The sequence below is a fragment of the Tropicimonas sp. IMCC6043 genome (genome assembly GCF_004146235.1).
GTDB lineage: Bacteria > Pseudomonadota > Alphaproteobacteria > Rhodobacterales > Rhodobacteraceae > Tropicimonas.
Map to the genome: position 1 here is coordinate 1 of NZ_SELO01000028.1, position 49,374 is coordinate 49,374.

47 protein-coding genes, 1 tRNA gene and 1 pseudogene are annotated in these 49,374 nt (G+C 67.1%); 34 read left to right on the forward strand and 15 right to left on the reverse strand.

Annotated features, from left to right (window positions below):
- Positions 1-362, reverse strand: a pseudogene (locus tag EU800_RS19230) (transposase); the annotation flags it as partial.
- Positions 363-405: 43 nt separating this feature from the next.
- Here EU800_RS19230 and EU800_RS19235 point away from each other — a divergent pair.
- From EU800_RS19235 to EU800_RS19245, 3 genes are all read left to right on the forward strand, one after another.
- The gene (locus tag EU800_RS19235) at positions 406-831 is read left to right on the forward strand and encodes a molybdopterin dinucleotide binding domain-containing protein (RefSeq protein ID WP_129634768.1); all 426 of its coding nucleotides are present in this window, start codon (positions 406-408) and stop codon (positions 829-831) included.
- A gap of 472 nt (positions 832-1,303) precedes the next feature.
- Positions 1,304-2,128, forward strand: coding sequence for an IclR family transcriptional regulator (locus EU800_RS19240; protein ID WP_165354743.1), 825 nt, complete (start codon positions 1,304-1,306; stop codon positions 2,126-2,128).
- A gap of 246 nt (positions 2,129-2,374) precedes the next feature.
- A tRNA-Gly gene (locus EU800_RS19245) sits at positions 2,375-2,448 on the forward strand.
- Between the two features lie 21 nt (positions 2,449-2,469).
- Here EU800_RS19245 and EU800_RS19250 read toward each other — a convergent pair.
- On the reverse strand, positions 2,470-3,393 hold the full coding sequence (locus EU800_RS19250; protein ID WP_242500638.1) for a glycosyltransferase family 2 protein: 924 nt from the start codon (positions 3,391-3,393) through the stop codon (positions 2,470-2,472).
- Between the two features lie 148 nt (positions 3,394-3,541).
- On the opposite strand from EU800_RS19250, the gene EU800_RS19255 reads away from it, so the two are divergent.
- Positions 3,542-4,855, forward strand: coding sequence for a glycosyltransferase family 4 protein (locus tag EU800_RS19255; RefSeq protein WP_129634774.1), 1,314 nt, complete (start codon positions 3,542-3,544; stop codon positions 4,853-4,855).
- Positions 4,856-4,971: 116 nt separating this feature from the next.
- Here EU800_RS19255 and EU800_RS19260 read toward each other — a convergent pair whose 3' ends face one another.
- Positions 4,972-5,187, reverse strand: a complete 216-nt coding sequence (locus EU800_RS19260) for a DUF1127 domain-containing protein (RefSeq protein ID WP_207209942.1) — start codon at positions 5,185-5,187, stop codon at positions 4,972-4,974.
- Positions 5,188-6,153: 966 nt separating this feature from the next.
- On the opposite strand from EU800_RS19260, the gene EU800_RS19265 reads away from it, so the two are divergent.
- From EU800_RS19265 to murD, 10 genes are all read left to right on the forward strand, one after another.
- Complete coding sequence (locus tag EU800_RS19265; RefSeq protein ID WP_129634776.1) at positions 6,154-7,245, forward strand: Mrp/NBP35 family ATP-binding protein; 1,092 nt, start codon at positions 6,154-6,156, stop codon at positions 7,243-7,245.
- 650 nt (positions 7,246-7,895) lie between these two features.
- The gene (locus tag EU800_RS19270; protein WP_129634778.1) at positions 7,896-8,402 is read left to right on the forward strand and encodes a division/cell wall cluster transcriptional repressor MraZ; all 507 of its coding nucleotides are present in this window, start codon (positions 7,896-7,898) and stop codon (positions 8,400-8,402) included.
- 3 nt (positions 8,403-8,405) lie between these two features.
- Positions 8,406-9,407, forward strand: coding sequence for a 16S rRNA (cytosine(1402)-N(4))-methyltransferase RsmH (rsmH, locus tag EU800_RS19275; RefSeq protein WP_129634780.1), 1,002 nt, complete (start codon positions 8,406-8,408; stop codon positions 9,405-9,407).
- On the forward strand, positions 9,404-9,760 hold the full coding sequence (locus tag EU800_RS19280; protein ID WP_129634782.1) for a cell division protein FtsL: 357 nt from the start codon (positions 9,404-9,406) through the stop codon (positions 9,758-9,760). Before rsmH ends, EU800_RS19280 begins: the two co-directional genes overlap by 4 nt.
- Positions 9,757-11,541, forward strand: coding sequence for a penicillin-binding protein 2 (locus EU800_RS19285; protein ID WP_129634784.1), 1,785 nt, complete (start codon positions 9,757-9,759; stop codon positions 11,539-11,541). Before EU800_RS19280 ends, EU800_RS19285 begins: the two co-directional genes overlap by 4 nt.
- Positions 11,542-11,605: 64 nt before the next feature.
- Positions 11,606-13,093 carry a UDP-N-acetylmuramoyl-L-alanyl-D-glutamate--2,6-diaminopimelate ligase gene (locus tag EU800_RS19290; protein ID WP_129634786.1) on the forward strand — a complete coding sequence of 496 codons (1,488 nt, stop codon included), beginning with the start codon at positions 11,606-11,608 and terminating at the stop codon, positions 13,091-13,093.
- Positions 13,090-14,514: a UDP-N-acetylmuramoyl-tripeptide--D-alanyl-D-alanine ligase gene (gene murF / locus EU800_RS19295; protein WP_129634788.1), complete on the forward strand. Its 1,425-nt coding sequence runs from the start codon at positions 13,090-13,092 to the stop codon at positions 14,512-14,514. Before EU800_RS19290 ends, murF begins: the two co-directional genes overlap by 4 nt.
- A gap of 13 nt (positions 14,515-14,527) precedes the next feature.
- Positions 14,528-15,610 (forward strand): phospho-N-acetylmuramoyl-pentapeptide-transferase, encoded by a 1,083-nt coding sequence (gene mraY, locus EU800_RS19300; RefSeq protein WP_129634790.1) that lies wholly within the window; start codon positions 14,528-14,530, stop codon positions 15,608-15,610.
- Positions 15,611-15,628: 18 nt separating this feature from the next.
- On the forward strand, positions 15,629-16,282 hold the full coding sequence (locus EU800_RS19305) for an SDR family NAD(P)-dependent oxidoreductase (RefSeq protein ID WP_129634792.1): 654 nt from the start codon (positions 15,629-15,631) through the stop codon (positions 16,280-16,282).
- 64 nt (positions 16,283-16,346) lie between these two features.
- Entirely contained in the window at positions 16,347-17,753 is a 1,407-nt protein-coding gene (gene murD, locus EU800_RS19310) for a UDP-N-acetylmuramoyl-L-alanine--D-glutamate ligase (RefSeq protein WP_129634794.1), read from the forward strand.
- Between the two features lie 71 nt (positions 17,754-17,824).
- Here murD and EU800_RS19315 read toward each other — a convergent pair whose 3' ends face one another.
- Positions 17,825-19,018, reverse strand: coding sequence for an NAD(P)/FAD-dependent oxidoreductase (locus tag EU800_RS19315; protein ID WP_129634796.1), 1,194 nt, complete (start codon positions 19,016-19,018; stop codon positions 17,825-17,827).
- A 161-nt stretch (positions 19,019-19,179) separates the two neighbouring features.
- Between EU800_RS19315 and ftsW the strand changes: the two genes are divergently transcribed.
- The 6 genes from ftsW (at position 19,180) to EU800_RS19345 (ending at position 24,717) form a co-directional block, all read left to right on the forward strand.
- The gene (gene ftsW / locus EU800_RS19320; RefSeq protein WP_129634798.1) at positions 19,180-20,346 is read left to right on the forward strand and encodes a putative lipid II flippase FtsW; all 1,167 of its coding nucleotides are present in this window, start codon (positions 19,180-19,182) and stop codon (positions 20,344-20,346) included.
- On the forward strand, positions 20,346-21,470 hold the full coding sequence (locus tag EU800_RS19325) for a glycosyltransferase (RefSeq protein WP_129634800.1): 1,125 nt from the start codon (positions 20,346-20,348) through the stop codon (positions 21,468-21,470). Before ftsW ends, EU800_RS19325 begins: the two co-directional genes overlap by 1 nt.
- 17 nt (positions 21,471-21,487) lie before the next feature.
- Positions 21,488-22,885 (forward strand): UDP-N-acetylmuramate--L-alanine ligase, encoded by a 1,398-nt coding sequence (gene murC / locus EU800_RS19330; protein ID WP_129634849.1) that lies wholly within the window; start codon positions 21,488-21,490, stop codon positions 22,883-22,885.
- Positions 22,886-22,927: 42 nt separating this feature from the next.
- Entirely contained in the window at positions 22,928-23,179 is a 252-nt protein-coding gene (locus EU800_RS19335) for a DUF2484 family protein (RefSeq protein ID WP_129634802.1), read from the forward strand.
- Positions 23,176-23,418 (forward strand): DUF2484 family protein, encoded by a 243-nt coding sequence (locus tag EU800_RS19340; RefSeq protein ID WP_129634804.1) that lies wholly within the window; start codon positions 23,176-23,178, stop codon positions 23,416-23,418. Before EU800_RS19335 ends, EU800_RS19340 begins: the two co-directional genes overlap by 4 nt.
- A gap of 84 nt (positions 23,419-23,502) precedes the next feature.
- Positions 23,503-24,717, forward strand: coding sequence for an MFS transporter (locus EU800_RS19345; protein ID WP_129634806.1), 1,215 nt, complete (start codon positions 23,503-23,505; stop codon positions 24,715-24,717).
- Between the two features lie 16 nt (positions 24,718-24,733).
- On the opposite strand, the gene EU800_RS19350 is transcribed toward EU800_RS19345, so the two are convergent.
- Entirely contained in the window at positions 24,734-25,060 is a 327-nt protein-coding gene (locus tag EU800_RS19350) for a nuclear transport factor 2 family protein (RefSeq protein WP_165354745.1), read from the reverse strand.
- A gap of 314 nt (positions 25,061-25,374) precedes the next feature.
- Between EU800_RS19350 and murB the strand changes: the two genes are divergently transcribed.
- The 5 genes from murB to EU800_RS19375 all read left to right on the forward strand — a co-directional run bounded on the left by murB (position 25,375) and on the right by EU800_RS19375 (position 30,350).
- Positions 25,375-26,307: a UDP-N-acetylmuramate dehydrogenase gene (murB, locus tag EU800_RS19355; protein ID WP_129634810.1), complete on the forward strand. Its 933-nt coding sequence runs from the start codon at positions 25,375-25,377 to the stop codon at positions 26,305-26,307.
- Between the two features lie 96 nt (positions 26,308-26,403).
- Positions 26,404-27,318 (forward strand): D-alanine--D-alanine ligase, encoded by a 915-nt coding sequence (locus EU800_RS19360; protein ID WP_129634812.1) that lies wholly within the window; start codon positions 26,404-26,406, stop codon positions 27,316-27,318.
- The gene (locus EU800_RS19365; protein WP_129634814.1) at positions 27,306-28,184 is read left to right on the forward strand and encodes a cell division protein FtsQ/DivIB; all 879 of its coding nucleotides are present in this window, start codon (positions 27,306-27,308) and stop codon (positions 28,182-28,184) included. Before EU800_RS19360 ends, EU800_RS19365 begins: the two co-directional genes overlap by 13 nt.
- Positions 28,181-29,515 carry a cell division protein FtsA gene (ftsA, locus tag EU800_RS19370; protein WP_129634816.1) on the forward strand — a complete coding sequence of 445 codons (1,335 nt, stop codon included), beginning with the start codon at positions 28,181-28,183 and terminating at the stop codon, positions 29,513-29,515. Before EU800_RS19365 ends, ftsA begins: the two co-directional genes overlap by 4 nt.
- A gap of 205 nt (positions 29,516-29,720) precedes the next feature.
- Complete coding sequence (locus EU800_RS19375; protein WP_371685647.1) at positions 29,721-30,350, forward strand: DUF4177 domain-containing protein; 630 nt, start codon at positions 29,721-29,723, stop codon at positions 30,348-30,350.
- 4 nt (positions 30,351-30,354) lie between these two features.
- Here EU800_RS19375 and EU800_RS19380 read toward each other — a convergent pair whose 3' ends face one another.
- Positions 30,355-30,612: a BolA family transcriptional regulator gene (locus EU800_RS19380; protein WP_129634818.1), complete on the reverse strand. Its 258-nt coding sequence runs from the start codon at positions 30,610-30,612 to the stop codon at positions 30,355-30,357.
- Positions 30,613-30,721: 109 nt separating this feature from the next.
- Between EU800_RS19380 and EU800_RS19385 the strand changes: the two genes are divergently transcribed.
- Positions 30,722-31,348, forward strand: a complete 627-nt coding sequence (locus EU800_RS19385; protein ID WP_129634820.1) for a J domain-containing protein — start codon at positions 30,722-30,724, stop codon at positions 31,346-31,348.
- 45 nt (positions 31,349-31,393) lie between these two features.
- On the opposite strand, the gene EU800_RS19390 is transcribed toward EU800_RS19385, so the two are convergent.
- Positions 31,394-31,693 (reverse strand): PAAR domain-containing protein, encoded by a 300-nt coding sequence (locus tag EU800_RS19390; protein WP_129634822.1) that lies wholly within the window; start codon positions 31,691-31,693, stop codon positions 31,394-31,396.
- Between the two features lie 130 nt (positions 31,694-31,823).
- Between EU800_RS19390 and EU800_RS19395 the strand changes: the two genes are divergently transcribed.
- The 4 genes from EU800_RS19395 (at position 31,824) to EU800_RS19410 (ending at position 37,660) form a co-directional block, all read left to right on the forward strand.
- Entirely contained in the window at positions 31,824-33,392 is a 1,569-nt protein-coding gene (locus EU800_RS19395; RefSeq protein ID WP_207209943.1) for a CYTH and CHAD domain-containing protein, read from the forward strand.
- Between the two features lie 94 nt (positions 33,393-33,486).
- On the forward strand, positions 33,487-35,355 hold the full coding sequence (cobT, locus tag EU800_RS19400) for a cobaltochelatase subunit CobT (protein ID WP_129634824.1): 1,869 nt from the start codon (positions 33,487-33,489) through the stop codon (positions 35,353-35,355).
- An 89-nt stretch (positions 35,356-35,444) separates the two neighbouring features.
- A complete protein-coding gene (locus EU800_RS19405; protein WP_129634825.1) occupies positions 35,445-37,232 on the forward strand; it encodes an aminopeptidase P family protein in 1,788 nt (595 codons plus the stop codon).
- Positions 37,233-37,312: 80 nt separating this feature from the next.
- The gene (locus EU800_RS19410) at positions 37,313-37,660 is read left to right on the forward strand and encodes a DUF427 domain-containing protein (RefSeq protein ID WP_129634827.1); all 348 of its coding nucleotides are present in this window, start codon (positions 37,313-37,315) and stop codon (positions 37,658-37,660) included.
- A gap of 126 nt (positions 37,661-37,786) precedes the next feature.
- On the opposite strand, the gene recN is transcribed toward EU800_RS19410, so the two are convergent.
- The 7 genes from recN to otnK all read right to left on the reverse strand — a co-directional run bounded on the left by recN (position 37,787) and on the right by otnK (position 46,511).
- Positions 37,787-39,436, reverse strand: coding sequence for a DNA repair protein RecN (recN, locus tag EU800_RS19415; protein WP_129634829.1), 1,650 nt, complete (start codon positions 39,434-39,436; stop codon positions 37,787-37,789).
- Positions 39,437-39,572: 136 nt separating this feature from the next.
- Positions 39,573-40,424: an outer membrane protein assembly factor BamD gene (locus EU800_RS19420; RefSeq protein WP_129634831.1), complete on the reverse strand. Its 852-nt coding sequence runs from the start codon at positions 40,422-40,424 to the stop codon at positions 39,573-39,575.
- 130 nt (positions 40,425-40,554) lie between these two features.
- Positions 40,555-41,475, reverse strand: a complete 921-nt coding sequence (gene lpxC, locus EU800_RS19425) for a UDP-3-O-acyl-N-acetylglucosamine deacetylase (protein WP_129634855.1) — start codon at positions 41,473-41,475, stop codon at positions 40,555-40,557.
- A 219-nt stretch (positions 41,476-41,694) separates the two neighbouring features.
- Positions 41,695-43,302, reverse strand: coding sequence for a cell division protein FtsZ (gene ftsZ, locus EU800_RS19430; protein WP_129634833.1), 1,608 nt, complete (start codon positions 43,300-43,302; stop codon positions 41,695-41,697).
- Positions 43,303-43,814: 512 nt separating this feature from the next.
- A complete protein-coding gene (locus EU800_RS19435) occupies positions 43,815-44,582 on the reverse strand; it encodes a hydroxypyruvate isomerase family protein (protein WP_129634835.1) in 768 nt (255 codons plus the stop codon).
- A gap of 1 nt (position 44,583) precedes the next feature.
- Complete coding sequence (gene otnC, locus EU800_RS19440) at positions 44,584-45,237, reverse strand: 3-oxo-tetronate 4-phosphate decarboxylase (protein WP_129634837.1); 654 nt, start codon at positions 45,235-45,237, stop codon at positions 44,584-44,586.
- Complete coding sequence (gene otnK, locus EU800_RS19445; protein ID WP_129634839.1) at positions 45,234-46,511, reverse strand: 3-oxo-tetronate kinase; 1,278 nt, start codon at positions 46,509-46,511, stop codon at positions 45,234-45,236. The genes otnC and otnK overlap by 4 nt, the downstream gene beginning before the upstream one ends.
- A 307-nt stretch (positions 46,512-46,818) precedes the next feature.
- On the opposite strand from otnK, the gene EU800_RS19450 reads away from it, so the two are divergent.
- The 3 genes from EU800_RS19450 to EU800_RS19460 are packed head-to-tail and all read left to right on the forward strand — an operon-like array spanning position 46,819 to position 48,726.
- Positions 46,819-47,817 (forward strand): LacI family DNA-binding transcriptional regulator, encoded by a 999-nt coding sequence (locus EU800_RS19450; RefSeq protein WP_242500639.1) that lies wholly within the window; start codon positions 46,819-46,821, stop codon positions 47,815-47,817.
- A 50-nt stretch (positions 47,818-47,867) separates the two neighbouring features.
- On the forward strand, positions 47,868-48,209 hold the full coding sequence (locus EU800_RS19455; protein WP_129634843.1) for a hypothetical protein: 342 nt from the start codon (positions 47,868-47,870) through the stop codon (positions 48,207-48,209).
- Positions 48,210-48,267: 58 nt separating this feature from the next.
- Positions 48,268-48,726, forward strand: coding sequence for a copper chaperone PCu(A)C (locus EU800_RS19460; protein WP_129634845.1), 459 nt, complete (start codon positions 48,268-48,270; stop codon positions 48,724-48,726).
- A gap of 24 nt (positions 48,727-48,750) precedes the next feature.
- Here EU800_RS19460 and EU800_RS19465 read toward each other — a convergent pair whose 3' ends face one another.
- Entirely contained in the window at positions 48,751-48,984 is a 234-nt protein-coding gene (locus EU800_RS19465; RefSeq protein WP_207209944.1) for a hypothetical protein, read from the reverse strand.
- Between the two features lie 3 nt (positions 48,985-48,987).
- Between EU800_RS19465 and EU800_RS26960 the strand changes: the two genes are divergently transcribed.
- Positions 48,988-49,134, forward strand: a complete 147-nt coding sequence (locus EU800_RS26960) for a hypothetical protein (protein ID WP_165354742.1) — start codon at positions 48,988-48,990, stop codon at positions 49,132-49,134.
- Positions 49,135-49,374: the final 240 nt, after the last annotated feature.

Genomic DNA, 49,374 nt, shown 5'->3' on the forward strand with positions numbered 1-49,374 from the left:
CCCCAGCACGCGGCAGATCCGACGCTCCGATACCTTCATCTCGCTGCGGATCAGGTCGATACAGGCTCGACGACGAGCGGGGCTCAGAAGTTTCCCCGTGCCGCCTCCTTCAGAATGAGCTTGTCCAATGTGAGGTCTGACACCGCCTTCCTCAGCCGCTCGTTCTCTTTCTGAAGGCGTTTGAGTTCCTTCAGTTGGTCGGTTCCCATCCCACCATTCTGCTTCCGCCAACGGTAGTAGGTCTGCTCCGTTATGCGTACCTCGCGGATCGCATCAACGCGTGCCATGCCTTGCCCGACAAGCACATCAACCTGCCGCAACTTCTGAACTATTTCCTCTGGCTTGTGCCGCTTGTTTGCCATTCTCTGTCCTCCGCTTCCTAAACATAACGGTGGACCAGTTCAGATGGGGCACTCCAAGGCGTTCCGGAAAGATCCCGAAAGGCACCCGCTCAAGACGCCGTCCGGCAAGTTCGAGCTGTTCAGTCACCACGTGCATGGGTTCGGGTATGACGACTGTCCCGGCTTCGCCAAGTGGATCGAGCCGGCCGAGTGGCTGGGGTCGAAGCTCGCGGAGCGCTATCCAATCCATCTCCTGTCGAACAAGGCGGCCACTAGGCTGCACAGCCAACTGGACTATGCGACCGTATCACAACGCTCCAAGATCGAGGGTCTCGAACCCATACTCATCAATCCGGTAGACGCCAAGCGACGCGGATTGAAAACCGGCATGCGAGTCAAAGTGTTCAACGAGCGTGGCGCCACCCACGCGGCAACCCTTGTTCCCGACGATGTCATGCCGGGCGTCGCCATACTATCTTCCGGCGCCTAGTACGCGCCCGAGACGATGGGCGAAGTCGGGTCCATCGACCTCGGGGGGAACGCCAACGTCCTCACCCTCGACAAGGGAACATCCCGCCTGGGCCAGGGAACATCGTCGCAAACTGCCCTGGTTGAGATTTCTGTGGCGTCCTAGAAATTCCGCCAAGTCTCTGGCAGTTTCCGTGAGCCTCTTGTCTGTCTGTTTGATGCCGAGGTCTCATCGTGAGACCGTTTGGTCGGGATGGAACAAAGCAATAGAAAATGGCGCGACATGGCTATGTGGGACGTCGGCGTTGCTGTTCGGCGATCGTACGATTACAGCGCGAGGCCGGATCGGAGGGCTGGTTCATGGGATTAACCGAAGGGCGGAAAGGAGCGTACAGTATGGGAGTTGAACGCACTGCGCTCCTGGCGAGGAGGACATGCCGCCACAGTCTTGCGACAGCAGCGTCCACCGCGCATGGCATGAAAGGCGAACGATGATGCCCGGCGAAAAGACGTCCACTCGTGAAGAAAGCCGTCATGTCAACAGCGTCCAGAACATGCTCGATATTCTGGACTGCTTCGATTTCCGGCACACAGAGCTATCACTCACCTCGCTGAGCGAACGAACCGGTATCGCAAAGAGTAGGCTGACCAAACTTTGCAACACGTTGCTCCACAGCCGGTATTTGTCGCGCAATGGCGATAGCCTCAAGTTTCGGCTGGGACCGCAAATGATGGTGCTCGGTCGGCTGGCCGAAAAGACATCCGGTTTGGAGCAGATCTCGCGGCCTGCGGTCCGGAAACTCGCGGAAGAGACGAGCGAGACAGCTGCCCTCTTCGTCACTCAGGGAACGCGTCGGCTATGCCTCGTAAGGGAGGACGGTGATTTTCCCATCCGATACGTCAATGCGGAGGGAGATATTCTGGATCTCTACCGCGGGGCCGCAGCAATGGTCTTGCTGGCCTATATGGACGAAGAAAAGCGGGACCAGATCCTGAAGACGCTGGAACGAGACCCGGACACCCTGCTTTCGCCATCGTGGATGGAACTGCACGAACAGGAATTGGCAACGATCCGGCGCCGGGGATATGCCGTCGGGTTGGGAACCGTGCTTCCGGATGTGGCGTCGATTGCGGCGCCGATCTTTGACTATAGCGGAGTCTGCAGGGCGGCGATCGCCGTGGTCGGTCCCCTGGCGCGGTTCTCTCCAGAGCGACGCGAAGTCCTTTCGTGCCAGGTGCTGCAGACCGCAAACGGTATGTCGCGTGTTCTCGGTTTCGAGCCTGAACCACCAACCGAAGACGCTGAAGCTGCCGACTGAGGCAGCTTCCAAAGGGGGCATCAACATGTGCCGCGGACGATGACACCTCGAGCGGGAGGTGTCATGTCGACCAAATCTTTCCCCGCTTCATCCGGATGTCTGTTGGCGGCTCGTCCATTTGACTTCACAAAATTTGACTGGTGACGAAAACAACTCGAAGAACAATGCCTTCGACGGCACTATGGATATGAGGGCTCGCGAGAATCTCTTGAATTGGCTGTATCGGCAGAGTAGAGAGAGCGCGCTGCGGGTATGGTGAAATGGTATCACACGAGCTTCCCAAGCTCTTGGCGCGGGTTCGATTCCCGCTACCCGCTCCAGCTTCCAGTCTTTTCGAACCCTCACGCCGGCGCCGTCCAGAGCGCCGCCCGTTCGCTTTCGATCTCCGCCACCGCCGCGGCCTTGCCGCGGCGCAGCGCGCGGCGCTGATAGGCGCGGATGAAGGCCACGAGTTCCGGGTCGTCGAGTTGCCGCTCGCCGCGCAGCCACGCCCCGAGATAGCCCTGCAGCATCGCCAGCCCGCCGAGCACATAGGGCGGCTCGGCCATCCGGAAGACGCAGGTGGCGAGGTAGAAGAGCGGGTCGGAGCCCATGAAATACTGGCCAAACCCGTGCCGGCGCCTGCCGGTCCAGATCGAGATCTGCGACGAGCCCATAGGGCGCAGATGTTCGAAGCGCAGGTCCGGCTCGTCCCAGCTCCGGGCGATCCAGCCCAGCCGCCGCGCCTTGTGGCAGTCGATCGCATCCCACATCACCTCGCGGACATAGCCGCCGATCGCCTCGAAGCATTCTCGGCGGTAGAATTTCGTCATGCCGACCGACATCTCGTCGCCGCGCCGCTCCGAGACGAGCGCGCCGCTGCGCCGGACATAGGGCTTGCCGGAGCAGGTGCCGAGCCGCGGCTCCGCCTCCATCCGCTCCACGAGGATCTCGAAATAGCGCGGCGGCAGATCGAGATCGAGGTCGAGCTTGCAGGAATAGGCGTAATCGGCTGGCTCGATCGTGGCGTATCCGGCGTAGAAGGCCTCGATGACACCCGGACCGACGGCGCGATGGCCGCGGTCGGGCTTCTTCACGACGCGGATCCAGTCGTGGCGGGCGGTATAATCCGCAAGGATCTCGGGCGTTTCGTCGCTCGAGCCGTCGTCGACGATGACCCAGAGCGCCGGCGGCAGGCTCTGCGCGATCACGCTGTCGAGCGTGCGGCGCATGAACTCTGCCTCGTTGCGGCAGGGCGAGATCAGGACGTAGGAACGGTCGGGCACGGGAACTGTCCTTGGGCGAACGGGTCGATGCTCTTGTTTCATCGCAAAGGCGCGTATTGCAACAGGCGATGCGGAAACTCCTGTGATGTCTGGCGCCGAGCGGCTAGGGTCGCGGCATCGATTTGACCAGTTGAGACGCTTGCCGGACATGAATGACAGCAAGACCGCGCCGATCCCGCCGGCCGCCCGGACCCTCCCGCGCATCGCCTATCTCACCTCGCAATATCCGACGGTATCGCACACCTTCATCCTGCGCGAGGTCGAGACGCTGCGCCGCCTCGGGGCGGAGGTGCTGACCTGTTCGATCCGGCGGACCCCGCCCGCACAGCATCGCGGCCCGGCCGAGCGGGATGCGGCCGCGACCACGTTCAACGTGCTGCAATCGCTGCGCAGTCCGCGCCGGGTCCTCGCCGCCCAGGCGCGTTATCTCCGGCGACCGGGCCGCTACTCTGCAACCCTGGCGCTGGCGCTCCGGACCAGCGGTCCGGGGCTCCGGGCCTGGCTCTACCAGTGGATCTATTTCCTCGAGGCGGTGATGCTTGCCGACCACCTCGAAAGCGAGCGGGTCACGCATCTGCACAACCATTTCACGTCGGGCTGCGGCACGGTGGCGATGCTGGCCTCCGAGCTGAGCGGCATCCCCTTCAGCCTCACCCTGCACGGGCCGGCCGATCTCGAGGAGCCGCGGCGCTGGCGCCTTGACGAGAAGGTCGCGCGGGCGCGCTTCGTCGCCGCGATCAGCCATTTCGCACGTAGCCAGCTGATGCTCCGGAGCGACCCCACGCACTGGCCGAAGATCCGCATCGTGCATTGCGGTGTCGCGCCGGCGCGCTATGAAGCGGAGGCCGGCGATCCGATCCCGGAACGTCGCGACGGCGAGATCCGGCTGCTCTTCGTCGGCCGGCTGGCGCCGGTCAAGGGGCTCAGGATCCTGCTCGAGGCGATGGGGCACCTCATGGTTTCCCTGCCGGACCTGCATCTCGTCATTGTCGGCGACGGCCCGGATCGCGCCGCGCTGGAGGCCGCCGCCGCGCCGCTCGGCGCCGCGGTAAGCTTCACTGGCTATCTCTCTCAGGACGAGGTCGCCAGCGCCATGCAATCCTGCGACATCTTCGTGTTGCCGAGCTTTGCCGAGGGCGTGCCGGTGGTGCTGATGGAGGCGTTGGCGAGTTGCCGGCCGGTCATCGCCACGCAGGTGGCCGGGGTGGGCGAACTTGTCGAGGATGGCAAGAGCGGCTTCATCGTCCCGCCGGGCGATGCCGCGACGTTGGCCGACCGGATCGGTCGCCTAGCCGCCGATCCGGAGCTTCGCGACCGGATGGGACGGCACGGTCAGGCGGTCGTCCGGGCGGAATTCGACATCGAGACCGAGGCGGCCCGGCTCGCGCGCCTTCTGGTCGACGTGCCGGGAACGGGCAGCGCACCGCGGCCGGAGCCATTGTCAATCGCATCGGACGGTTGAGGCGCTCCGGCGCGGTCCGCAGATCCACAAAAAAACGGCGGCGACACGGGGGAGGAGTTCCGTGTCGCCGCCGGATGTGCGACCGAGAGGGAGGAGGGCGGTCGCGGGAAAGCGTCTCAGGCCGCGTCTACGGCGGCGCGAGCGATCTCAGGGAATTGGCTGCGGTTCAGGCCCAGGTCATCGGCCTCGCGGTCGCTCATCTCGTTGAGTTCGCGGAGCGTACGGCGATAGGCGCGGAACTGGTTGACCTTCCGGCGGGCGCTCTCTGTGGTCGCGGTGAACCAGGCGCTCATCGGGCCGGCGTCGATGCGGGATGTCTGTGCAAGTTCCATGTCACGTGTCCTTCGGAGTGTCCGGATCGGTCCCGGACCGGTTGCGAGCGCCGCTTCATGTTAGCGCTCTCTTCGACGCACAACCTAGTCATTCCACCGGCAGTCACAATCGGGAGTCCGGTCAAACCCGCTATGCAGAAGGGTCGTATCGAGCCCGTGGGAGAGGCTGCGCGACGACGCCTGTTCCCGGAGGGGCCGCTGCCGGACGAACGATGCTGAGGGGCAGAAAAAAGCGGCGACACCAGGGAGGAGGGAGGTGTCGCTGCCAAAACACAGAAAACCCAGGGAGGAGGACGGGTTCTCTGATCCTGTAACCGCGCCGCGTGGGCGCGGGCCGGTCCAGCCGGCGAAGAAGGGTGCGGCGACACCAGGGAGGAGGAAGGTGCCGCCGCGGAACCGAAAGACCCAGGGAGGAGGACGGATCTTCGGAACTGTAAACTTGTTGCGCCGTTTCGGCGCGCCGGGCGAACCCGGCCGTATCGGGTGCGGTGACACCGGGAGGAGGAGGGTGCCGCCGCCGAAACTGGTGACCCGGGGAGGAGGATCGGGTCGTCCGGTTTCGTATCTCCGCCCTTGCGGGCGGTATCTTGTGGCGGCAGCATCAGGGAGGAGGAGGATGCTGCCGCCGTATCAGAGAGCCCAGGGAGGAGACGGGCTTCTGAATGCTATGTCCTGCGCCACCGATCTTCCTCCGGATCTTTCAAGATGTCCTGCCAGAGACAGGTTTCGATCTCGTTAGCGCCGGAAGGAGTGACTGTTAGCGCTTTCGTTGGAATTCAAAATAAGGAAGACGGCAGGTTTCTCAATCGCTGTCGGGCTCAATGCCGCTATGCAGCATTTGCATACGTTCTTCTGACCTAAATTCTGGCGCCGTGCCTCGAATTTGAGCGGGCATCGAACCGACCTTGCACTCCGCGCAGGGCGCGGTAGGTGTTCAAGCAGGATTTCCGGAAGCTGGATGGAAAAATGGCGGTTACCCGCGAAGAAGTTGTCAAGGTGCTGGAACGCGTGAATTTGCCCGATGGTGGCGATCTTGTCTCACGCGACCTGCTGCGTGCGCTCACGGTCGATTCGGACGGGCGGGTCAGTTTCGTGATCGAGGCCGAGTCGGCCGCCTCCGCGCGGCAGTTGGAGCCGGTCCGCCAGCAAGTCGAGTCAGCTGTCGCCGGGATCGCTGGCGTGACAAGCGTCTCCGCGGTGCTAACAGCCCCCACGGCGGCTCCCCGCGGTTCCGCGCCGGCGGGTGCGCCGCCCAATCTGACGATCGGGCGTCATCCCACCGCGCAACAGTCCGGTCCGCAGCCCGTTCCAGGCATCGCTCGCATCCTGCTCGTTGGGTCCGGCAAGGGCGGCGTCGGCAAGTCCACGGTCTCTGCCAATCTCGCGGTGGCCCTGGCGCGACAGGGGCGGCGCGTCGGCCTGCTCGATGCCGATATCTACGGCCCCTCGATCCCGCGGATGATGGGCACCAACAGTCGTCCGGCCTCGCCCGATGGCAAGAAGATCGAACCGCTCACCGCACATGGCGTGAAGCTGATGTCGATGGGGGCGATGCTTCGGGAGGCCGAGGCGGTGATCTGGCGCGGGCCGATGCTGATGGGCGCGATGCAGCAGATGCTGGGCGACGTGCTCTGGGGCGATCTCGACGTTCTCGTCATAGACCTTCCGCCCGGCACCGGCGACGTCCAGCTCACCCTCGGGCAGCGATACCGCACCAACGGGGCGATCATCGTCTCGACGCCACAGGACGTTGCGCTGATCGACGCGCGCCGCGCCATCGACATGTTCGTTAAGCTCAAGGTGCCGATCCTCGGTCTGATCGAGAACATGTCGACCTATGTCTGCCCGCAATGCGGGCACGAGGCGCATCTGTTCGGCCATGGCGGGGTCGTCGCCGAGGCGAAGAAGCTCGAGGTTCCCTTCCTCGGCGCACTGCCGCTCGAACTCGAGACCCGGCTCGCCGGCGACAGCGGCGCCCCTGTGGCGCTTGGCGAGGGCGCGGCGGCCGCTGCCTATGGTGCGCTTGCGGCGCGTCTGGTTGGCGGCGGCATGGCCTGATCCGGCCGCGCTGAGGTGATCCGGCTTACGGGAGGGGCACGCCCCTCCCGTTTTGATTCCGCCTTTTGGGATTTCATGGGCGCGGCCCTTCCGCCGCTGTCACGACGAATCAATTTCGCCTGAGCATTTGTTGATTCGCATGGGATTTCATGGTCAGGAGATCGATGTTCCTTTTTTGTTTTCGGTCTCCGGGTTCGTCGTCCGGCAGCCGGGGCGATTTTTTTGTTAACGGCAGATGCGCCATATCTTGTGTCCCTTGCGTCAAAAGACGCTATTTCTGCCGGTTTTCTGGTGCCCATCGGAGGCGATAGTGGCTTCTGTTAAGGCTTGTGGGGCAAAGTGGTGCAGAGTGTTATTGATTTCCATAAAGGTGCACGGCATAGTGAGTTCACACGATGAGGACGGGCAATCAAAGGGGCGGCAAAGACCCCGGAACTTCCCAAAAGTCAGGTTTCATACAGGCACCCGCTTTCATCGAAACAAAGAGATCCGACGTGTGGGCGAGCAGACATCCCCCCAGGTGGCACGCGCGATCGGACGCACCCAGCGATGGGACGAGGGCGGCGGATCAGACTTCGGCAGCAGTCTGATCCGCCGTTTTCGTTAACGGCACGGGAACGAGGGACAGAGGCAGCAAGGAGCGCTCACAGGTGGCGCGCGTGTTCAGAGGTCAGGGTCGCCACAAGGTGGATGTGAAGGGCAGGGTATCGATCCCGGCCCCGTTCCGCCGTGTGATCGAAGCCTGTGACCCGGACTGGACCGAGGGCCTGCAGCCGAACCTCGTGGTGCACTACGGCACCGCCTCGCGCATGGGCTACCCCTATATCGAATGCTACACGATCGCGGCGGCCGACAAGTTCGACGAGGATATCATCGAGAAGGATCCCGGCGATCCCGAGCGGGAATTCCTCGAAGATTACTTCAACGCGCAATCCACGCCGGCCACCGTGGACGATAACGGGCGGCTGCTGCTCTCCAAGGACATCCGCGACCTGATCGGGCTGGAGGGCGAGGCGCTTTTCGTGGCGTCGGGCGAGACCTTCAAGATCTGGAAACCCGAGACCTACGAGAGCGAGATGGCGCCGCAGATGCAGAGCGTGCGCGACCGGCTCGGCGGGGCCAATCCGAAGACGCTGCTCAAGCGGAGGCGGAGTTGACCCATGGCTGCCGCTGCCCGCACGCCCGCCTCCGATGAACCTCATGTCTCCGTCCTGATCGAGCCGCTCATCGCCGCGGTCGCTCCGGTCAGCGGGCTCTGGCTCGACGGCACATTCGGCGCCGGCGGCTACACGCGGCGGCTTCTGGAGGCGGGGGCGGAACGTGTGATCGGGCTCGACCGGGATCCCGCCGCGCTGGCGCTGGCCGCGCCGCTCCTGGCGCAGTATGGCGACCGGCTGACGCTGTTCGAGGGCCGGTTTTCCGAACTCGACAAGCTCGCCGGTGAAGCGCTCGACGGGGTGGTGCTCGATCTCGGCGTCTCTTCGATGCAGATCGACCAGGCCGCGCGCGGCTTTTCCTTCCTGCGCGAGGGTCCGCTCGACATGCGGATGAGCGGCGAGGGGCCCACCGCCGCCGATCTCGTCAACACCGCCAGCGAGGCGGAACTCGCCGATATCCTCTACCATTACGGCGAGGAGCGCGCCTCCCGCAGGATCGCGCGCAGCATCGTTGCCGTGCGCCCGTTCGAGACCACGCTGCAACTTGCCGAGGCCGTCGCCTCCTGCCTGCCGCGCCCGCGCCCTGGCCAGATCCACCCGGCCACCCGCGCCTTTCAGGCCATCCGCATCGCGGTCAACGACGAGTTCGGCGAGCTGATCGCCGGGCTGGAGGCGGCCGAACGGGCGCTGAAGCCGGGCGGCAAGCTCGCGGTTGTGACCTTCCATTCGCTGGAAGACCGCGTCGTCAAGCGCTTCCTTCAGGCCCGCTCCGGCGGCACAGCCCGTGCCAATCGCTACGCGCCCGAGGCGGAGGAGCAGACCGCGCAATTCACCCTGCTGACCCGCAAAGCCGTCGGCCCTTCAGACGACGAGGTCGCGGCCAACCCGCGGGCCCGCTCGGCCAAGCTGCGCGCGGCGGTCCGCACGCAGGCCCCCGTCACCCCGCTCGACCGCTCTGCCCTGGGTCTGCCTGGCCCCAGGGACTGGTGGAAGGACACGCCATGAAGACATTGCTGTTTCTGTTATCCATTTTCGGCGTCATGGGCCTCGCCTTCTGGGCCTATCAGGAGAACTACGAGACCCAGGCGGCGATCAAACAGTCGATGCAGCTCAAGCGCGAGATCGGAGCGCTGCGCCAGGAGATGGCGGTGCTTGAGGCCGAATGGGCCTATCTCAACCGGCCGGGGCGGCTAGCCGAGCTCGCCGAGATCAATTTCGACCGGTTGGGGCTTCTGCCGCTCGAGCCCGAGCAGTTCGGTGCGCTGGAGCAGGTCGCCTACCCGCCACCGCCGCCCATGCCGATTTCCGATCCGATCGAGATCCGCGGGCAAATAGTCGAGGGAGCCGAGTTTCCATGACCCGCACGCCACTTCGCCCGCTTGCTTCCGTTCTGACCGCCCGCGAGAAGGGCGAGAACCCCGAAGCCATCGCCCGCGAAAACCTGCGCCGCCGGCACGAGGCGATGCGCGACCGTGCCCGCAACCGCGCCGCCGGCCGGCTCGTCGTGCTCGCGCTGTCGTTCTTCTGTGCCTTCTCGGTGATCGGCCTGCGGATGGGCCAGCTCGCCGCCTCCGAGGCCGCCGAACCGCGCGCCGCGACGAGCGGCTCGGACATCGTGGCAAGCCGTGCCAATATCGTCGATCGCAATGGTCGTATCCTCGCCACCAACCTCTCGACGCATTCGCTCTACGCCCAGACGCCGGACATGGTGGATCCTTACCGCGCCGCGGAGGAACTGGCGGCGATCTTCCCCGATCTCGATGCCGAGCGTCTCAAGCGGGACTTCACAGGCCAGCGCAAGTTCCTGTGGATCAAGAAGAAACTCAGCCCCGAGCAGATGCAGGCCGTGCACGATATCGGCGAGCCGGGCCTGATGTTCGGCCCCCGGGAGATGCGGCTCTATCCGAACGGGCAGCTCGCGGCCCACGTCCTCGGCGGCGCGAGTTTCGGCCGCGAGGGAGTCCACTCGGCCGAAGTCGTGGGTGTCGCCGGTGTGGAGAAGGCGTTCGACGGCTGGTTGCGCGACCCGGCCAACAACGGCGCGCCGCTCGAGCTTTCGATCGACCTCACGGTCCAGGCCGCCGCGCGCGAGGTGCTGGCGGGCGGCATGCGGCTGCTCAATGCCAAGGGCGCCTCCGCGGTGCTGATGGATGTTCACACCGGCGAAATCCTCGCGATGGTCTCGCTGCCCGATTTCGACCCCAACAAGCGCCCCCGGCCTTTGACCATGGGCAACGCCGGCGACAGCCCGCTGTTCAACCGCGCGGTGCAGGGCGTCTACGAGCTCGGCTCGGTCTTCAAGATCTTCGCGGTCGCGCAGGCGATGGATCTCGGCCTTGTCAACCCCGACACGATGATCGATGCCCACGCGCCGATGCGCTGGGGCAAGTTCAAGATCAACGAGTTCCGCAACAAGAACTACGGCACGCTTTCGGTCACCGACGTGATCGTGAACAGCTCCAATGTCGGCACGGCGAAGATTGCCCTGGCGATTGGCGCCGAGCGGCAGAAGGCGTTCCTCGGCTCGCTCGGCCTGTTCGAGCCCACCAGCCTCGAACTGGTCGAGGCGCCGACTGGCAAGCCGCTCGTGCCGTCCAAATGGTCCGAGATCTCGACGATCACCATTTCCTATGGCCACGGACTCAGTTCCTCGCCGGTCCACCTCGCCGCCGCCTATGCCTCGGTTCTGAATGGCGGCACGCGCGTGACGCCGACGCTGCTGAAGCGCACCCTGCCACAGGACGGTCCGCGCGTGGTCTCCGAAGAGGCCTCGAAGGCGGCGCGCTCGATGCTGCGGCAGGTCGTGCAGCGCGGGACCGCGAGCTTCGGCGAGGTGCCGGGCTACGCGGTGGGCGGAAAGACCGGCTCCGCCGACAAGCCGAAGCCCAAGGGTGGCTACTACAAGGACAAGTTGATCTCCACCTTCGCCTCGGTCTTTCCCGCGCATGACCCCAGATACGTGCTCATCCTGACGCTGGACGAGCCGGTGGAGACCTCGGGCGACAAGCCGCGCCGCACTGCCGGCTGGACCGCCGTGCCGGTCGCCGCCGAGATGATCCGCCGCACCGCACCGCTTCTCGGGCTGCGCCCTGGGCCAGAGCCCGAACAGAAAGCGAAGATCGTGCAGGTGTCGAACTAGGCGGAGGCTGGACCCCGGCGGGAAAAGCGACCAAAAGGGGCGGCAACACGCGAACGGGGATGCCATGGGCGAGAGGGTGACGAAATCGCTGGCCGAGTTGGGGCTGACCGCGCAGGGCGGGGCCGAGGCGCGGATCACCGGGCTGGCGGTCGACAGCCGCAAGGTCGAACCGGGTTTCCTCTTTGCCGCGCTGCCGGGCACCAAGGTCCATGGCGGCGAGTTCATCCAGTATGCCCTGCGCCAGCGGGCCGGTGCGATCCTGACCGACGCCGAGGGGGCCAGGATCGCCGAGACCGAACTGGCCGCGGATCCGGTGGCCGTCATCGTGGTCGAGGACCCGCGCGCCGCCCTTGCCGGCGCCGCAGCGCTCTGGTTCGCGGCCCAGCCCGAAGTGATGGTCGCGGTCACCGGCACAAACGGAAAGACCTCGGTCGCGAGCTTCACACGGCAGATCTGGTCGGCGCTCGGCTTTGCGGCGATCAACCTCGGAACGACCGGGGTCGAGGGCGCTTGGGAAGCGCCGCTGGCGCATACAACGCCCGAACCGATCACCTTGCACCGGGTGCTGGCCGAGGCCGCGGCACAGGGCATCACCCATGCGGCGATGGAGGCAAGCTCGCACGGGCTGGCGCAGAGACGGCTCGACGGGGTGCGCCTCGCGGCTGCGGGCTTCACCAATCTCACGCAGGACCACCTCGACTACCACGCTGATTTTGAAGAGTATTTCGATGCGAAGGCGGGTCTTTTCCGCCGCGTTCTCGGCGAGGATGGCGTGGCGGTCATCCAGATCGACAGCGGCTATGGCGCGCGTATGGCCGAGCTGGCCGAGGCCGCCGGCCAGGAGGTGATCCGATGCGGGCGCAGCGAGGCCGCGCATCTGCGCATCCTCGGCCTGAGATTCGACGCGACCGGCCAGGACCTGCGCTTTTCCTGGAACGGCCGGGCGCATCAGGCACGGCTCAAGCTGATCGGCGGCTTCCAGTCCGAGAACGTGCTGCTCGCCGCCGGACTCGCCATCGCCTCGGGTTGTGATCCCGACGACGTCTTCGGCGCGCTGCCGCAGCTTCGGGGGGTGCGTGGCCGGATGCAGCTTGCCGCGACCCGCGACAACGGCGCGCCGGTCTTTGTCGACTACGCCCACACGCCGGACGCACTCGCCACCGCGCTGAAGGCGCTGCGCCCGCATGTCATGGGGCGCATCATCTGTGTCTTCGGCGCGGGGGGCGATCGCGACACCGGCAAGCGGGTGCTAATGGGGCAGGCGGTGGCGGAGGCCGCGGATGTTGGCATTGTCACCGACGACAACCCGCGCAGCGAGGACCCGGCCGCGATCCGTGCCATGGTGATGGCGGGCTGCCCGGAGGCGACCGAGATCGGCGATCGCGCCGAGGCGATCTTGCGCGGCGTCGATGCGCTCGGCCCGGGCGACGCGCTGCTCGTCGCCGGCAAGGGGCACGAGACCGGTCAGACACTGGGCGACGTGGTCTACCCGTTCGACGATGTGGAACAAGCCTCTGTCGCGGTGGCCGCGCTGGACGGGCATCTGACATGACCGGGACCCTCTGGACATCCGACGATGCCGCCGCCGCCACGGGCGGTCGGGCCACGGCCTCCTGGGCGGCGAGGTCGGTCTCCATCGATACCCGCAGTCTCGAGCCGGGCGCGCTCTTCGTGGCGCTGAAGGATGTGCGCGACGGGCATGATTTCGTAGCCGACGCGCTGGCGAAGGGCGCCGCCGCGGCGCTGGTCAGCCGCATCCCCGAGGGCGTCGCCGCAGATGCGCCGCTGCTCGTCGTCCCGGATGTGCTTGCGGCGTTGCGCGCGCTCGCAGCCGCCGCCCGCGCCCGCACACGGGCGACGGTCGTCGGCGTTACCGGCTCGGTCGGCAAGACCTCGACCAAGGAAATGCTGCGCGCGCTGCTCGGCGGGCAGGGCGTCGTCCATGCCGCGGAGAAGAGCTACAACAACCATTGGGGCGTGCCGCTGACCCTGGCACGGATGCCCGCGGACGCCGATTTCGCGGTGATCGAGATCGGAATGAACCATCCCGGCGAGATCGCGCCGCTGGCCCGGCTCGCCGATCTCGACGCGGCGCTCATCACCATCGTCGCGCCGGCGCATCTCGCCGCCTTCGACAGCATCGAGGGCATCGCGCGCGAGAAAGCGGCGATCTTCGAGGGCGTACGCCCGGGAGGGGCGGCGGTGATCAACGCCGATATCGAAACCGCACCGATCCTTGTCGACGCGGCGCGCGCCGCCGGTGCCGAGATCGTCACCTTCGGCGAGACAGGCGCGCAGGCCCGCCTGGTCGAGACCCGGCACGAAGCCGGACAGACCATCGTCAAGGCGCGGATCACGGGACGGGACGGCGTTTCCCATCCTGTGGTCTTCAAGCTCGACACGCCGGGGCGGCATTTCGCGATGAACGGCCTTGGCGCGCTGGCACTGACCACCGCGATCGGCTGCGACCTGGCCATCGCGGCGCATGATTTTTCCCGCTGGAAACCCTATGCCGGCCGCGGCGCGCGCGAGGTCGTCTCGCTCGACATCGTCGACGAGACGGCGCGCATCGAGCTGATCGACGACAGCTACAACGCCAATCCCGCCTCGGTCGGCGCGGCGCTCGACATGCTGGCGGCGAGCGCGCCCGCCGGCCGCCGCATCGCCATCCTGGGCGACATGCTGGAGCTCGGGCCGAGCGAGGCCGCGCTGCATGCTGCGCTCGCGGATCATCCGGCGATGCAGGACATCGCGCAGGTGCATTGCGTCGGCCCGCGCGCCCGCGCGCTCTGGGAGGCACTGCCGGCCGCGAAACAGGGCTGCTGGTGCGCAGAGAGCGGCGAGATGGCCGGACAGGTCCACACGCTCCTCGCGCCCGGCGACATCGTCCTCGTCAAGGGCTCGCTCGGCATCCGCCTGGCCCGGGTCGTCGACGCGATCCGAAAACTGGGCCAACCGGTCTCGACTACGTAACAGGGGGCGGAAGATGCTCTATTGGCTGACAGGCTTCTCCGACGGTGGTGATTTCTTCAACCTCTTCAGGTATATCACCTTCCGCACCGGGGGGGCGTTCTTCACCGCTCTGATCTTCGGATTTCTCTTCGGGCGGCCGCTGATTAACCTGCTCCGGCGAAAGCAGGGCAAGGGCCAGCCGATTCGCGAGGACGGCCCGGAGGGGCATTTCGTCAAGGCCGGCACGCCGACCATGGGCGGTGTGCTGATCCTCGGCGCGGTGGTGGTCTCGACGCTGCTCTGGGCGCGGCTCGACAATCCCTATGTCTGGATCGTGCTCTTCGTCACCGTCAGCTTCGGCGCCATCGGTTTTGCCGACGACTATGCCAAGGTCTCCAAGAACACCACCGCTGGCGTTTCCGGCCGCGCCCGCCTGGCGCTCGGCTTCGCCATCGCGGCCTTCGCCTCGGGCCTTGCTGCCTGGGCGCACCCCGCCGAGCTGACCAACCAGCTCGCCCTGCCGGTCTTCAAGGACGCGCTGATCAACCTTTCGTATTTCTTCATTCCCTTCGCGATGATCGTCATCGTCGGTGCGGCCAATGCCGTGAACCTTACCGACGGGCTCGACGGGCTCGCCATCATGCCGGTGATGATCGCGGCTGGGTCGCTTGGCATCATCGCCTATTTCGTCGGTCGCTCCGACTTCACCGATTATCTCGGCCTGCATTACGTGCCCGGCACCGGCGAGCTCATCGTTTTCGTCGCGGGGCTCATCGGCGGCGGTCTGGGTTTCCTGTGGTACAACGCGCCGCCCGCGGCGGTCTTCATGGGCGATACCGGCTCGCTCGCCCTTGGCGGGGCGCTCGGTGCCATTGCCGTCTCGACCAAGCACGAGATCGTGCTGGCCATCGTCGGCGGGCTCTTCGTCGTCGAGGCGCTCTCGGTCATCATCCAGGTGTTCTATTTCAAGCGCACCGGAAAGCGGGTGTTCCTGATGGCGCCGATCCATCATCATTTCGAGAAGCGCGGCTGGGCGGAGCCGCAGATCGTGATCCGCTTCTGGATCATCTCGCTGATCCTCGGGCTGATCGGACTGGCGACGCTGAAACTGAGATAGCAACGGGAGGGCGGGGCGATGACGAGGGCCGCTCTGGTAACCGGCGGGAACCGTGGCATCGGCCGCGCCATCGCGGCGGGGCTCGTCGCGCGCGGCGTCAAGGTCACGATCACCGCGAGAGACCGGGCGGAGGGCGCGGAGGCGGCCGAGGCGCTCGGCTGCGACTGGGCGTTGGCCGATCTGCTCGAATCGGACAGCCTGCGCCAGTTCGACGGCGCGCCGTTCGACATCCTCGTCAACAACGCCGGAATCCTCCCGTCAGGGTCCTTGCTCGACAATCCGCAGGGCTATTTCGATTGCATGGCGGTCATGGTCGACGGCCCCTTCCGCCTCACGCTCGCGCTCGCCCCGGGCATGATCGCGCGCGGCTATGGACGGATCGTCAACCTCTCCTCCGGCTGGGGCGCCTTTGCCGAAGGGCTCGGCGGGCCGAACGGCTACGGCATCGCCAAGGCTGCGCTCAACGCGCAGACACTCGCGCTCTCCCAAGAGCTGCCCGGGAACGTCAAGATCAATGCCATGTGCCCTGGCTGGGTCAGGACCCGCATGGGCGGGCCGGGTGCCAATACCAGCCCCGAGGATGCGGCGGACACCGCGATCTGGCTCGCCACGCTGCCGGCTGACGGCCCCACCGGCGGCTTCGTCCGCCGCCGGAGGCGCATCGACTGGTAAACCTTTCCCCCGCCGCCGACTTGATGCAGATAGTGCCTGCAACCCGCAGGCAAGGAGTACGGCCATGATCCCGGTTCGCGGTGTAGACGGACAGAAGGTCGCCATCTTGGGCCTCGGTCGCTCTGGTCTCACGGCCGCGCGCTCGGTCGCGGCGGGAGGCGGCCACCCGGTTTGCTGGGACGATGGCGCCGCGGGCCGCGAACGCGCCGAGGCGGAAGGCCATGAGCTGCGCGACCCGACAGCCCCGGGCGCGCTGGACGACATTTCCCTCATGGTGACCTCCCCGGGCATCCCGCATCTCTACCCGGCATCGCACCGCGCCATCGCGGCGGCTCTGGACGCGGGCGTTCCGGTCGACAACGATATCGGCCTGTTCTTCCGGTCGCTGGCCACCGACGACTGGGACCGTTTCGACACCCTTCCCCGCGTTGTCGCGGTCACCGGCTCGAACGGCAAGTCCACGACCTCGGCGCTGATCGCGCATCTGCTGAACGAGGCGGGGCGTCCGGCCCAGCTTGCCGGCAATATCGGTCGCGGCGTGCTCGACATCGACCCGCCGGAAGAAGGCGGAGTCGTGGTGCTCGAACTCTCCTCCTACCAGACCGAGCTCGCCCGCGCGCTGACCCCGGATGTGGCCGTCTTCACCAACCTCTCGCCCGACCATCTCGACCGCCATGGCGGCTATGGCGGCTATTTCGCGGCCAAGCGCCGGCTCTTCGCCGAGGGCGGGCCGGACCGGGCGGTGATCGGGGTGGACGAGGTCGAGGGACGATTCCTTGCCGGACAACTCACGCAAGGACCGGCGGACGACCGGGTGATCCGGGTGTCGTCCGGGCAGAAGCTCACCGGGCCCGGCTGGAACGTCTTCGCGCGCAAGGGGTTTCTCGCCGAATACCGCAAGGGCCGCCAGATCGGCTCGATCGACCTGCGGCCGATCCGTGGCCTGCCCGGCGCGCATAACCACCAGAATGCCTGCGCCGCCTATGCTGTGGCCCGCACGCTCGGTCTCGCACCGCGGGTGATCGAGGCGGGGATGCAGAGCTTCGCCGGGCTGCCGCATCGCAGCCAGATGGTGGGGGAGAAGGACGGCGTCTCCTTCGTCAACGATTCCAAGGCGACCAATGTCGACAGCGCGGCGCGGGCGCTTCAGGCCTTCGGCCGGATTCGCTGGATCTGCGGAGGGCTCGAGAAGGAGGGCGGGCTCGGCGAGTTGCATCCGCATCTGGAAAGCGTCGTGAAGGCCTATGTGATCGGGCGCGAAGCGGAGCATTTCGCGCTCGAGCTTGGCGCGGGAGTCGAGAGCGAGGTCTGCGGCACCATGGAACGGGCGGTGGCGCGGGCGGTCGAAGACGCACAGCCGGGCGAGACTGTGCTGTTGGCACCGGCGGCGGCGAGCTTCGACCAGTATGATTCCTTCGAGCGCCGCGGAGAGGATTTCATGGCGCGGGTGCGCGCGGTGATCGGGCAATAGGAAGCGACCCGCCTGCGGCGCATTCGCTTTCAGCCCTTGGCGCGGTGGTGCGCTCAGCCCACCAAAGCGGATCAGCCCCGGCGCCCGGCGATGGCCGTGCCAGCCGCCCAGCCCGAGGACCACGCCCATTGGAAATTGTATCCGCCGAGCCAGCCGGTGACGTCGACGCATTCGCCGATGAAATAGAGGCCGGGAAGCGCCGTGGCCTGCATGCTCCGGGAAGAGAGCGCGGACGTGTCGACGCCGCCGAGGGTGACTTCGGCGGTGCGGTAACCCTCAGAGCCGGAGGGGGTGAGGCGCCAGTCGGAGAGGTGATCGGTCAGGGTCCTGAGGGCGGCGTCGGACTGGTCGGCAAGGTTGCCGGTGAGCCCCACCTCCTCCACGAGGAGGCTCGCAAGGCGGGCGGGAAGATACTCGGACAGAACGTTGGCCGGCGCCTTGCGGCCATCGGTGCGGCGGCGGTCGCGCAGGGCGTCGAGGAGGTCGGTCTCCGGGCAGAGGCGGATGGAGAGCGCGTCGCCCTCGCGCCAGTAGGAGGAAACCTGCAGGATCGCCGGCCCGGAGAGGCCGCGATGGGTAAAGAGCAGCGCGTCGCGGAACGCCGCACCGTCGCAGGCGATTTCGGCCGGCGCGGAGAGCCCGGCGAGCGGCCTGAGCCTGTCGAGCACCGGGCCGCCGAAGGTGAGCGGGACGAGCGCGGGGCGGGTCTCGGTGACCGGAAGGCCGAAGCGCTCGGCGATGCGGTAGGCGAGCCCGGTCGCACCCATCTTCGGGATCGACTTTCCACCGGTGGCGACCACGAGGCTGCGGGCCTCGACCGTGACGCGGCGCCCGCTCCGGGTCAGCTCGACGCGAAAGTACCCGTCGGCATGGGCGATGTCGCCGATCTCGGTCTCGAGCCAGAGCTCTGCGCCGGCCGCCGCCGCCTCGGCGAGCAGCATCCCGATGATGTCCTTCGCCGAGCGGTCGCAGAACAACTCGCCCTTCGCCTTCTCGTGCCAGGGGATGCCGTGCCGGGCGACGAGGTCGAGAAAGTCCCACTGCGTGTAGCGGTTCAGCGCGGATTTGCAGAAATGCGGGTTGGCGGAGAGGAAATTCTCCGGCCCTGCATGCAGGTTGGTGAAGTTGCACCGCCCGCCACCCGAGATCCGGATCTTCTCGCCCGGCGCTTTCGCGTGGTCGACGACGAGGCAGCGCCCGCCTGCATGCGCGGCGCACATCAGCCCGGCGGCACCGGCCCCGAGGATCAGGCAATCGATCTCCATGCGCCGCACCTGCCGGGCGCAGTGGCCGGGGTCAAGCCCCGGCGCGCACCGGCTAAATCCCGGCCGCTGTGTCATTCTTCTGGAAAAACGCGGTTCATCCGCGTAAGATCGCCGCGAGACCCGGAAAACCGGGCGGCAAGAGGCAGAGCAGCGGTAAATCCATGACGGAAATGGTCTATGGCACCGCGCCCGCGCGGGGTGGCGATCCGGTCCTTCCCCGGTGGTGGCGCACAGTCGACAAGTGGACGATGTCCGCGATCCTGTTGCTCTTCGGCATCGGCCTGCTGCTCGGGCTTGCCGCCTCGCCGCCGCTGGCCGCACGCAACGGGCTTGCCTCCTTCCACTATGTCGAGCGGCAGGTATTCTTCGGCGGGCTCGCTATCGTGGCCATGCTCTTCACGTCGATGATGTCGCCGGCGCTGGTGCGCCGCCTTGCCGTCATCGCCTTTCTCCTGGCGCTGATCTCGCTCGCACTGCTGCCCTTCCTCGGAACCGATTTCGGCAAGGGCGCGGTGCGCTGGTACTCGCTGGGATTTGCGTCCATCCAGCCGTCCGAGTTCCTCAAGCCCGCCTTCGTGGTCACCGCCGCCTGGATGATGGCCGCGAGCCACGAGATTGGCGGACCGCCGGGCAAGACGCTCTCCTTCGGCCTTGTCTGCATCATCGTCGGCCTGCTGGCCATGCAGCCCGATTTCGGCCAGGCCGCGCTGACGCTCTTCGCCTGGGGGGTGATGTATTTCGTTGCCGGCGCGCCGATCGTGCTGCTTGTCGGCATCGCCGGCGGGGTCGTCGGGCTTGGCGTCTTCGCCTACAACGCCTCGGATCACTTCGCCCGCCGCATCGATGGCTTTCTGACCCCCGAACTCGACCCGCGCACCCAGCTCGGCTATGCCACCAACGCGATTCAGGAAGGCGGATTCTTCGGCGTCGGCGTGGGCGAGGGCCAGGTGAAATGGTCGCTGCCGGATGCCCACACCGATTTCATCATCGCGGTGGCGGCGGAGGAATACGGCCTCGTCCTCGTCCTCGCCATCATCCTGCTCTATTCGATCGTCGTGCTGCGCTCGCTCTACCGTCTCACCCGCGAGCGCGACCCGTTCATCCGCCTTGCCGGCACCGGGCTCGCCTGCATGTTCGGCGTGCAGGCGATGATCAACATGGGCGTGGCGGTGCGCCTGCTGCCGGCAAAGGGCATGACGCTGCCCTTCGTTTCCTATGGCGGCTCTTCGCTGATCGCCGGAGGGATCGCCGTCGGCATGCTGCTCGCCTTCACGCGCAGCCGCCCGCAGGGCGAGATCGCCGACATCTTCCAGCGCAGGGGGCATTGATGGCGACGCCGACGCTGCCCCTGGCCATCATCGCCGCCGGCGGCACTGGCGGCCACATGTTCCCGGCCCAGGCGCTGGCCGAGGCTTTGCTGGCCCGCGGCTGGCGCGTGCGGCTCTCGACCGACGCGCGCGGCGCGCGCTATGCCGGCGGTTTCCCGGAGGCGGTGGAGATCCAGCAGGTCGCCTCCGCCACGTTTGCCCGCGGCGGCGCGCTCGCCAGAGCGCTGGTGCCGTTCCGCATCCTCGGTGGCATCGCCGGCGCGATGATCCGCATGCTTTTCAACCGGCCGTCCATCGTCGTCGGCTTCGGTGGCTACCCGACCATCCCGGCGATGTCGGCGGCCTGGATCCTGCGCGTCCCGCGGATGATCCACGAGCAGAACGGCGTGCTGGGCAGGACCAACCGGATCTTTTCGAAGCGGGTGGACAGGGTCGCGTGCGGCACCTGGCCCACCGACCTGCCCGACGGCGTCGAGGGCGTGCCCTCCGGCAACCCGGTGCGCGGCGCGGTGATGGAGCGCGCCGGTGCGGGCTACATCCCGCCCGGCGACTACCCGATGTCGCTGGTGGTCATTGGCGGCAGCCAGGGCGCGCGGATCCTCTCCGACGTCGTGCCGCCTGCCATCGCCGCCCTGCCGATGGAGATGCTCGCCCGGCTCCGCGTCGCTCACCAGGCGCGCGGCGAAGACGAAGAGCGTGTCGCCACCTATTACGCCGAGCACGCCATCGACGCCGAGGTCGAACCCTTCTTCACCGACATTCCGCGCCGCCTCTCGGAGGCGCAGCTTGTGATCTCGCGCGCTGGCGCCTCCTCGGTCGCTGATATCTCGGTCATCGGCCGGCCGTCGATCCTGGTGCCCTATGCGGTCGCTGCGGGCGACCACCAGACCGCCAATGCGCGGGGGCTCGCGCAGGCCGAGGCGGCCGTGGTGATCCCGGAATCACAGCTTGATGTCGAGACGCTTTCGGAGCAGATACGCGCGATCCTGGAAAACCCCGAGGCCGCGTCCCGGATGGCGCGAAACGCGCTGGCCGAGGGGCGTCCGGACGCAACCGAGAAACTGGTCGAGATGGTCGAAGAACTGTCCGGCGTGACCCCGAGGCCCGAAGGAGAGCAGCGATGATGGACGGGAGCACGATGATGAACGCGGTGACCAAGCTTCCCACCGATGTGGGACCGATCCATTTCGTCGGCATCGGTGGCATCGGCATGTCCGGCATCGCCGAGGTGCTGCTGACCCATGGCTACTCCGTACAGGGCTCCGACCTGAAGGAGTCGAAGATCACCGAGCGCCTCAAGAGCCTCGGCGCGCGGATCTTCATCGGCCAGCAGGAGGACAATCTCGAGGGCGCCGAAGTCGTTGTCATCTCCTCTGCCATCAAGCCGGGCAACCCGGAACTCGATGGCGCCCGCGCCCGCGGCCTGCCGGTGGTGCGCCGCGCGGAGATGCTGGCCGAACTCATGCGCCTCAAGTCCAACGTCGCGATCGCCGGCACCCACGGCAAGACCACGACGACGACCATGGTCGCCACCCTTCTCGATGCCGGCGGCATCGACCCCACGGTCATCAACGGCGGCATCATCCACGCCTATGGCTCCAACGCGAGGGCGGGGCAGGGCGAGTGGATGGTCGTCGAGGCCGACGAGAGCGACGGCACGTTCAACCGCCTGCCCGCCACCATCGCCATCATCACCAATATCGACCCCGAGCACATGGAGCACTGGGGCACGATCGAGGCGCTCCGCCAGGGCTTTAAGACCTTTGTCGAGAACATCCCCTTCTACGGTCTCGCGATCTGCTGCACCGACCATCCCGAGGTGCAGGCGCTGGTCGGCCGGATCACCGATCGCCGCGTCGTCACCTATGGCTTCAACGCCCAGGCCGATGTGCGCGCGGTGAACCTCACCTACAAGGCCGGCGTGGCGCATTTCGACATCGTCCTGCGGAACGACGAGATGGTGATCGAGGGCTGCACCCTTCCAATGCCGGGGGACCATAACGTGTCCAACGCACTTGCCGCCGTGGCCGTAGCGCGCCATCTCGGCATGAAGGCCGACGAGATCCGCGACGCGCTGGCGGGTTTCGGCGGCGTGAACCGTCGATTCACGAAGGTCGGCGAAGTGAACGGCGTGACCATCATCGACGATTACGGCCACCACCCGGTGGAGATCGCCGCGGTTCTAAAGGCGGCGCGCCAGGCGTCGGAGGGCCGGGTGATCGCGGTGCACCAGCCGCACCGCTATTCGCGCCTGCACAATCTCTTCGACGATTTCTGCTCCTGCTTCAACGAGGCGGACGTGGTGGCCATCGCCGAGGTCTTTGCCGCCGGTGAAGAGCCGATCGAAGGAGCCGATCGCGACAGCCTCGTGGCCGGCCTCATCCGCCACGGCCACCGCCACGCCCGCGCGCTGCTCTCCGAGGACGATCTCGAGCGGCTCGTGCGCGAACAGACGCAGCCGGGCGATATGGTGGTCTGCCTCGGCGCAGGCACGATCAGTGCCTGGGCCAATGCCCTGCCGGAGCGCCTGAGGGGATGACCAACGCTGCCACTCTCGCAGGCTGGCCCGGGTAGAGTCGCGATGAACGTTCTGGTCCTCGGATGTCTCTGGGTGCTGGTCGGAACGGCCACCGCCCTGATGCCGATGCGCTACCAGTATCTGCCGGGTTTCCTCTTGTTGCTCAGCGCGCCTGTCCTGATCTGGAAGATCGGTGTGGCCTATGGCTGGCTGCCGCTGCTTCTCGTGACGGCGGCCTTTGCCTCGATGTTCCGCAAGCCCCTGCGCGCGCTCGCGCTGTGGGCGCTCGGAGGCCGCGGGGAGTCGGGCCCGTGACTCTCTCGCTCGTCCTTGCCTGCCTCTGGGTCGTCGCGGCGACCGTGATGGCGTTGATTCCCTCGCGGCGCAATCATTGGCCACAGGCCTATGCCCTCATCGCCACCGGCATCCCGCTCCTCGGCTATGTCACCTACCAGAACGGGCCGGTCGTGGGCCTTCTGGTCTTTCTCGCCGGTGCCTCGATCCTGCGCTGGCCGCTGATCCATCTCTGGCGGTGGGTCCGGCGGAGGGTCTGAGAGCGGAAGGGCGATGCGAAACGTGCCTTTCACGGCGGGCGGTTCCGGCCTATGACGCCCGGGCCGCTACGACGAGCCGGAGCGATGGACTCCACAGGACTTTCCCGCTGGCGCATCCTCTTCTATGCGCTGCTGACATCGCTGACGGCGTTGAGCATCGACGCGCTTTTACCCGGGTTGCAGATCATCGGTGCCACGATGGCGCCCGCGCCGCCGCTGTCGACGCAGCATGTGATCTCGCTCTTCATCTTCGGAATGGCCTTTGGCGAGCTTCTGATCGGACCGCTCGCCGATGCGCTCGGCCGGAAGAGGGCGCTGGCGCTCGGCATCGGTATCTACGGGCTCGGCACGCTGATCGCGCTGTCGGCGGGACGGCTGGAGGTCCTGATCGCCGGGCGCATCATCCAGGGCATCGGCGTGGCGGGACCAAAGATCGCGACCCGCGCAATGATCCGCGACCAGTTCGAAGGCGCGGTGATGGCGCGGGTCATGTCCTTCATGTTCACGCTCTTCATCCTTGTCCCGATGGCCGCTCCGATGCTCGGGCAGGCCCTTATTGCGCTCGGCGGCTGGCGGGCGATCTTCGTTCTCTATCTCGTCATGGCCACCTTGCTTGGCCTGGCAATGGTCCTGAAACACCCCGAGACGCTGCCGCCGGAGCGGCGAATCCCATTTCGCCCGAAGCTCATATGGCTCAACTGCCTGCGCATCGGATCGGACCGCCGTGTCGGGCTCCTGATCGTGGCGACCGGGCTCGTCTTCGGCGCGCAGCTTCTCTATCTCAGCACGGCCGCGCAGCTCTTCGATGACGGTTTCGGGATCAGGGAGAGCTTTCCGCTCTGGTTCGCCATCCTCGCCTCCGGCATCGGGATCGCATCCTATGTGAACGGCAGGCTGGTGCGCCGGGCTGGCATGGAGAGGATGATCCGCCCGGCCTTCCTCGGCCTCGCGGCGTCGGGGTTCCTCCTTCTCTGCGAGACCTGGGTCTCGGGCGGACCGCCGCCATTCGCCGTCTTCATGGGGTTGGGGTTCCTGGCCTTCTTTTCGATCGGCGTCCTGTTTGGCAACATGAACGCGCTGGCCATGCTCACGCTCGGCGAGGTGGCCGGATATGGCGCCTCGCTGATCGCGTCGGGATCGAGCCTCGTCGCGACGGTCTTTGCCATCGCCCTTGGGGCTTTCTACGACGGCAGCACGCTGAGCCTTTCCGCCGGATTTCTTGCTGCCGGCCTGGGGGCGGCGGCGCTCACCCGGCTGGCGCTTGACCGCGCCGCCACGCCGATTGCCGCGGTGAGATAGAGCCCGCGCTGGCACCTTACTTGGGTGTGACCTTCGCAGCATAGGAATGGCTGACGATCTTGCCATCGTCGACGAAATAGGTCTCCGCTGCATAGTCGTAGACATTGTCGGGAGACTCCGCGTGCCAGACGACAAATCCGGTGTCGTTTCCGATCATGATCGTCTCGGTCTCCATCGAGATCCCGTCCTGCGAGAACTCGGCGACCAGGGGCTCAAGGAACTCCCGGATTTCCGCCGGCCCGGTGAAGACACGCGCCGGCGTGACAACTTCCGCATCGTCGCTGTAGGTCGCGAGCAGGGCATCTATGTCGAGGGCGCCGAAGGCACGGAGATGGGTCCTCACCACATCCTACGTCGCCCTGTCGTCCGATGCGGCATAGAGCGTCGTCGACGCGACGGCCAGGGCCGTAGCGGCACGCATCGGAATCCTCGTCACACTTTCCTCCTGCGGAAGCTCGGGTCGCGCACCCGACATCCACCATGCTACCGTGAGCGGGGTGACGTAACGGCAATTTCAACGAATCCTGATCACTCCGGTCCGGCGCCCTTTGATCGCGCGAAGGGCCTCGCGCGCATGTCCGACCGCCCGCTGCCCCTCGACACCCGCACCTCGCCTCCGCTATCAGGCAGCCTCGGACCCCAGCGAGGAGGCTACCAATGGCCACGCCCGATCAGATCGAGATCCGCGGCACGCTCACGCCCGACCGCCCGCTCGACAGCCTTACCTGGCTGCGCGTCGGCGGCCCGGCCGACTGGCTCTTCCAGCCCGCCGACCGAGACGACCTCGGCCATTTTCTCGCAGAGCTCGATCCCGAGATTCCTGTCTTCCCGATGGGCGTCGGCTCCAACCTCATCGTGCGCGACGGCGGCATCCGCGGCGTCGTGATCCGGCTCGGGCGCGGCTTCAATGCAATCGACTGCAACGCGGGCGAGATCACCGCCGGCGCCGCCGCGCTCGACGCCCATGTCGCGCGCAAGGCTGCCGAGGCAGGGCTTGATCTCACCTTCCTGCGTACCATCCCCGGCGCGATTGGCGGGGCGGTGCGGATGAATGCCGGCTGCTACGGCTCCTATGTCGCCGACCACCTGATCGAGGCCGAGGCGGTCGCCCGCGACGGCTCCGTGCTCCGGCTTACGCCCGAGACGCTTGAGTTCGCGTATCGCTCAACGTGCCTGCCGCCGGGCTGTGTCATTACTTCTGCCCGCTTCCGCGCTGCGCCCGGAGATCCGGACGAACTCGCAGAGAAGATGCAGCACCAGCTTGCCCGCCGCGACGCCACGCAGCCGACCAGGGACCGCACCGCCGGCTCCACTTTCCGGAACCCGGTCGGCTACAGTTCCACCGGCGCGGCCGACGACACGCATGAACTCAAGGCCTGGAAGGTGATCGACGACGCCGGGATGCGCGGTGCCCGGCGCGGCGGCGCCCAGATGTCCGAAAAGCACTCGAATTTCCTCGTGAACGCCGGAAATGCGACCGCCGCGGACCTCGAGGGACTGGGCGAGGAGGTCAGGAAAAAGGTTTACCAAATCAGCGGAATAGAGCTAGAGTGGGAAATCATGAGGGTCGGTGAACCGGCTCCGCAATGATGCCGGCTCCAACATGCCGGCCAAATGGGCAGTGAACTCCCGCAACGAGCGGATTTCACGTGAATAATTGGGCCGAAGGCCCGGATCGAGGCGGGAATGTCGAGCAGGGCATCCCCGAAAGTGGCGGTCCTCCTCGGAGGGCCCTCGGCGGAACGCGAGGTTTCGCTGTCGACGGGGCGTGAATGCGCCGCCGCTTTGCGGGGCGAGGGATATGACGTGGTGGAGCTGGACGCGGGTCCGGACCTCGCGCAGCGCCTTGCAGACCTGCGGCCGGATGTCGCCTTCAACGCGCTGCACGGTCGCTGGGGCGAGGATGGCTGCGTGCAGGGCCTGCTTGAATGGCTGCGCATCCCCTACACCCATTCCGGGGTTCTTACCTCTGCGCTGGCGCTCGACAAGCAGCGCACGAAGGAGGCCTACAGGGCCGCCGGTCTGCCGGTGGTCGAGAGCCGGCTTGCCTGTGCCGCCGAGGTGCGCGCGCGCCACGTCATGGCGCCGCCCTATGTCGTGAAGCCAAACAACGAAGGCTCCTCGGTCGGTGTCTACCTCGTCCACGAGGCCGCCAACGGCCCGCCGCAGCTCGCCGACGACATGCCCGAGGTGGTCATGGTGGAGAAATTCGCTCCGGGCCGCGAGCTGACTACCACGGTCATGGGTGACCGCGCCCTGACCGTCACCGACATTCTCACCGACGGCTGGTACGACTACGACGCGAAATACAAGCCTGGCGGCTCGCGCCACGTCTGCCCGGCAGACCTTCCGAAGGACGTCTTCGACGCCTGCCTCGACTATGCGCTCCGCGCCCATGACGCGCTCGGCTGCCGCGGCCTCTCGCGCACCGATTTCCGCTGGGACGAGGCAAGCGGGCTCGACGGGCTGATCCTGCTCGAGACCAATACCCAGCCGGGCATGACGCCGACCTCGCTCTCTCCGGAACAGGCCGCCGCCTGCGGGATCTCGTTCGGTGCGCTGTGCCGCTGGCTTGTGGAGGATGCCTCATGCAACCGGTGACGCAGCCAGCGCACGATCCGGCGCCCTCGCGCCTCTCCTACCGGATCCACCGCTGGTGGCTGACTCCGTTCTACCGCCGCATCATGCGGATCGGCCTGCCGCTGGTGCTGATCGCCGGCGGCGCCGGCTGGTATGCTTCCGATCCCGCCCGCGTGGAACAGATCACCGACGCCGTGAGCGAGGCCCGAGAAGCCTTCGAGGAACGCCCCGAATTCATGGTCCAGCTGATGTCCATCGAGGGCGCTGCGCCGGAACTGGCCGAGGCGGTGCGCGCGGAACTGGCGCTGCGTCTGCCGATGTCGAGCTTCGAAATGGACCTGGGCGCCATGCGCGCGACGGTCGAGCGGTTCAATGCGGTGGAGAGTGCAAGGCTGCGCCTGCGCCCCGGCGGCGTGCTGGCCGTCGAGATCACCGAACGCGTCCCGGCCATCCTCTGGCGCAGCGCCGGCGGGCTCAGCCTGCTCGACGCCGAGGGCCACATGGTTGCCGGCGCCTCGCTGCGCGCCGACTGGCCCGACCTGCCGATTGTGGCCGGTGCGGGCGCCGAACGGGCGATCCCCGAGGCGCTCGAACTCTTTGCTGCCGCGGCACCCCTCAAGGACCGCCTGCGCGGGCTCGTGCGCATGGGCGAGCGGCGTTGGGACGTCGTTCTAGATCGCGATCAGCGCCTGTTGCTGCCCGAGGACGGGCCGGTCGCGGCGCTGGAGCGTCTGATCGCGCTCGACAAGGGCCGCGACATGCTCACGCGCGACATCACCATCGTCGATTTCCGAAGCCCGCGCCGTCCCACGGTGCGGCTCAACAGCAACGCGGTCCATGAGTTGCGGAACGTAAGAGACCAGGCGTCCGGAGGTTTTTCCCAATGACGGAGCTGTATCAGACACAGCGTGCGATGCGGCGGATGCGCCGGCAGGCCATGGAACGCGGCGTGATCGCGATCCTCGATGTCGGCACATCGAAGATCGGCTGCCTCGTGCTGCGCTTCGACGGCTCGGACCGGTTTCTCGGCCGGGATGGAGTCGGCTCGCTGGCCGGCCAGTCGAGCTTCCGGGTAATCGGCGCGGCGACCACTCGGTCGCGCGGCGTGGCCTTCGGCGAGATCGACGCCATGGGTGAGACTGAACGCGCGATCCGCACTGCCGTGCAGGCGGCACAGAAGATGGCCAATGTCCGCGTCGACCATGTCATCGCGTGCATGGCCGGGGCGCGGCCGAGGAGCTACGGGCTCGAGGGCCGCATCGAGCTTGCCGACAGCGTGGTCAGCGAGAACGATGTTGCCCGCGTGCTCGCGGCCTGCGACGTGCCCGATTACGGCCGCGACCGAGAGGTGCTGCACGCCCAGCCGGTCAATTTCGCCATCGACCACCGCTCCGGCCTATCAGATCCGCGTGGCCAGATGGGCAATTCCCTGGCCGTCGACATGCATCTGCTGACGGTCGACACCTCCGCAATCCAGAACCTGCTCTATTGCATCAAGCGCTGCGACCTCGAACTCGCCGGCCTCGCATCCTCCGCCTATGTCTCGGGCATCTCGGCGCTGGTCGAGGACGAGCAGGAACTTGGCGCGGCATGCCTCGATTTCGGCGGCGGCGCGACCGGGCTCTCGATCTTCATCAAGAAGCACATGATCTACTCCGACTCGGTACGGATCGGCGGCGATCACATCACCCAGGACATCTCCAAGGGGCTGAAGGTGCCGCTCAATGTCGCCGAGAGGATCAAGACCTTCTATGGCGGGGTCATGGCCACCGGCATGGACGACCGCGAGATGATCGAGATCGGCGGCGACACGGGCGACTGGGAACGCGACCGCCGCACGGTGAGCCGCGCCGAGCTGATCGGCATCATGCGCCCCAGGGTCGAGGAGATCCTCGAGGAGGTGCGCCTGCGGCTCGACGGCGCGGGGTTCGACCACCTGCCGGCGCAGCAGATCGTGCTCACCGGCGGCGGCAGCCAGATCCCCGGGCTCGACGGGCTGGCGACGCGCATTCTCGGCCAGCAGGTCCGCCTCGGCCGGCCGCTGCGCGTCCAGGGCCTGCCGCAGGCGGCGACCGGGCCGGCCTTTGCCTCGGCCGTCGGGCTCTGCCTCTTCGCCGCGCATCCGCAGGACGAGTGGTGGGATTTCGACACACCGGCCGAGAGCTATCCGGCGCGGTCGCTGAAACGCGCGGTGAAGTGGTTCCGCGACAACTGGTGAGATCTGGCGGGGCGCGGCTGTTCGCGCGGCGCGCGTGCTCCACGCGCGATACGGTCCTTCGGACCGTGCCTGCGGCGGGGTATTTCGCGAGCAGGAGAAGGCGGGGCGTGTGCGCTTGAACCGCCGGCGATGCGGAATGGCATCCGCCCCTTTGCAGCGCGTCGCCGCTTGCCTATAAGGGGCGGCGGGGCGAGCAGCGGGAAGAATGGACGACAGAATGCCGGTTTACGAATACAAGGTGGTGCCCGCCCCAGAGAAGGGGCGCAAGGGGAAGGGCGTGAAGGGACCGCGGGAGCGGTTCGCCAATGCGCTCGAATTTCTGATGAACGAGCTCGGCGCCCAGGGCTGGGACTATGTCCGCGCCGACACGTTGCCCTGCGAGGAGCGCTCCGGACTCACCGGCACGACCACGACCTACCAGAACATGCTGGTCTTCCGCCGCGAACGTGCGGAGCAGGTGGCAGTTCCTGCGCCGCGCCCGCAGCAACAGATGCTGCCCGCACCGGCCCCGGTCGCTGCCCCGGCGGTCGAAGCGCCCGCCGTCCATCCGGCGGCACCGGCGCCCGCCGCCCCTCCGGCCAAGCCCGGGCCTGCCAGCGACGCGCCGCCGCCGCTCAGCGTCACCGAATTGCCCGCCGCCTTTCATCCTCCAGAAGAGAGTTCCACGCCTCCTGCGCCTCGGCTGACGCCGATACCGCAGCCGACCTCGCCGAAGGATGCCGCGGCCGCCGCCGCCGCCGCGGCGCTCACCGCCTATCGCGAGTCGAGTTCGAACGCGCCGAAGCTTGGTCCGGCGCCTGTCCGGTCTCCCGCGCGCGACGCGTCGTCCGACTGAACCCTCAGGGCGCGAGGTCGAGCGACAGCGCGTGGATCCGGCCAACAAGGTCAGACCCGAGAGAGGCATGCACCGCACGGTGGCGGGCCACCCGGCTCAGACCGTCGAACTCCGCCGAGCGCAGCATGACGTGGAAATGGGTCTCGCCGCCCTCCCGGAAGCCCGAATGACCGCGATGCTTCTCGCTCTCGTCGATCACCTCGATCGCGCTCGGCGAAAAGCGCTCGGTGAGTTTCTGCGTGATCTCCTCGGTGACGGTCATTTTTCCTCTCACCCCCTGTTCGAATCCCCTCCCGGCAGATTAAACTCCTGCGTCCGAGTCGGAAAGAACCCGGACTCCGAGCAGTTCTTGAAGGAAAGGATCCTGCGCCATGGTCAAACCAGATCCCTTCGGCTTCGATATCCGCGTCAAGAGCGACAAGAAAAAGCGGTCCCGCGGCAAGCGTGGCATGTCTGGCGCCTTCGAGACCTCGCAGCGCGTGTGCGAGCATCCCGGCTGCGAGGAGGCGGGAAAGTATCGCGCGCCGAAATCGCCCGACACGCTCGATGACTATTTCTGGTTCTGCAAGGACCATGTCCGCGAATACAACCTGAAATGGAACTTCTTCGACGGCACGACCGAGGAGGATCTGCAGGGGCAGATCGACCGGGACCGGGTCTGGGAGCGCGAGACAAAGCCCTTCAGGCAGTCGGCCGAGGAGCGCGCATGGGCGCGGCTCGGCATCGATGACGCACATCAGGTTCTGGGGGAGAACGCCACCCGCAACCCGGGCAAGGGCAATGGCGGCGGCCGCCGGCTGCCCCCGACCGAGCGAAAGGCGCTGGAGATCCTCGATGCCAAGGACCATTGGTCCAAGGCGGAACTGCGAAAGGCCTACAAGGGGCTGATCAAGGTGCTGCACCCGGACATGAACGGCGGCGACCGGTCCGACGAGGACAGGCTTCAGGAGGTCGTCTGGGCCTGGGACCAGATCAAGGACAGTCGCAACTTCAAGTAGACGAGACCGGGGGCGGTCCGCGGCGCGGCAGTGGGCCGATCGTGGTCAGCCGCCGACTAGGACCGTCGGCACGCCCACGATCACCGTGCCGCCATGCATGGTGGTATCTCCCATGCGCACCTGCATGCGATTGCCGACGAGCACGGTCGCCGATCCCTTGGCCGTGGCGTCCGGCACGCAGCAGCAGACGGCCATGTTCCCCGGCGCCGGTGCCGCCGGCATGCCCGAGATCAGCACGGTCGGAACGCCCGGCGGCAGGATCGGGCCGCCGACATGCGGGCAGGGGGCCGGCGCAACCAGCGGGCAGACATGCATATGCGTGATCGTGGAAGCTGGCTGACCCATTCCTTGCCTTTCGGGCGGCTTCTATGGCGGCAAGTCTAGCCGGGCGAAGCCGATCCGTCGAGGGTTTCAAGCGCCGGTGCCGGGGGAGGCTGGGCGAGTATCCGTATACTTACTTGTATCTCAGGTAGCGATGTCCTACATCCCAACCATGACCGAAATCGAGTTGAAGTTCGTCCTCGACGAAGACGGCGTGCGCAGGTTGAAGGGGCGGATGAAGGCGCTCGGGCTGAACCGGCACGCGCCCCGGACGCGGTCCCTCCATAGCATCTATTATGACACCGCCGATCACGCCCTGCGCCGGGCCGGAATCGCGCTGCGCCTGCGCAAGGACGGGCGGCGCTGGGTCCAGACAGTGAAGGCAGGGGCGACGATCAATGGCGGATTGCTCCGGGCACGCGAGGTGGAGACCCCGGCGGCCGGCGGGCGGCTGGACCTGATGAACATCCCCGTGCAGGCGGTCCGGGCCGAGGTCGAGGAGGCGATTGGCGGGGCCGAGCTGTCGCCGGTCTGCGAGACCCGGATGAAGCGCGCGGCCAGCCTGCTGGAACTGGACGGCGGCGCCCGGGTGGAGCTTTCCATCGATACGGGCGAGATCGTTGCCGGCGGGCTCAGCGAGCCTTTCAGCGAGGCCGAACTGGAGCTTTTCGAGGGCGACCTGGATGCGCTCTACGACCTGACGCAGACGCTGTTTCCCGAGGGAGGTCTGCATCTTTCCACGATAGCGAAATCGACGCGCGGCTATATGCTGGCCGAAACCGGCCGGATCGAGACCGATCCGCAGCCGCGCACCGCGCGCGAAGTCCCGCTCGACGACGAGATGACCTCCGAGATCGCCGCGCGCGACGTGCTGCGCGAATGTTTCGAGCAGATCGCGGCCAATGTCGACGTGGTGCTGTCGACCGATGCGCCCGAGGGGCCGCACCAACTCCGGATCGGGCTGCGCCGCCTGCGCGCCGCCTTCGGGATCTTTCGGCCGGTGATCGGCCATCCGGAGATGGCGCGCCTCAACACGGCGGCCAGGGAGGTCGGTGCCCGGGTGGGCGCGCTGCGCGATCTCGACGTGGTGATTGCCGACATCATTGCCCCCGAGTTCGAGGCACATCCGCACGAGCAGGGCTTCGCGGCGCTGCGCGCGGCGATCGAAGCGCGGCGCGAGACGGTGCGCGCGACGCTTCGCGACTACCTGCGCTCCGCCGAGGTGCAGAGCTTCCAGATCGACCTTGCACGTTTCATCGAGACGCGGCGCTGGCTGACGCCGGAGGATTTCGAGCAGACCGCGCGCCTGGCGCGACCGATCCGGAGCCACGCCGACAACGCGCTCGCCAAGCGCTGGAAATCCTGCGTTAAGCATGCGCGCGGGATCGACCACCTGACGGTCGGCGAGCGTCACGAATTGAGAAAGGAGCTGAAGAAGCTCCGCTACTCGATCGAGTTTCTCGGTCCGCTCTATTCGCCCAAGAAAGTTGCACGCTTCGTCAAGAGGTTGAAGAAGCTCCAGACCATCTTCGGGGATCTCAACGACCTTGCGATGGCCGAGCATCTTCTGTGCCAGGCCGACAGCCCAGGTGCACAGGATGCCGACGCGCAGCGCGCGGTGGGCCGGTTGCTCGGCGCGCGCTCGGCGACGGCGGAAAGCGCCTGGTCACATGCCAAGGCGCTCTGGCACGGCGTTGTCGAGACGGGGCCGTTCTGGACGTAGGGCCCCGCGACCCTTCCGGGGGGCGGCCCCTTGCGAATCCCGCACGCATCCCCGATTACGGGACGAAGGCCACATCCGTAGCGAGGATCGGGAGATGACCAAGAGCGACAACCCGGCCGATCCCTTCAAGAAGGCGCTGTCCGAGGCCGCCCGCGTGATCGCCGACGACCCAGAGATGGGTGTCGTCTTCACCGTGGACCCGCCGGGTCTTACCAATGACCAGATGCGGCTGCCGCAGGTGAGCCGGCGGATGACGCGCGACGAGGTTCTGCTGGCGCGCGGCACGGCGGATGCGCTGGCCCTGAAGCGGCGCTACCACGATGCGGGCGTCCACCAGCGCTACCTGCCAGCGGGCCAGATGGCGATCGAGCTCTACGAGGCGATGGAGACGGCGCGCTGTGAATCGGTTGGCGCGCGTGTGATGCCGGGCACGGCGAGCAACATCGACAGCAAGATCGAGACCGAGGCGCGCCGCAAGGGCTATGGCCAGATCACCAAGGCCAGCGAGGCGCCGCTGGCGGTGGCCGCGGGCTACATGATCCGGCAACTGGCGACCGGCCGCGAGCTTCCCGAAGGGGCGCAGAACGTGCTCGATCTCTGGCGCGAGCATCTCGAGGGCTCGGCGATGGAGACGCTGCCGAAGCTGGATGCCTGCCTTGAGGACCAGGCCGCCTTCGCGCGCTTCGCACGGCAGGTGATCGAGGACCTAGGCTATGGCGACCAGCTCGGCGACGATCCCGACGAGCTCGACGACGAGGAGCAGCCCGACGAGGCCGAGGAGGAGCCCGACGAGCCGGAGAGCACGGGTGACGAGGACGAGGAGGGGCGGGAAGACGACAGTTCGCCCGAACAGGACCAGGAAGCGACGGACGACCCCAGCGAGGCCGAGGTCTCGATGGACGACTCGGCCGACGAGCAGATGGGCGACGAGGCGGAGATGCCCGAGGGCGAGGCGCCGCTCGAACCGCCCGCACCGGCGCCGGTCTCCGAGGCCGATCCGAATTACGAGGTCTTTGCCACCGAGTTCGACGAGATCATCGAGGCGACCGAGCTGGCCGAACCGGCCGAGCTGGAGCGGCTCCGGGATTATCTCGACAAGCAGCTCGAGCCGCTCAAGGGCGCGGTCTCCCGGCTTGCCAACAAGTTGCAGCGGCGGCTCCAGGCGCAACAGAACCGGAGCTGGGAATTCGACCTCGAAGAGGGGATTCTCGACGCCGGCAGGCTGGCCCGGGTGGTGGCCAATCCGACAACGCCGCTCTCCTTCAAGATCGAGAAGGACACCGAGTTCCGCGATACGGTGGTCACCCTGCTGCTCGACAATTCCGGTTCGATGCGCGGCCGGCCGATCTCGATCGCGGCGATCTGTGCCGACGTGCTGGCGCGGACGCTGGAACGCTGCGCGGTGAAGGTCGAGATCCTCGGCTTCACGACACGCGCCTGGAAGGGCGGGCAGAGCCGCGAGAAATGGTTGAAGGAAGGCCGGATGCAGGTTCCCGGCCGACTGAACGACCTGCGCCACATCATCTACAAGTCGGCCGACGCGCCCTGGAGACGGTCGCGCGACAATCTCGGTCTGATGATGAAAGAGGGGCTGCTGAAGGAGAATATCGACGGCGAGGCGTTGGAATGGGCGCATAAGCGGATGGTCGTCCGCCCCGAGGCGCGCAAGATCCTGATGGTGATCTCCGATGGCGCGCCGGTGGACGATTCCACGCTCTCGGTGAACCCGGCGAACTATCTCGAAAAGCACCTGCGCGACGTGATCGCGATGATCGAGAAGCGCCGGCAGGTCGAACTGATCGCCATCGGCATCGGCCATGACGTGACGCGCTACTATGACCGGGCGGTGACGATCACCGATGTCGAACAGCTCGCCGGCGCGATCACCGAGCAGCTCGCGTCGCTCTTCGACAACGATCCGCGGGCGCGGGCGCGCTTTGCGGGGATGCGCAAGGCCGGTTGACGGGATGATCCTGCGGAAAGTGCCTCCCGCCGAGGGAATTGGGGACGGAAGAGAGGGCCGGCCGGGATCGGTTCGGCAAAGGATGGGCCATGTGTCAGTCGTTTGATGTCACCAGCCGGCCGGCGGATGGGCCGCCCCGCCTGGCCGCCCTGCGCGCACGGATGGCCGAGGCCGGTCTGGAAGGGTTCTTGGTGCCGCGCGCGGATGCCCATCAGGGGGAATATGTCGCGCCCCATGACTCGCGGCTGGCCTGGCTGACCGGGTTCACCGGCTCGGCTGGGAGCTGCGCGGTGCTGCCCGGTATCGCGGGCGTCTTTGTGGACGGGCGTTATCGCGTTCAGGTGCGTGTGCAAGTCGATCTCGACCATTTCACGCCGGTGGACTGGCCGAAGGTGCAATTGGCCGACTGGCTGGCCGAGCACCTGCCGGAGGGCGGGCGCGTCGGGTTCGACCCCTGGCTGCATTCGCTTGCTGAGATCGAGGCGCTAAGGGACGCGGGCCTGACCCTCGTGGCCTCGGCCAATCTCGTCGACGCGATCTGGGAGGACCAGCCGGCGCCGCCGATGGGCGCGATCCGCGTTCATCCGCTGGAGGTTGCCGGGGAACCGCAGGAAGAGAAGCGGGCGCGGCTGGGCCGGGCGCTGGCGGAGCGCGGCGAGCGGGCGGCGGTGCTGACGCTGCCCGACAGCATCGCCTGGCTCTTGAACATCCGCGGCAGCGACATCCCGCGCAACCCGGTGCCGCATGCCTTTGCCATCCTGCACGATGACGGGTCCGTGGACCTGTTCTGCGCGGCGGAAAAGCTTTCGGAGCCGGTTCGGGCGCATCTCGGTGACGAGGTGCGGATTGCCGCGTCGGAAGCGTTCGGACCGGCCCTCGCGGCGCTCGACGGACCGGTGCGGCTTGACCGGGAGAGCGCGCCCGTTTGGGTGGCCGACCGGCTGGGCGAGACCGATCTCCGGTTCGGGAGCGATCCCTGCCTGCTGCCCAAGGCGCGCAAGAACGCGGCCGAGATAAGCGGCATGGAGGCGGCGCATCTGCGCGACGCGGCCGCCATGTGCCGTTTCCTGTGCTGGATCGATGCCGCGGCGCCGACGGGCGAGCTGACCGAGATCGACGTGGTGCGACGCCTCGAGGACGAGCGGCGGCGCGAGGCGGGGCTGCGCGACATCAGCTTCGAGACGATAGCTGGGGCAGGGCCGAACGGGGCGATCGTGCATTACCGCGTGACCGATGCGACCAACCGGCCGGTCCGCCCGGGCGAACTCCTGCTCGTCGATTCGGGCGGCCAATACGAGGACGGGACGACGGATATCACCCGCACCGTCGCAACCGGCCCGGTCGGTGACGAAGAACGCGCCGCCTTCACGCGCGTGCTTCAGGGGATGATCGCGATCTCGACTCTGCGCTGGCCGAGCGGCCTCGCGGGGCGGGATATCGACGCGCTGGCCCGTGCGCCGCTCTGGCGGGCAGGGATGGACTATGATCACGGCACCGGGCACGGCGTCGGGGCCTATCTCTCGGTTCACGAGGGGCCGCAGCGAATCTCGCGCATATCGGCGGTGCCGCTCGAGCCCGGCATGGTGCTCTCCAACGAGCCCGGCTATTACCGCGAGGGCGCCTTCGGCATCCGCATCGAGAACCTTCTGCACGTCATCGAGGCACCGGCGCTCGCGGGTGCGGATGACCGGGCGATGCTCGCCTTTGCGACGCTGACATGGGTGCCGATCGACCGGCGATTGGTCGATGCGGACGCGCTCACACCGTTCGAGCGGACCTGGCTGGACGCCTATCACGCGGAATGCCGGGCACGCGTCTCGCCCCGGCTCGAAAGCGACGCCGCGGCGTGGCTGGACGCGGCGACGGCACCACTGTAGAGTCGCACGCTAACATTCATCATTCATGCAAATGTAACATTCCCCGCCCATAGGGGGCGGAAGGGGTCAAGGGGGCCGTCATGGTAGAGCATATCAAGATCCGCAAGGCGGAGGGTACCTGGGTCGTGCGCGCTGGCGGCGCGGTCTTGGGGGAGAGCGTGAATGCGCTCGAGCTGTCGGAAGGCGAGATGTCGCCGGTGATCTATTTCCCGCGCGAGGACATCGCCATGGCGTTCCTCGAGGCCAGCGACCAGGTGAGCCATTCCCCGCACAAGGGGGACGCGCGCTTCTACTCGATCCACACCAAGAGCCGCGAGTTGAAGAACGCCGCCTGGTCCTATGAAGCGCCGCTCGACGTGGTGCAGCGTATCAAGGATCATGTCGCCTTCTATGCCGATGGTGGAGACGTGGCGATCGAGCGGGTGTAACCGCCGCGCCGGGAGACCGGGGGCGGCGGGCGAGCGGACTTGCGCTGGCGCTCGGCGCAGCGATGGCCGGCATCCGAGGACGCCCGACTTCTTTCGAGAAGAGTGCGCCCGCCTACTGGTTGGGCGTCAGCCTTCCAGGAGCGCCTGGGCCGCGGCGCGCGCCTCTTCGGTGACGGTGTCGCCTGCCAGCATCCGGGCAAGCTCGTCGATCCGGGCGGCGCGGTCGAGCGCGGTGACGCGGGAGAGCGTGGTCTCGCCGGCGATCTGCTTGTCGACCCGCCAGTGATGCCGGCCGAGCGCGGCGACCTGCGGCGAATGGGTGACGACGAGGACCTGCGCGCCCTCCGCGAGCCGCTGCAACCGCCGTCCGACGGCATCGGCGGTCGCGCCACCCACGCCGCGGTCGATCTCGTCGAAGATCATCGTGACGCCCTTCGCCTCCCCCATCAGGCAGACCTTCAACGCCAGCAGGAACCGCGAGAGTTCGCCGCCCGATGCGATCCGGTTGAGTGGGCCGGCCGGGGCACCGGGGTTCGGAGCGATGGTAAAACTGACATTGTCCTGCCCTTCGGCACCGGGGGCTGTCGCTTCGATACAGGTCGTGAAGACGGCCCGCTCCATCTTCAGCGGCGCGAGTTCGGCCGCCACGGCGCCATCGAGCCGCATCGCGGCGGCGTGCCGCGTCTGGCTCAGCGCGTCGCAAGCCGCCAGATGCGCCGCCTCCGCCTCGCGCGCGTCCGTCTCGCGCGCCGCGAGCCCTCCGGACCCCGCCTCGAGCAGGTCCAGCGCGTCGCGGAACTCCTCCGCCTTGTCCGGCAGCTCGTCCGGCTGCACCTTGTGCTTGCGGGCAAGATCGCGCAACGCGAAGAGCCGTTCGGTGATCCGTTCGAGCTCGTTTGGGTCCAAGGCCAGCGCGTCGAGGCAATCGGTCACCTGCTGCTCTGCCTCGCCCAGTGCTTCGAGCGCCCGGCCGAGCGCCTCGCTCGCACCGTCGAGCCGGCCGTCGACGCCCGCCGCCGCTCCGTCGAGCCAGCGCAACGCGTCCGAGACGAGCCCTTCGGCGCCGTCGCCCGAGATCGCGGCATGGGCCCGGACGATATCCTCGCGCACCCGCTCGGCCGTCTGCATCAGGCGCCGGCGTGCGTCGAGCGCCGCCTCTTCGCCGGGCTCCGGCGCCAGGCGCTCGAGCTCTTCGGCGGCGTGGCGCAGGAAATCCTCCTCCGCACGCAACGCCTCTTGCCGCGCCCGCGCGTCTTCGAGCGCGCTCCGCGCCTCCTGCCGGGTCCGCCAGGCAGCGCGCACGGCCTCGAGCTGACCAGCCGCGCCGGCGAACTCGTCCAGCAGCTCCCGGTGCCCCCGCGGGTTGAGCAGCCCTCGGTCGTCGTGTTGCCCGTGCAACTCGACCAGCGTCGCCGAGACCTGCCGCAGCACCTCGCCCGAGCATCGGCGGTCGTTGATCCATGCGGTCTTGCGCCCCTCGGCGGTATTGATCCGCCGCAGGATCAACTCGTCCTCTTCGGGGAGGCCTGCCTCGCGCAGCACGTCGCGGGCGGGATGCTCTGGCGGCAGGTCGAACCAGGCAACCACCTCGCCCTGCGCCGCGCCCGCCCGCACCAACTCCGCGCGGCCGCGCCATCCGAGCACGAATCCGAGCGAATCCAGCAGGATCGACTTTCCCGCACCGGTTTCGCCGGTCAACACGTTGAGGCCCGGCTGGAAGACGAGTTCCAGCCGGTCGATGATCAGCACGTCACGGATTTCGAGCCCGCGCAGCATCGGCTCACCCCATTCTCGCTGGCGCCTTTCTAGACCGATTTTCCGGCAGAACACCAGTCGCCGCCGCCCGCAGCCGGTTTCTTCTGCTTGAAAATTTCCCCGCCGGAGGCACGCGCCGTCCGGCGCTCGCGGCCGGTCAGAGCCACTGGCCCTTGATCATCTGGCGATGCACCTGGCGCAGCCAGCTGTCGCCCTTGGCCTGTGCCTGCAGGCCGTTCTTGACCAGAAGCTGGTAGCTGTCCTGATACCAGACCGTGGACTGGAAGTTATAGGCAAGAATCGCGCCGGCGGTCTGCGCCTCGTCGACCAGTCCGAGGGAGAGATAGGCCTCGACCAGCCGGTGCAGGGCTTCGGCCGTATGCGTCGTCGTCTGGAAATCCTCGACCACGACGCGGAAACGGTTGATTGCCGCTGTGTAGTGCTGACCGCTCAGATAGAAGCGACCGATCTCCATCTCCTTGGCGGCAAGATGGTCGAAGGCAAGGTCGAATTTCAGGATCGCCGAGCGGGCATACTCGCTGTCGGGATAGGTTTCGATCACTGTGCGCAGCGCCTGCAACGCCTGGTAGGTCAGGCCCTGGTCGCGGCCGACCTCGTCGATCTGGTCGTAATAGCTGAGCGCCAGAAGATATTGCGCATAGGCCGCGTCCTCGTCGGCAGGGTAGAAGTCGATATAGCGCTGCGCCGAGGCGCGGCTGTTCTCGTAATCGTGGTCCTGGTGATAGGAGAAGGCCTGCATGATCAGCGCCCGCTTGGCCCATTCCGAGTAGGGATAGAGCCGCTCGATCTCGCCGAAGAGCTCGGCCGCATCGTCCGGGTCGCCATTCTCGAGGTCGTATTCGGCGCGCTGATAGATCTGCTCGGCGGTGAATGTCTCCAGCGGAACGCCACGGCTCGCATTGACGCCCTTGCGGTTGCCGCAATCGGCGAGCAGCACCACCACGGCCAGAGCAGCGACCAGTCGGATCGTTATCCCACGCACCGCCATGTCCTGTTTCCCCTGCAAACTTCCAGCTCTTCGACCGGCCTCAAGGCCGACAGTCGCCTTCCTCTAGCACAGAAAAATCCGGTGCAAAATGTCTCCGCACCGGATTTCCTCAGCAAGATCACGGATGTTGTCAGGCGACCGCGGCCATATCCAGCTGGCTCACACCGACGCCGGGCAGGTGCCGCCGGGTCTCGGGGCTGCAGAGCACCCATTCGGCGGCGCCGGGCTCGGAAAAAAGCGCCCGGAGTGCCATGTTGGTCAGCGTGTGGCCGGCGCGGAAGCCGGTATAGCGGCCGATAATCGGGCCGCCTGCCAGCGCGAGGTCGCCAAGCGCGTCCAGCATCTTGTGGCGCACCGGTTCGTCGGCATGCCGCAACCCGCCGGGATTGAGCACCCTGGCGCCGTCGACCACGACGGCATTGTCCATCGAGCCGCCGAGCGCCAGCCCGTTGGCGCGCATCGCCTGGATATCCGCGAGGCGGCAGAAGGTGCGGCTGTCGCAGAGCTCGCGCACGAAGGCACCGTTGGCTAGGGTCAGCCGCTGCTGCTGGTGACCGATCGCGGCGTCGTCGAAATCGATCTCGAAGGCGATCTCCAGCCCGTCATGCGGTTCGATCCGCGCCCAGCCCATGCCGGCGCGGACCTCGATCGGCTTGAGGACCTTGAGCACGCGCAGGGGCGCGTCGAGCCGCCGCACGCCGGCTTTCAGGATTTCCCGCACGAAGGGCGCGGCGCTGCCATCGAGAATTGGCAGTTCGGGGCCGGATACCTCGACGAGGACATTGTGCACGCCGGTGCCGGCGAGCGCGGCCATCAGGTGTTCGATTGTCGACAGCGTGACGCCGTCGTGATTCACCAACTGCGTGCAAAGTGGAACATGAACGGTCGCGTCCCACCGGGCGGGCAGCAGCGGATCGCCCTCGACGGCGTCCGTGCGCCGGAAGACGATGCCGTGATCCGCAGGGGCCGGCACCAGTGTGACACGGGCCGGGCGACCGGAATGGAGACCTTCGCCTGTGAGGGTCACCGCGCTGTTGAGCGTTGTCTGCACGTTGAATTCTTTCTGTTGGCGGGATCGCACCTTCCCGCATCCTGCACATACGGGGGCGCTCTCACGGGCTCAATTCAAAGATTGTAACCATGTGAAACATTGCCCGGCCGCAATGAGCAGAACCCCGCCGATAGCGCGATCAGGGGGGCTAATGCCTTAGCCTTAATAATAAAAAGGCCGGCAAAAGCCGGCCTTTCTTTGGTGCTGTGAAGAAAGATGTCAGTTGGCCTGACGGCGCAGGAACGCCGGAATCTCGATCCGCTCCTGTTCGGCATCCATCTCCGGCTCGTCCTCGTAGCTCTCGATCGGACGCGAAGTCTGCTGGCGCAGCTGCGGCGGTTGCTGGCGCGAGGGCTGGGCCGGGCGCTCGTGGGTCTCGCCCGTGCCGGACATCCGGTGGATCAGGTTGCCGATGCCGAAGCTGCGCTTCTCGGTCGCCGGAGCCTGGGCCGCCGGCGCGGTCTCGGTCTTCGGCGCGGCCCTGCTGACGGCGGCCTGGAGCCTCTGGATCGCTTCGGGGCTCGGCGTGCCGGCGCGGCGCGGTTGCGGTGCCACATATTCTTCGGCTGTCTCTTCGATGGCATCGACCAGTGGCAGCGGTTCGCTCGCGGCCGGCTGGTAGGCCGGGGGCGGCAGGTCGTCGGCGAGTTCGACGCTCTCCGTCTCCTCTGCGGCGGCCGGCTGGAAGCCGGGGAAGAGCGACGGCTCTTCGGTCTCGGCGGCCGGTTCGTCCACATGCGACTTGGCGACGATCTGTTCCATCATGTCGGGCGCTGCCGGTGCCGGGGCGGCCTTCTCGGCGATCTCGCCGACGGCGCGCAGGGTGCGGGCCGGGCGCGGGATCTCGTGCGGCACGCCCGAGGCGTCGATGCCGGTGGCGACGACGGAGACGCGCATCCGGCCTTCCATATCGGTGTCGAGCGTCGAGCCGACGATGATGTTGGCCTCCGGGTCGACCTCCTCGCGGATGCGGTTGGCCGCCTCGTCGAGCTCGAAGAGCGTCAGGTCGTAGCCGCCGGTGATGTTGATAAGAACGCCCTTGGCGCCCTTGAGCGAGATCTCGTCCAGCAGCGGGTTGGCAATGGCCTTCTCGGCGGCTTGGATGGCGCGGTCCTCGCCGTCGCTCTCGCCGGTGCCCATCATCGCTTTGCCCATCTCGTCCATCACCGAGCGCACGTCGGCAAAGTCGAGGTTGATGAGGCCCGGCCGAACCATCAGGTCGGTCACGCCCTTGACGCCCTGATAAAGAACGTCATCGGCCATCGAGAAAGCCTCGGTGAACGTCGTCTTCTCGTTGGCAAGCCGGAACAGGTTCTGGTTGGGAATGATGATGAGGGTGTCGACGACCTTCTGCAGCGCCTCGACGCCTTCCTCGGCCTGGCGCATCCGCTTGGCGCCTTCGAACTGGAAGGGCTTGGTGACGACGCCGACGGTCAGCACACCGAGCTCGCGCGCAGCCTGGGCGATGATCGGCGCGGCGCCGGTGCCGGTGCCGCCGCCCATCCCGGCGGTGATGAAGCACATATGTGCCCCGGCGAGGTGATCGACGATCTCCTCGATTGTTTCCTCGGCGGCGGCCGCGCCGACCGCGGGGCGGGCGCCGGCACCAAGACCTTCGGTGACCTTCACGCCCATCTGGATCCGGTTCTCGGCATGGCTCTGCTGGAGCGCCTGCGCATCGGTATTGGCGGTGACGAATTCGACACCTTCGAGATTCTTCTCGATCATGTTGTTGACGGCGTTGCCGCCTGCGCCGCCAACACCGAACACGGTGATGCGCGGCTTCAGTTCGTCCTGCTCCTGGGGGATGCCGAGGTTCAAAGCCATTTTCACTCCGCCTGATTGCGCCGCCTCGTAGAATGGACGACTTGCTGCCTGTCCCAAGGGGGAAACGCGCCCCCGAAATTCGATTTGTTGCAGCGAGCATAATCATTGCATCCCGCGGCGTCATCGAAAAAATGCAAAAAAGCCACAAAATATGGAAAAGCCGGCAAGCGAGCGCCTAAGATCTGCCGGAACCCACCCTATGTTGCGGTTTGAGACAGAAATGACACAAGGCCGCGGCAAATATCGGATTTTGCACGGTCTTTCCGCCCGGACGGGCGGCATACTTGTCATTCTGGGGCGGCTGCTCGGCCTGCCTCGCCCGGATTTCCCGGTTCTCGTGAATTGAGAGTCGCACAGGCGGCGCGCGGGTTCCAGCGATTTCCACAGGCTGTGGATAAGTTTTCGGAAATTTCAGTCGCGCGGCGCAGAGACGCCGCCGGACAGGCGTAATACCTGTCCGGCAGCGGTGCCGGGGCGAAGAGAGGGGGAGACTCCCCGGCGGTTCGGTGGCGTCAGCTCCCGCCGCCGAATGTCGTCATCCAGCCCAGCCCGGACGCGGTCGTCTCGCGCGGCTTGTATTCGGCGCCGAGCGGAGCGTCGTAGCCGAGGCTTTCGATATGAGCGAAAATGTGGGCGTAGTTCACCTCGCCGCAATCGGGTTCGCTGCGCGCGGGCACCGAGGCGAACTGGATATGGCCGATGATCGGCAGCCGCGCGGTCAGCCGCCGCGTCAGGTCGCCTTCCATGATCTGCAAATGATAGCAGTCGAACATCAGCGCCAGGTTTTCGGCGCCGACCTCGGCGATGATCTCGGCGGCCTGGTCGGAGGTTGTCAGGAAATATCCAGGCGCGTCGTATTTGTTGAGCGGCTCGATGAGGATCGTGATGCCCTTCGCCGCAGCCTGCTCGCAGGCATAGCGCAGGTTGGAAACGAATGTCTCATGCGCCGCCGCGCCTTCGGCGAAGCCAGCCATCACGTGGACCTTGGGCGTGCCGATCTTACCGGCATAGTCGAGCGCCTGGTCGATCGCCGCATGCGCTTCCGCCTCGCGGCCGGGCAGGGCGCAGAGGCCGTTCTCGCCCGGCTTGCCGCGGATCGTGTTGAGCCCGAGCATCGTGAGCCCCGTCTCCTCGAGCGCGGCGGCGACGTCCTCGGCCGGGGTCTCGTAGGGCCAGTGGCACTCGACCGCGTCGAACCCCGCGGCCTTGGCAGCGCGAATCGCGTCGGGCAGGGAGAGTTCGGTCCAGAGAAAGCCGAGATTGGCAGAGAAACGGGTCATGTCAGTCGTCCCATTCGACGTTGAACTTGGTCACGAGGCCGCGGATCTCGGCCTCGGTCAGCAGGCGCGGCGCGAGGCCGCGGGTCAGAATGGCGAGTTTGGAGGTCTCTTCGAGCTCTTCCATCGCGTAGACGGCTGCCTCGAGGTCCTTGCCGGCCACGACGGGGCCGTGGTTGGCAAGGACCACCGCGCTGCGCTTGCCCGCAAGGCCGCGGATCGCGTCGCCCATCGCCGGATCTCCCGGCATGAAATAGGGCAACAGCTTCACCTTGCCGAGCTTCATGATCCCGTAGGCCGTGAGTGGCGGCAACATATCCTCGGGATCGGTGTCGGGCAGCAGCGAGAGCGCGACCGAATGGGTCGAGTGCAGGTGGACCACGGCACCGGTTTGCGCCGGGCGGGTCTCGTAGAAGGCGGAATGCAGCGGCACTTCCTTGGTCGGCTGTGCGCCGGAGACGTGCCGGCCGGCCGCGTCCAGCACCGACAGCCCCTCCGGATCGAGCCGGCCGAAGCAACTCCCCGTCGGGGTGACCAGCAGCCGGCCATCCTCCATCCGGGCCGAGATATTGCCGCTCGATCCGGGTGTCAGGCCGCGGTCATAGAGCGACTTTGCCAGCAGGCAGATCTGCTCGCGCAGGCGGGCCTCTGCGCTCATTGTTTGGTCTCCAGCTTGGACAGCGCCTCGGCAAAGAAGGTCTCCGAGCCGAAATTGCCGGATTTCAGCGTCATCGCGATGCGGGTGTCGCCCGAGTGGCACCAGGTCCAGGGCACGCCGGGCGCGATTTCCGCGCCGATCTCCATCGCGGTCACGCCGAGCGCCTTGGTCACCGCGCCGGAGGTCTCGCCGCCCGCAACGACGAAGCGCCGCACGCCCAGGGCAAGCGCGTCCTTCGCGAGCAGCGCCAGCGCTGCTTCCACCAGATCGCCCGCGCGGGCCACGCCGAGCGCCTCCTGCGCCTTGGCGACCGCCTCCGGCTCCGCGGTGGCATAGATGATCTTCGCGGCTTCCGGTGGCTGGGCGGCCAGCCAGTCGCGCGCAGCCTGCGGCCCGTTCTCGGCCAGATCCAGCGGATCGAGCCGGTAGCCCGCGGCGTTTGGCAGGTACGCGGCCACCTGAGCCCGGGTCATCGCCGAGCAGGAGCCCGACAGCACGATGTTGCCCGGTCCAACCTCGGGCGCGGCGGCGCGCTTCGCGGCCTCGGTGATCGCGCCCTCGCGCAGATAGATGTGCGGCAGCGGCATCGCCACGGCGCTGCCGCCGGTCAGCAGCGTCATGTCGTGGCAGGCCTCCGCGATCACGCCGAGATCCTCGTCGGCCACTGCGTCCACCACCACATGGACGACGCCCTCGGCCTTCAGCGCGTCGAGCCGCGCCCTGAGGCTCTCGGGGCCGCGAGCGACTGTGAGACGGTTCGCCAGGCCGACCTTCCCCTCCACCTGCGGTGCCAGGAGCCGCATCAGGTTGCTGTCGCGCATCGGCGTCAGCGGGTGGTCCTTCATCGGGCTTTCGGCCAGCGGCAGCTCGCCGACAAAGAGATTGCCCATGAAGATCGCACGGCCGTTCTCGGGGAAGGCGGGGCAATAGATCGTCTGGTCCGCGCCCGTCGCCGCCATCAGCGCTTCGGCCACAGGGCCGATATTGCCCTCCGCCGTGCTGTCGAAGGTGGAGCAGTATTTCCAGAAGAACCGCTCGGCACCGGCGCGCCTGAGCCAGTCGAGCGCCGCCAGCGTCTCGGCCACGGCCTGGGCCTTGGGCGCGGTCCGGCATTTCAGCGCGATGACTTCGAAGGCGGCGGTGTCGGCCGTCTCCGGCGCTTCCTCCGGCACGCCCATCCGGAGCGAGACCCGAACGCCCGACCGCGCCAGAAGGCCGGCAAGGTCCGTTGCCCCGGTGAAATCGTCTGCGATGCAGCCCAGAACCACTCCCATCGGTCTCTCCCTCCTCCTGTTTCCCGGTGCGGCGCGGCACCCTCCCGGCGGCGCGGGCCCGGAGCCGGGCCGCAACATGCCGCGCAGAGAGGGCTCCTCCTGCCGGCACCACCCCACGTCTCGACCCGGCCGGTTCGGCGGGGAAGGGGTGGGTGGTATCGATACCGGCATCGCTACGGGACTCGTGGACCCGCTGTCAAGTTTGCGATATGTGTCAAATCGGCCCGGTCGAGAGGCGGGCCTGCGCCGCGAGGCGGGATCGCCGCGCAACTGCCTGAACAGACGGGAATCCATGTCCGAAAAGCGATTGACCCTCGCTGATGTCGCCCGCGCCGCAGGGGTCAGCAAGATGACCGCCTCGCGGGCATTGCGCGACGCCGGCGACGTGAGCCGGGAGAATGTCGAGAAGGTGCGGCAGGCGGCGCGCGAGATCGGTTATGTCGGCAATCTCGTCGCGATGTCGCTGTCGAGCCAGCGCACAAACCTGATCGGCGTGGTGGTGCCCTCGGCCTCCAACATCGTCTTCGGCGAGGTGCTGTCGGGCATTGCCGACGCGCTCTGGGGGAGCGGTTTCCAGCCGGTGATCGGGGTGACCGACTACGACTCGGAGCGCGAGGCAGAGATCATCCGTGGGATGTTGTCCTGGCGCCCGGCGGGGCTGATCGTAACCGGCGTTGACCAGCCGGAAGAGACACGGCTGCTGCTCCACACGGCCGGGCTACCGGTCGTTCAGATCATGGACATGGACGGCGACCCGGTGGATGGCTCCGTCGGCATCGCGCAGTTCGAGGCGGGCGCGGCGATGGCCCGGGCGCTCCTCGCGGCAGGGCGGCGGCGCTTCGGCCATATCGCCTGCGCGCGGCAACGCGATTCGCGCGCGGCCAAGCGCTTCCGCGGGTTTGCCGCCGCGCTCGAAGCGGAAGGGCATCTCCCGGTCGGGTCGGTGGTCTCCGAGCAGCCCTCCTCTGTGGAAATCGGGCGCGACCTGACGCGGGAGTTCCTGGAGCGGCATGGCGATGTCGACTGCCTCTACTACGCGAATGACGACATCGCCGTGGGCGGCCTGTTCCACTGCATGGCGGCGGGGATCGACGTTCCCGGGAACGTGCTGATCACCGGTTTTAATGGACTTGATATCGTCAAGGCGCTGCCAGAGCCGATCGCGACGACGCATACGCCGCGGCGCGAGATCGGTTATCGGGCGGCCGAGCTGATCCTCAAGGCGGCAGAGCGGCGCAGCCCGCGGGTCGGCGCGGCGATCGAACTGCCGACCCGGGTCGACCTCGGCGCTGCGGCAGCCGATTGAACAGCGGAAATCGGTTTTTCCTTTCCATGCGGAGATTGTAGGGTCGCCGGATGACCAAACGGATCCCTCTCACGCTGTTCCTGATGCTGTCGCTCGGCCTGTCGACGATCGGCTTCGGCGTGGCGCGTGGGCAGGCGCCCGTGGCGCGCGAACAGGTGATCTGCACCGGCCTCGGAGCCGTGACGGTCGCCGTGGATGCCAGCGGAAACCCGGTTCGGTCGCATGGCCTTTGTCCTGACAATGCGGCGCTGTTCTTTGCGGTCCTGCTGCCCGTGGCGCCGGATGCAATGGGCCTGTCCGGCGCGATGGTCGGGCGTGACTGGCCGGCGGACGAGATCGTCGGTCGTGCGGCGCGCCCCGGACTCCGGTGGCCGCGCGCTCCGCCGGCCTGAGCTCGGGCCGTTGGCCCACCACGGTGTTTCAACGAAATTCGAAGGATGGAGACGACAGATGTCCCAAAGGTTGCTTTTCGCGGCTGTTGCCGCGCTGTCCCTTGCCGGCCCTGCGCTGGCCGAGATCGAGATTCGCGACGCCTATGCGCGCGCCGCGATGCCCACTGCCAAGGCCGGCGCGGCCTTCATGGAGATCGCGAATACCGGTGCGGAGGACGACCGGCTGGTCGCCGCTCGGACCGACATTTCCGCCAAGGCCGAACTGCACACCCATGTCGATGCCGGCAATGGCGTGATGCAGATGATCGAGGTCGAGGAAGGGTTCCCGATCCCGGCCGGCGGCACGCATCTGCTCGCCCGCGGCGGCGATCACGTGATGTTCATGGGGCTCAAGGGTCCGATGAACCACGGCGAGAGCGTGACCGTGACGCTCGTCTTCGAGAAGGCCGGGGAGATGACCGTCGAGATTCCGGTCGATCTCGAGCGCCAGGACGACGCGATGACGATGGGCAACTGAGCAGGCGCCGGCGTCGGCGTCCGGTCAATTCCCGTCGAGGAGCGTCTCGACCCAGGCCGGGACCACGGTGGTCGCCGGGCCCTCGTGGCGCTCCTCGAACATGCCGCTGAGTTCGGAGGACTCTAGGTTGAGCTCGACCGTATGGGCGCCCGCAGCATTGGCCTTCAGCACGAAACCCGCGGCCGGGAAGACCTGTCCGGAGGTGCCGATCGACGCGAAGAGGTCGCATTCCGCGATATGGCGTTCGATCAGGTCCATGTCATGGTCAGTTTTCCGTTGCTGCTGGCGCAGCGCGGGGCCAACTGGCTGCGCACCGGCACCTCCGCGGCCATCGGCATCGCCGCGCTGTGGATCGGCGCGGCGATCATCATCGAGAACGGGACGGCCCTCAACCTCCTCGGAGGTTGAACACGCCGGCAACTGGGAACGAAGCTGTGGAGACCCAAGTTCTCCCCCCCTCCCTAATACAGTCGAATACCTGATAAAAACCGAAGGTTGCGCTCAATAGCGCCCGATGCGCTCGGTAATTCTCCCTACGCGAGCCGAAATCTAATCCATGAGCAGTGGAATTACCGGGCGCAACCGAGCGCATCGGGCGCACTTTCGGATTTTGTGTTCGATGTTCACGATAGATCTGGCGCGTAGAAG

Excerpts from the sequence above, each read along its gene's own strand:
- murB (WP_129634810.1), top strand. The coding sequence starts at position 25,375 with ATGGCCACGCCCGATCAGATCGAGATCCGCGGCACGCTCACGCCCGAC.
- EU800_RS19290 (WP_129634786.1), top strand. The coding sequence starts at position 11,606 with ATGGGCGAGAGGGTGACGAAATCGCTGGCCGAGTTGGGGCTGACCGCG.
- EU800_RS19325 (WP_129634800.1), top strand. The coding sequence starts at position 20,346 with ATGGCGACGCCGACGCTGCCCCTGGCCATCATCGCCGCCGGCGGCACT.
- EU800_RS19345 (WP_129634806.1), top strand. The coding sequence starts at position 23,503 with ATGGACTCCACAGGACTTTCCCGCTGGCGCATCCTCTTCTATGCGCTG.
- EU800_RS19380 (WP_129634818.1), bottom strand. The coding sequence starts at position 30,612 with ATGACCGTCACCGAGGAGATCACGCAGAAACTCACCGAGCGCTTTTCG.
- otnC (WP_129634837.1), bottom strand. The coding sequence starts at position 45,237 with ATGAGCGCAGAGGCCCGCCTGCGCGAGCAGATCTGCCTGCTGGCAAAG.
- EU800_RS19405 (WP_129634825.1), top strand. The coding sequence starts at position 35,445 with ATGTGTCAGTCGTTTGATGTCACCAGCCGGCCGGCGGATGGGCCGCCC.
- EU800_RS19465 (WP_207209944.1), bottom strand. The coding sequence starts at position 48,984 with ATGGACCTGATCGAACGCCATATCGCGGAATGCGACCTCTTCGCGTCG.
- murD (WP_129634794.1), top strand. The coding sequence starts at position 16,347 with ATGATCCCGGTTCGCGGTGTAGACGGACAGAAGGTCGCCATCTTGGGC.
- EU800_RS19395 (WP_207209943.1), top strand. The coding sequence starts at position 31,824 with ATGTCCTACATCCCAACCATGACCGAAATCGAGTTGAAGTTCGTCCTC.
- EU800_RS19280 (WP_129634782.1), top strand. The coding sequence starts at position 9,404 with ATGAAGACATTGCTGTTTCTGTTATCCATTTTCGGCGTCATGGGCCTC.
- EU800_RS19255 (WP_129634774.1), top strand. The coding sequence starts at position 3,542 with ATGAATGACAGCAAGACCGCGCCGATCCCGCCGGCCGCCCGGACCCTC.
- EU800_RS19315 (WP_129634796.1), bottom strand. The coding sequence starts at position 19,018 with ATGGAGATCGATTGCCTGATCCTCGGGGCCGGTGCCGCCGGGCTGATG.
- EU800_RS19260 (WP_207209942.1), bottom strand. The coding sequence starts at position 5,187 with ATGGAACTTGCACAGACATCCCGCATCGACGCCGGCCCGATGAGCGCC.
- EU800_RS19240 (WP_165354743.1), top strand. The coding sequence starts at position 1,304 with ATGCCCGGCGAAAAGACGTCCACTCGTGAAGAAAGCCGTCATGTCAAC.
- otnK (WP_129634839.1), bottom strand. The coding sequence starts at position 46,511 with ATGGGAGTGGTTCTGGGCTGCATCGCAGACGATTTCACCGGGGCAACG.
- EU800_RS19455 (WP_129634843.1), top strand. The coding sequence starts at position 47,868 with ATGACCAAACGGATCCCTCTCACGCTGTTCCTGATGCTGTCGCTCGGC.
- EU800_RS19305 (WP_129634792.1), top strand. The coding sequence starts at position 15,629 with ATGACGAGGGCCGCTCTGGTAACCGGCGGGAACCGTGGCATCGGCCGC.
- recN (WP_129634829.1), bottom strand. The coding sequence starts at position 39,436 with ATGCTGCGCGGGCTCGAAATCCGTGACGTGCTGATCATCGACCGGCTG.
- murF (WP_129634788.1), top strand. The coding sequence starts at position 13,090 with ATGACCGGGACCCTCTGGACATCCGACGATGCCGCCGCCGCCACGGGC.
- EU800_RS19420 (WP_129634831.1), bottom strand. The coding sequence starts at position 40,424 with ATGGCGGTGCGTGGGATAACGATCCGACTGGTCGCTGCTCTGGCCGTG.
- ftsZ (WP_129634833.1), bottom strand. The coding sequence starts at position 43,302 with ATGGCTTTGAACCTCGGCATCCCCCAGGAGCAGGACGAACTGAAGCCG.
- rsmH (WP_129634780.1), top strand. The coding sequence starts at position 8,406 with ATGGCTGCCGCTGCCCGCACGCCCGCCTCCGATGAACCTCATGTCTCC.
- EU800_RS26960 (WP_165354742.1), top strand. The coding sequence starts at position 48,988 with ATGGTCAGTTTTCCGTTGCTGCTGGCGCAGCGCGGGGCCAACTGGCTG.
- EU800_RS19335 (WP_129634802.1), top strand. The coding sequence starts at position 22,928 with ATGAACGTTCTGGTCCTCGGATGTCTCTGGGTGCTGGTCGGAACGGCC.
- murC (WP_129634849.1), top strand. The coding sequence starts at position 21,488 with ATGAACGCGGTGACCAAGCTTCCCACCGATGTGGGACCGATCCATTTC.
- EU800_RS19460 (WP_129634845.1), top strand. The coding sequence starts at position 48,268 with ATGTCCCAAAGGTTGCTTTTCGCGGCTGTTGCCGCGCTGTCCCTTGCC.
- ftsW (WP_129634798.1), top strand. The coding sequence starts at position 19,180 with ATGACGGAAATGGTCTATGGCACCGCGCCCGCGCGGGGTGGCGATCCG.
- EU800_RS19435 (WP_129634835.1), bottom strand. The coding sequence starts at position 44,582 with ATGACCCGTTTCTCTGCCAATCTCGGCTTTCTCTGGACCGAACTCTCC.
- EU800_RS19285 (WP_129634784.1), top strand. The coding sequence starts at position 9,757 with ATGACCCGCACGCCACTTCGCCCGCTTGCTTCCGTTCTGACCGCCCGC.
- EU800_RS19385 (WP_129634820.1), top strand. The coding sequence starts at position 30,722 with ATGGTCAAACCAGATCCCTTCGGCTTCGATATCCGCGTCAAGAGCGAC.
- ftsA (WP_129634816.1), top strand. The coding sequence starts at position 28,181 with ATGACGGAGCTGTATCAGACACAGCGTGCGATGCGGCGGATGCGCCGG.
- EU800_RS19235 (WP_129634768.1), top strand. The coding sequence starts at position 406 with ATGGGGCACTCCAAGGCGTTCCGGAAAGATCCCGAAAGGCACCCGCTC.
- cobT (WP_129634824.1), top strand. The coding sequence starts at position 33,487 with ATGACCAAGAGCGACAACCCGGCCGATCCCTTCAAGAAGGCGCTGTCC.
- mraY (WP_129634790.1), top strand. The coding sequence starts at position 14,528 with ATGCTCTATTGGCTGACAGGCTTCTCCGACGGTGGTGATTTCTTCAAC.
- EU800_RS19265 (WP_129634776.1), top strand. The coding sequence starts at position 6,154 with ATGGCGGTTACCCGCGAAGAAGTTGTCAAGGTGCTGGAACGCGTGAAT.
- EU800_RS19410 (WP_129634827.1), top strand. The coding sequence starts at position 37,313 with ATGGTAGAGCATATCAAGATCCGCAAGGCGGAGGGTACCTGGGTCGTG.
- EU800_RS19365 (WP_129634814.1), top strand. The coding sequence starts at position 27,306 with ATGCAACCGGTGACGCAGCCAGCGCACGATCCGGCGCCCTCGCGCCTC.
- EU800_RS19375 (WP_371685647.1), top strand. The coding sequence starts at position 29,721 with ATGGACGACAGAATGCCGGTTTACGAATACAAGGTGGTGCCCGCCCCA.
- EU800_RS19390 (WP_129634822.1), bottom strand. The coding sequence starts at position 31,693 with ATGGGTCAGCCAGCTTCCACGATCACGCATATGCATGTCTGCCCGCTG.
- EU800_RS19360 (WP_129634812.1), top strand. The coding sequence starts at position 26,404 with ATGTCGAGCAGGGCATCCCCGAAAGTGGCGGTCCTCCTCGGAGGGCCC.